Origin of the sequence: Streptomyces sp. NPDC093071, assembly GCF_044754545.1 — a bacterium.
Taxonomy (GTDB): domain Bacteria; phylum Actinomycetota; class Actinomycetes; order Streptomycetales; family Streptomycetaceae; genus Streptomyces.
On record NZ_JBIVPH010000001.1, the window covers coordinates 738712 to 796382 of the forward strand.

Sequence of the window (57671 nt, forward strand, 5' to 3'; positions counted from 1 at the left end):
GCCGCTGCGGTCGGCGCGGGACCTGCCGGAGCGGATGGCGGAGGTCCTGACGTGGGTGTGGGAGGAGACCGTGCTCCCGGAGTGGCCTCGGCGGCGGAGGATCCTCGAAGCCGACGTGACGGCGCGGACCGCGCGGTTGGGCCGGGCCGGCTGGGCGGCGGCCCTGGACGAGCTGTCGCCGGGCCGGATGCGCTGGCTCGGGGACGGCCGGCTCCAGGTCAACGCCCGCCCGTACCCGCCACGTTCGGTCGACGGCGGCCGGCTGCTCTTCGTGCCGGTGACCCCGGCGACGGGCTGGGTGTCCTGGGAGGGCACGGAACGGTTCGCGGTGGTCTACCCCTGCGCGGGCGTCCTGGCGGACGCCTCGGGCCCGGTCGTGCCGCGGGCGCTGGGCGCGCTGCTCGGACCGGGGCGGGCGGGGGTGCTCGTGCGCCTGGGGACGCCGAAGTCCACCAGCCAGCTGGTGGCCCTGACCGGACAGGGCCTCGGCTCGGTGGGCCGGCACCTGAAGGTACTGCGGGAGGCGGGGCTCGTCCGGCGGGGACGGGCGGGCCGGTCGGTGCTCTACGCGTGGACGGAGGCGGGCGCGGTGCTCGTACGGGCGCAGGGGGCGGAAGGGGCGCGGGAGGCGGGAGGGGGACGTGAGGTACGGGGGGTGTGAGGCGCGGGGGGGCGTGAGGCGCGGAGGCGCGGGAGGCGCGGAGGCGCGGGAGGCGCGGAGGCGCGGGAGGCGCGAGAGGGCGTGAAGCGCCGGGGGACGTGAAGCGCCGGGGGACGTGAAGCGCCGGGGGCGTGGGGCACGCGAGGCGGCCCCCGTCCCGGTGCTCCTCGGGGCGGGGGCCGTGTCGCGGCGCCGGGATCAGACCTGGAGGGCCTTGATCGCGGTCGGGGCGTGGCCGGGCTCGGTGGCCAGGTCCTCGAACTCGGTGACGTCGCTCATGTCGACCGTCTTGCTCATCGCGATGTTGGTGATGCGCTCCAGGATCGCCTCGACGACGACCGGGACCCGGTGCTCGACGGCCAGCTTCTTGGCCTGCTCCAGGGCCTCGCCCAGCTTCTCCGGGTCCTCGACGCGGATCGCCTTGACGCCCAGGCCCTCGGCGACCTTGACGTGGTCGACGCCGTAGACGCCGATCTCCGGGGTGTTGATGTTCTCGAACTCCAGGTTGACCTCGAAGTTGATGCCGAGGCCGCCCTGCGCCTGCCGGATGAGGCCCAGGTAGGCGTTGTTCACCAGGACGTGGACGTAGGGGACCTTGTGCTGGGCGGCGACCGCCAGCTCCTCGATCATGAACTGGAAGTCGTAGTCGCCGGAGAGCGCGACGACCGGGGTCTCCGGGTCGGCGGTGGCGGCGCCGATGGCGGCCGGGATGGTCCAGCCGAGCGGGCCGGCCTGGCCGCAGTTGATCCAGTGGCGCGGCTTGTAGACGTGCAGGAACTGCGCGGCGGCGATCTGGGAGAGGCCGATGGTGGTGACGTACCGGGTCTCCGGGCCGAAGGCCTTGTTCATCTCCTCGTAGACGCGCTGCGGCTTCATCGGGATGTTCTCGAAGTGCGTGCGGCGCTGGAGGGTGGCCTTGCGCTCCTGCGCGGAGGCGGCCCAGGCGGTGAAGTCGGGGAGGCGGCCGGCGGCCTTCCACTCCTTCGCGATCTCCAGGAAGAGCTCCAGGGCGGCCCTGGCGTCGGAGGCGATGCCGTAGTCCGGGGCGAAGATCTTGCCGAGCTGGGTGGGCTCGATGTCGACGTGGACGAACTTCCGGCCCTTGGTGTACGCGTCCAGGTTGTAGCCCGTGTGGCGGTTGGCCCAGCGGTTGCCGATGCCGAGGACGAAGTCGGACTCCAGGAAGGTGGCGTTGCCGTAGCGGTGCGCGGTCTGGACGCCGACCATGCCGGCGGCCAGCTCGTGGTCGTCCGGGATGGTGCCCCAGCCCATCAGGGTGGAGATGACCGGGACGCCGGTCAGTTCGGCGAACTCGACGAGCAGGTCGGAGGCGTCGGCGTTGATGATGCCGCCGCCGGCGACGATCAGCGGGCGCTCGGACTCCAGGAGGAAGGACAGCGCCTTCTCGGCCTGGGCGCGGGTGGCGCGCGGCTTGTAGACCGGCAGCGGCTCGTACGTCTCCGGGTCGAACTCGATCTCGGTCAGCTGGACGTCGATCGGCAGGTCGATGAGGACCGGGCCGGGACGGCCGGAGCGCATCAGGTGGAAGGCCTGCTGGAAGACGCCGGGGACCTGCGCGGCCTCCAGGACGGTGGTGGCGGCCTTGGTGACCGGCTTGGCGATGGTCGCGATGTCGACGGCCTGGAAGTCCTCCTTGTGGAGCTTCGAGACCGGGGCCTGGCCGGTGATGCAGAGGATCGGGATCGAGTCGGCGATCGCCGAGTACAGGCCGGTGATCATGTCGGTGCCGGCCGGGCCCGAGGTGCCGATGCAGACGCCGATGTTGCCGGCCTTGGCGCGGGTGTAGCCCTCGGCCATGTGGGACGCGCCCTCGACGTGGCGGGCGAGGGTGTGGCCGACGCCGCCCACGTTCTTGAGCTCGCGGTAGAAGGGGTTGATCGCCGCGCCGGGGACGCCGAACGCCTGGGTGACGCCTTCGCGCTTGAGGATCTCAACGGCCGCTGCGGCGGCGGTCATACGAGGCATGGGAGTGCTCCTGCTTCGGCCGGGCGGATCCAGGCGGGCTCCTCCTCGACCGGGGGATTCTCCACCTGTTTCCGTAATACGGAAAATCTGTTCTGCTATGTGGAAGCAATGTAGGTGGGGTGGCGAAGGGCCGTCAAGGGAGGTCCGCGCTGCGGGACGGTTCCGGGGTCCCGAAGTGGCCGAACAGCCTCCCCCGGGGCGGTGGATGGGTGGACGATGGGAGCGGACGACAGGGGGTTGGATCGTGGGCGATTCGGTACCGGTGCGCTGCCCGGAATGCCTGAGCACGCAGGCGTACGCGGCACCCGTCTTCCCCTGCGCGTGCGGGAGCCCGGTGGCCCCGACGGTGGCGGCGGGCGCGGTGGCGGAACCGCTCACGCGCCGGAGCTGGACGGACGAGTGGGTCACCGTCCGCTGCGGCGCCTGCGGCCGCGAGGACGACTGGCCCCACCCGGAACTCGGCTGCCAGTGCGGGGCGGTCCTGCGGGTGCCGGTGCGGATGAGCCCTGCGGGCGGCGGGGGTGACGGGGGCGGCTCGGGCGGCTCGACGGAGCCGGGTGCTCCGGGTGCCGGAAGCGCGGCGGGCGGTCCGGACGTTTCGGGCGCCTCCGGTGCGGGGCCGTACCCCGGCGCGGTCCCGCACCGGGCGGCGGGCCCGGACACCAAGAGCGGCGCCGGCACGTCCGGCCCGGACGCTTCCCGTACGGCTGGCTCCCGGGCCGGCGGCCCTCGCACCGATGACCGCCACGGCATCGACGGCGCCGACCCGCACGGACCCGACACCGACCCTGACACCGCCGACCCGCACGGGCGCGGTACCGCCCCCGGCTCCGTCGGCCCGCACGAGCCGAACACCGACACCGACCCCGGCCCCACCACCCCGCACAGGCCCGAAGGGCCACCGCCACAGGAGCCGTACCGGGAGTTCGCCGAGCGTTACCCCGCGCACATCCCGCTGCCGCCCACCGGTCCTCGGCCGGTTCGGGGGCGGGGGGTCTTCCGGCCCGTGACGATCCGGACCGGGCGGGACGCGGTGGCCGCGGCCGCCGGGTACCTGCGCTGGCTCGGCTTCCGGGACGTCGTCCAGCCCGAGGAGCGGCCCGCCTCCGGGGTGGACCTGCGGGCGGCGGGGCTCGTCGCCCAGGTGGACCCGAGCACCCGCCCCACCGGGCTGCGGGCGGTCGAGTGCCTCTGGCTCAACGGTCTGAGCACCTCGGCCGTGAGCGCGTTCTTCTCGCTCGCCGGCTACACCCCGGAGGCCCGTACGCGCGCCGCCGAGGTCGGCCTCCCGCTCTTCGTGCTCGACCTGACCGGCACCCCGCAGCCGGTGAACCGCGCCGCCGACGACCTGGCGGCGGGCGGCGCCTGACCCCGGCGCCCGGGCCCCGCGAAGCGCGCCCCCGGCCTCCCCCCACAACACCTCGGCATCCGAAATCGGCCATTCACGCGTGAGGAACACGCTCCGCCGGGCACAACTCCCTTGGGGGGTGGGCGTGATGCCGACGGGGATGTGGTGGTTCATCGGGGCGGCCTGGGCCGAACTGCTGCTCGCCGCCGCGCTGCTGCGAACCTGCAGCCGGGAGAGCGCGGCACCGGACGCGGACGCCGTGCCGACGCCACAGGCGCTCGCGCTGCTGCGGGGCGGACGGCGGGCGGCCGTCACCGTGGCGCTCGTGGCACTGCACCAGCGCGGGGCGGTCGCGGCGGGCCGCAAACATACGATTCGGGCCAACGGCGGACCGGGCCGGACCCGTGACCCGGTGCAGCTCGGGGTGCACGGGGCGCTCCGCCGGGCCCTCGCCCTGGGGGACCTCACACAGCGTCCCGAGGCGCGGCGGGCCGTGGACGCGCTGAGCGGCGAGCTGCGCGGGGCCGGGCTGCTGCGCCCGGTCGCGCAGCTGTGGGTGGTGCGGGCGCTGCTCGGCTGCGTGCTCCTGACCGTCCTCATCGGGCCGTTCGCGACCGGCGCGGCGCGGGCGGACCTCCCGGGGATGCTCGCGACCGGTCTTCCGCCGGTCCTCGGGGCGGCGGCGGTGCTGCTGCGGCTGCCGGTCACGACGGGCGCGGCGCGGCGGCTGCTCGCCGGGCTGCGGGAGCGGTACCCGCTGCCGGCCCACCGCCGGGAGGTGACGGACGGGCGGCTCGTCCAGCTGTACGTGGCGCTGTACGGCGATCCGGCCCTCGCCCTCTTCCTGCCCCGCTTCTCCCGGGACGGCGGGCTGCTCGACCGGCCCCGGGACGCGGACCGGAACCGGCCGTCGCCGGGCGGCGCCCCCGGCCGCTGAAGCCGCGCCGCACCGGCCCCGCGTCATACTGTCGTATGCGCATCAGAGCGGCCGTCGCGGCCGAACTCCCGCTGCTCCAGGACATCGAACGGGCGGCGGGCGAACCGTTCCGCTCCCTCGGCATGGCGGCGATCGCCGACGACGACCCGCCGTCCCTGGAGGCCCTGGAGGCGTACCGCCGGGCGGGCCGGGCCTGGGTGGCGGCGGACGCCGCCGACCGCCCGGTGGCGTATCTGCTCACCGATCCGGTCGACGGCGCCGCCCACATCGAGCAGGTGTCGGTGCACCCGGACGCCGCCCGCCGGGGCGTCGGCCGGGCCCTGATCGAGCACCTGGCGGCGCTCGCGGAGAAGGAGGGCCTGAGGGCGCTGACCCTGACCACGTTCGCCGAGGTGCCCTGGAACGCCCCGTACTACGCCCGGCTCGGCTTCCGCCCCCTCGACGACTCCGACCCGGCCCTCACGGACGGCCTGCGCGCGATCGCCCGCGCGGAGGCGTCCCACGGCCTGGCGGCCTGGCCTCGCGTCTGCATGTGCAGGGACCTCGCCAGGACCCCCTAGTTCCCGGCGTACCGCTCCCGCAGCTCCACCTTCCGGACCTTTCCGCTCACCGTCATGGGGAACTCCGCGAGGATCTCCACCCGGCGCGGGATCTTGTAGTGGGCGAGGCGGTCGCGGCAGAAGGCGGTGACCTCCTCCGGGGTGGGCGGGTCGGCCGGGTCGCGGGGGATCACGCAGGCGAGGATCTCCTCGCCGTAACGGTCGTCGGGGACGCCGACCACCTGGACGTCCGCGATCTTGGCGTGGCCGTGCAGGAACTCCTCGATCTCGCGCGGGTACACGTTCTCCCCGCCCCGGATGATCATGTCCTTGATACGGCCGACGATCCGCACGTAGCCGTCGTCGCGCATCACCGCCAGGTCGCCCGTGTGCATCCAGCGGCCCGGGTCGATCGCCTCGGCGGTCTTCCCTGGCTCGTCCCAGTAACCGAGCATCACGCCGTAGCCGCGGGTGCACAGCTCGCCCGCCGCGCCGCGCTCCACGGTCAGTCCGCTCGCCGGGTCGACGATCTTCACCTCGACGTGCGGCATGACCCGGCCGACCGTGCCGGTGCGGCGCTCCAGGTCGTCGTCGCAGCGGGTCTGGGTGGAGACGGGGGAGGTCTCGGTCATGCCGTAGCAGATCGACACCTCCGCCATGTTCATCTCGGCGACCACCCGCTTCATCACCTCCACCGGGCACGGCGAGCCCGCCATGATCCCGGTGCGGAGGGTGGAGAGGTCGTACGTCGCGAAGTCGGGGAGGTTCAGCTCCGCGATGAACATCGTCGGCACCCCGTACAGCGAGGTGCAGCGCTCCTCCTGGACCGCCCGGAGGGTGGCGGCGGGGTCGAAGGAGGGGGCGGGGATCACCATGCAGGCGCCGTGCGAGGTGGCCGCGAGGTTGCCCATGACCATGCCGAAGCAGTGGTAGAACGGGACGGGGATGCAGATCCTGTCCTGCTCCCCGTAGGCGATCATCTCCCCGACGAAGTAACCGTTGTTGAGGATGTTGTGGTGGGAGAGCGTGGCCCCCTTGGGGAAGCCCGTGGTGCCCGAGGTGTACTGGATGTTGACGGGCTCGTCGCAGGAGAGCGGCTCCGGGCGCAGCTCCCCGGGCTCCCGGGTGAGGAACGCGTCCCAGCTCGCGTCCCCGAAGTACACGGCCTCGCGCAACGCCGGGCATTCCCCGCGCACTTGGTCGACCATCGCCCGGTAGTCGCTCGTCTTGTGGGCTAGGGAGGCGAAGAGCAGGGAGACGCCCGACTGGTTCAGCACGTACGCCAACTCGTGCGGGCGGTAGGCCGGGTTGACGGTGACCATGACGGCGCCGATGCGGGCGGTGGCGTACTGGACGAGGACCCATTCGGCGCGGTTCACGGCCCAGATGCCGACCCGGTCGCCCTTGCGGACGCCGCTGCCGAGCAGCGAGCCGGCCAGCCGGTCCACGTCCGCGCCGAACTCCGCGTACGTCCAGCGGCGTCCGTGGGGGACGTCGACGAGCGCCTCGCGGTCGGGCCAGGCGGCGACGGCCCGGTCCAGGTTGGCGCCGATGGTGTCGCCGAGCAGCGGGGTGGTGGACGCCCCGTGGGCGTACGAGAGTTCCTTCGGCGCGCTCACGCGAGGTCCCCTTCCGTGTACTCGGTGCCGCCGCCCTCGGCGGTGAGGCGGCGCAGCTCGACCCGGCGGATCTTGCCGGAGACGGTCTTGGGCAGGTCGGCGAACTCGATGCGCCGGATCCGCTTGTATGGGGCGAGGACGGCGCGCGAGTGCGCGAAGAGGGCCTTCGCGGTCTCCGGGCCCGGCTCCCAGCCCGCCGCGAGGACCACGTACGCCTTGGGGACGGCGAGCCGCAGCGGGTCGGGGGCGGGGACGACGGCGGCCTCGGCGACGGCCTCGTGCTCCAGGAGCGCGCTCTCCAGCTCGAAGGGGCTGATCTTGTAGTCGGAGGCCTTGAAGACGTCGTCGCCGCGGCCGATGTACGTGATGTATCCGTCTTCGTCCCGCGCTCCGATGTCGCCGGTCCGGTAGTAGCCGCCGGCCATCGCCTCCGCCGTGCGCTCCGGGTCGCCGTGATAGCCGGTCATCAGGCCCACCGGGCGGGCGGACAGGTCGAGGCAGATCTCGCCCTCGTCGGCGTCCGGTCGGCCGCTCACCGGGTCGACCAGGGTGACCCGGTAGCCGGGGCTCGGGCGGCCCATGGAGCCCTCCTTGAGCCGCTGGCCGGGGCTGTTGGAGACCTGGACGGCGGTCTCGGTCTGGCCGAAGCCGTCGCGGATCGTGATGCCCCAGGCGCGCCGGACGGCCTCGATGACCTCGGGGTTGAGCGGTTCGCCGGCGGCGACGACCTCGCGCGGCGGGGTCTTGAGCTGCCCCAGGTCGGCCTGGATCAGCATCCGCCAGACGGTCGGCGGGGCGCAGAAACTGGTGACCCCGTGGCGCTCCATCTCGTCCATCAGGCGGGCCGGGTCGAAGCGCGTGTAGTGGTGAATGAAGACGGTCGCCTCGGCGTTCCACGGCGCGAAGAGGTTCGACCAGGCGTGCTTGGCCCAGCCGGGCGAGGAGATGTTGAGGTGGACGTCGCCGGGCTTCAGGCCGATCCAGTACATGGTGGCGAGGTGCCCGACCGGGTACGAGGTGTGGGTGTGCTCGACCAGTTTGGGGCGGGCGGTCGTGCCGGAGGTGAAGTACAGCATCAGGGTGTCGTCGGCGAGGGTGGCGCCGTCCGGCGCGAAGTCGGCGGACTCGCGGGCGGCGAGTCCGTAGTCCAGCCAGTCCGGCCCGCCTCCGCCGACCGCGATCCGGGTGTAGTCGCCGGGGACGTCGTCGAACTTGGCGGTGTCCTCCGCGCGCACGAGGACGTGGCGGGCGCGGCCCCGGTCGACGCGGTCGCGCAGGTCGGCGGGGCCGAGGAGCGGGGTGGCGGGGATGACGACGGCCCGCAGCTTCATGGCGGCGAGGACGGTCTCCCAGAGCTCGATCTGGTTGCCCAGCATGACGACGATCCGGTCGCCGGCGCGCACGCCCCGGGCCCGCAGCCAGTTCGCGACCCGGTTCGAGCGGGCGGACATCTCCGCGAAGGACGCCTTCGTCTCGGAGCCGTCCTCCTCGACGATGTGCAGGGCGGTGCGGTCGTTGCCCTCGGCGACGACGTCGAACCATTCGAGCGCCCAGTTGAACCGTTCGGGCCGGGGCCAGGCGAAGCCCGCGCGGGCCGCCTCGTAGTCCTCCCGGTGTTCGAGGAGGAAGTCCCGGGCGGCCCGGAACTCCTCGGTCGCACTGGTTGCCGTCATGTGTCCTCCTCATTGCGGGACCGGTCCCGGACATCGTGTAATCAGTGACCCGGGTCTCACTACCCCCGTTCGGGGGTGAACCCGCGGACGGCGAGGGCCGGCGCGGCGGGGCCGGCGGCCACGAAGGAGAGCGCGGTGCGCGAGCACGTCGAATCGTCGGTGGAGCTGCGCGGGGCGCTGCTGAGGCTGCGCCGCGCCACGGGGCTCCCGGTGGTCTTCGGGGGGCTGCTGCACGAGACCCGGGGGCTGCGGATCGGTGAGCTGAGCGGGGCGGTGACGCCGGCCCTGCGCGGGCTCGCGATCTCGGCGGGCTCCGGTCTGGGCGGCAAGTGCCTGGCGCTCGGGCGGCCGTGCGCGGTGACGGACTACCCCTCGGCCCGGCACATCACCCACGAGTACGACCGCCCGGTGTCGGCGGAGGGGCTGCGCTCGGTGATCGCGGTGCCGGTCGTCGTGCGCCGGAAGGTGCGGGGCGTGCTGTACGGGGCGCTGCGCGACGCGCTGCCGGTCGGCGAGCGGGTCTTCGACGCGGCGGTCGCGGCGGCCCGGGACGTGGAGCAGGCGCTCGCGGTACGGGACGAGGTCCGGGAGCTCCTGGCCCCGCCGCCGTCCGGCCCCTCCTGGGAGGAGGTGCGGCAGGCGTACGGCGAACTGCGCGAGCTGGCGCCGAAGGTCACCGACCCGGAGCTGCGGGAACGGCTCCTCGCGGTGTGCGGCCGCCTGGAGACGGCCTCGGGCCCCCCCGCGCCCCTCCCCTCGGTGACCCTGACACCGCGCGAGACGGACGTCCTGGCGGCGGTGGCCTCGGGCGCGACGAACGCCACGGCGGCGGTACGTCTCGGGCTGCGCCCGGAGACGGTGAAGGGCTACCTGCGCTCCGCGATGCGGAAGCTGGGGGCGCATACGCGACTGGAGGCGGTGGTGGCGGCGCGGAGGGCGGGGGTGTTGCCGTAGGGGGCGGGGCGGGAGTACCGCCGTAAGGCCCGCCCGGGACGGGGGTGCTGCCGCAAGGGCGCGGGGCCGGGGCGGGGACGGCCGCCGCGAGGAGGCGGGGCCGGGGCGTTGCCGTAAAGGTGAGGGCGGGCGGGGGCGCTGCTCTAAAGGGTCCGGTGCCGGGGCGCCGCCGCAAGGGCGCTGCGGTGAAGGGCGCGGGGCCGAGGCGGAGGCGCCGCCGTACGGACGCGGGAGCCGGGGTGGGGCCCGCGTGCCGGCGCGGGGCCGGCAGGCGGGGCTTCCCGGGTGGGTCAGGCCGTGGTCGCCGCGGTGGCGCTCAGGGCGACGACGACCTCCTCGTCCTCGAAGTCGCCGGTGGGCTCGAAGCCCAGCGACTTGTAGAGGGCGGCGGCGGGCGCGTTGTCCGGGTGGTACGAGAGGCGGACCTCCCGGCAGTCCGGCAGGGCCGCGAGGCGGCGCAGCAGGGCCCGCATCGCGGCGCGGCCGACGCCCCGGCCCTGCTCCCCGGCGTTGACGATCATGCCGCCGATCCAGTGGGTGCCGTCCTCGTCGTCGTACGCCCACATGACGTGGCCCACCACCTCGTCGCCGGCCCGGACGCCGAGGGAATTCCAGAGCCCGCCGCGCTGGGAGAGCAGCAGATAGCGCGCGCCGAGGGCGGCCACGAAGCGGCGCTGGTCGTCGGCGGGGGCCACGTCGGCGACGTCCCGCCAGTTCTCGTCGGTGATTTCCTCCAGCACCACGCGCCGGTCCCGGCGGTCGGTGATTTCCTGCGTCGGTTCCGTCATCGGTTCCGTTCTTTCGTTCGACGTCGTATTCATATCCATCCACGGCGGACGGCTTCGGCGCCCACCTGGAATCTGCTCTGCGCGTTGAGCCTCTTCATGAGATCGGCCATGGTGCGCCGGACGGTCCGGATCGAGACGCCCATCTTCCGGCTGATCCCCTCGTCCGTGAGGCCGTCCTCCAGCATGGCCAGCAGGGCCAGGTCGCGGTCGCTCGGCCCGTCGGACACGGGCACCGACGGGGTGTTGAGCGGGTCGGCACGGTTCCACACGCGCTCGAACAGCTCCCCCAGGGCGAGGACCATGCTCTGGTAGCGGACGACGAAGGCCCCCTGCCGGCTCTCGTCGACGTTGACGGGGACGACCGCCGCCGACCGGTCGCAGATGATCATCCGCATGGGCAGGGAGGGGACCGTCCTGATCTCGCCGCCGCGCGAGGCGAGCCAGCCGGCGTACTCCACCGTGGCGCAGTCGTTCCGGACGCTGTCGAGGTAGAGGGTCCGCATCCGGACCCCCCGGGACAGGTGCTGCTCGTCCAGCGGCCGGCAGGCTTCGAGGGCGGCGGCGCTCAGCGCGCCGCCCGGCATGAAGGAGCGCACCTCGGCCGTGGCCTGCCGGGAGAGTTCCGTCAGCCGGACCCGGACGGCCTCGACGCCCACCAGCCGCTCGATGCCGTCCCCGCCCCGCTGGGCCCCCAGGGCCGCGTACTCGGCGGCCAGGGAGGCCACGGCGGCCCGGTCGCGGGACAACGAGGCGCGCTGCTCGTCGAGTTCGGCCGTCCGCCGCTCCAGGAGCGGATAGATGCCGACCTCGGGATTGGCGGGGATGAAGTGGGCGCTGCCCTCGACGCTGTGCAGGAGCGACAGGTCGGTGAGCCTGTCGAGGGCGTCCCGCGTCTCCTCCGGGGACAGTCCGGCCTCGCGCGCTATCTCGTCGAGGCCGCTGTCCGGCTTCAGCAGCAGGGCCCGGTAGACGTCGTGCGCCCGCCTGCCCAGACCCACACTTTCCAGCATCAGTTCAACTCCCCCGACCGCCCGGTGGCTCTTCGGCTTCGTATGGACCGAATTCAGCCAATGAGCGGAGCATTTCGCCCTCATACGGGATGGAGGGCGAAAGCCTGTTCCCCTTGGTGATCACCGCGAGCATACCTGCACGTCAGCCGGTGGTAAAGCGTTTCCGCGCCGCCACCATTCCCGCACCGGGCGGCCCGAAAGGTCGGAGCCGACCCGTTCTCTCCCTTTGGCTCACCGAGGATCCGCAGGAGGGAATGGAGTCCGCTTTTGACATCTTTTACCCTCGGAAACGTCGTCACTTCACCATGATCTTCACCCACTCCGCATTGGCTTGAATATGCGGTGCGGACATCATCTCGGAGTGCCGGCCGGAGCCCCGCGCCACCCGCAGGGCGCCCGTGGTGAGGCCGCGCCAGGCGGCCTCCTCGCGGGGGCCGAGCTCCGAACCGTCCGCCGTCACCAGGAGCAGTTCCGCGGCGACCGTCCCGGTGTGGACGAGGGAGTCCCAGTACTCCGTGTACCGGACGCGCCGGGCGGCGGCCATCTCCTGGATCTCCGGGGCGGACAGCGCCTCGGCGAGCACCGGGTCGAGCCGTTCGAGGCCCTCCCGCATGTTCCTGCGGACCCGGTCGACCAACGGTTCCCCGGTCTCCTCCGGGCCCCCGCCGGACTCCCCGGTCAGCGGCGCGCTGTCGAAGAGGACGACGCGCTCCACCTCCCGTCCCCTGCGCTCCAGTTCGCGCGCCACCTCAAACGCGACGTTGCCGCCCGCCGAGTAGCCGCCGAGCCGCAGCGGGCCCGCCGGAGAGGTCCGCTCCACCAGGTCCGCGTAGAGCCCGGTCCGGTGCTCCTCCTCCACGAAGTCGAAGGCGTACACCGACTGTTCGGGCAGGAGCTCGGCGAGGGGCAGGTAGACCAGGCCCCAGCCGGCGATCGGCGGGAAGAGGAAGATCCGCTCCTCCCGCTCGGAACGGCCGAGCCTGGTCATCACCTGCTGCCCCGACGCGTCGGGGCCGGGGTCGGCCGCCCGGTCCACCAGGGCCGCGACCTCCCGCACGGTCGGCCCCTGGAACACGCCCGCCAGCGGGAGTCGTGCTCCGGTGCGGCTCCGGAGGAGGGCGAGCAGGGTGACGACCTTGAGCGAGTGGCCGCCCAGGGCGAAGAAGTCGGCGGCCGCGTCCAGCGGGCCGGTGCCCAGGACCTCCGCGAACAGCTCCGCGACCAGCTCCTCGGTGGCCCCGGCGAGCGGGACCTCCCGGACGTGTGCGGAGGCGGGCGTCGGCGCGGGGAGCGCCTTGCGGTCGATCTTGCCGTTCGGGGTGAGGGGGAACCGTTCGAGCGGCACCGTCACGGCGGGCACCATGTACGAGGGGAGCCGGGCGGTCAGCCGTTCGCGTACGGCCCCGGCCCAGGCCGGAAGGTCCTCCGGCCCGCCGGCCGGCACCACGTACGCCACCAGCCTCGGCCCGCTGCCGCCGTCGTCCCGGACGGTCGCGGCGGCCAGCGCCACCTCGGGGTCGGCGGCCAGCGCCTCCTCGATCTCGCCCAGTTCGATCCGGTGGCCGCGGATCTTGACCTGGTGGTCCTTGCGGCCGAGGAACTCCAGGGTGCCGTCGGGCAGCCAGCGCCCGATGTCCCCGGTGCGGTAGAGCCGGCCTCCGGCGGAGGGGCCGAAGGGGTCCTCGTGGAAGGCCGCCGCGGTCCGCTCGGCGTCGCCGACGTAGCCCCGGCCCACGCACGGGCCCGCCACGCAGATCTCGCCCTGGACGCCGCGCGGCGCGAGGGCGCCGCCGCCGGGGGTGTCCAGCGGGACCGTCGGGTCGACGACGTACAGGCGCGCGTTGCGGATCGGGCGGCCGATGGGGACGGAGCCCGCGCCGGGCGGTTCGGTGAGCAGGTGGTGGGTGATGTCGTCGGAGGCCTCCGTCGGGCCGTACGCGTTGACCATGACGACGTCCGGGAAGGCCGTCAGCCAGCGGCGCGCCAGCGAGTGGGGCAGTGCCTCGCCGGTCGGGACGAGGGCGCGCAGCGCGGGCAGTTCGGCGGGCTCCCGCTCCAGGAGGTCGAGCATCACCTCCAGCATCGACGGCACCACCTCCAGGACGGTGGCGCGGCGTCCGGCGACCTCGGCGAGGAGCGCGCCGGGGTCGGCGGCGGTCGCGTCGTCGCAGACCAGGGTGCGGCCGCCGAGGACCAGCGCGCCGAACATCTGCCACACGGAGATGTCGAAGCACTGGGAGGCGTTCTGGACCAGGACCGTGTCCCCGTCGAGGCCCAGGTCCTCGGCCTTGGCCAGCATGTGGTTCAACATGCCGCGCTGTTCGACCATGGCGCCCTTGGGGCGGCCGGTGGAGCCCGAGGTGAACAGCACGTAGGCGAGGTCGTCCTGGGTGACGGCGGTGTCGGTGGTGGCGGTGTCCTCCGGAGCCTCCCCGGCCGGGTGCGGGGCGTCGGTCAGCGGCAGCACCGTGCCGTCGAACCCGGCGCGCAGCTCCTCGGTGAGCAGGTGCGGTTCGGCCAGGAGCACCCGGCAGCCGGCGTCGGCGAGCACGCCCAGGCTGCGGGCCGCCGGGTGGCGGTGGTCCAGTGGGATGTAGGCGCCGCCGGCCTTCCAGGTCCCGAGGACCGCCTCGGCGAGCAGCGGCCCGCGCGCGGCGAGGATGCCGACGAGCTGTTCCCGCGCGAGCCCGGCGCCGGTGCGCAGGGTCGCCGCCACGGCGGCGGCGCGGGCGTCGAGTGCGCCGTACGTGCGCCGCACGGCGCCCGTCTCCAGCGCGATCCGGTCCGGATCGGCGGCGGCCACCGCCTCGATCCGCGACAGGACGGTCTGGCCGGCCGGGATCTCCGCGTGCCGCGCGCCGAGGCCGGCCGTCAGCTCGGCCCGCTCCCGCGCGGTGAGCACGTCGATCCGGGCGAGGGGCAGCTCCGGGGCCCGGCCGATCCGGTCGAGCACGGCGCCGAACCGGTCGCACAGCGCCTCGGCGGTCTCCCGGCGGAAGAGCCGGGTGGCGAAGTCGAGGCGGCACTCCAGGAGGCCGTCGCGGGGGTGGGCGAACAGCTCCAGGTCGAAGAGGCTGCGGCCGGTGTCGGTGTCGAGCTGCCGGACCGAGGTGGTGCCGTCCGGGCCGTCGAGGGCGGTGCCGTCGGCGGCGCCCGTCATGTTCTGGAAGGCGAACATCACGTCGAAGAGCGGGTTGCGGCTCGGGTCGCGCTCGACCTGGAGCCGGTCCACCAGCCGCTCGAACGGGTAGGCCTGGTGCCGCAGGGCCTCGGCGGTGGCGGTGCCGACCCGGTCGAGCAGCGTGCCGAAGTCCTCGGCGGGGTCGACGGAGCCGCGCATCGGCAGGGTGTTGAGGAACGGGCCCGCCATGGCCTCGGTGCCGGGGACGGTCCGGCCCGCAAAGGGGCTGCCCACCACCAGGTCGGTCTGCCCGGTGTGCCGCCACAGCGTGACGTACAGCGCCGCGAGCAGGGTCGCGTAGAGCGTGGTGCCCGCCTCCCGGGCGAGCCGCTCCAGGCGTCCCGTCACCCCGGCCGGGACGGTGAACCGCACCGCGTCGCCCTCGGTCGCCTGGACCGGCGGGCGGGGGAAGTCCGCGGGCAGCTCCAGGCGCGGCGGGAGCTGGGCGAAGCGGGACAGCCAGTACTGCTCGTGCTCCGCCAGTTCGGCGCGGTACTCCCCGGTGCGCTCGTGGGCGGCCCAGTCGCGGTACTGCCGCGCCGGCGGCAGCTCCCCGCCCGCGTACAGGGTGAGGAACTCCGAGACGAGCAGGGCGAGGCCGACGCCGTCCGCGGCGATGTGGTGGATGTCGAAGAGCAGCAGGTGGGCCGGGCCGCCGTCCGGCGCGGGCGCGCGCCGGACCACGGACATCCGCATCAGCGGGGCGCTGCCGAGGTCGAACGGCCGGACGAAGGCGGCGAGGACCCGGTCCGCCGGGCGGTCGTCGGACACCACGGCGACGTCGGCGCGCAGCTCGTCCGGCGGGCACACCACCTGGACGGGCTCGCCGTCCTCGACGCGCAGCGAGGTGCGCAGCAGCTCGTGGCGCTCCAGCAGTCCCCGGTAGGCCGCGCGGACCCGTGCGACGTCGAGGGCGCCGGAGACCTCCAGGGCGTGCGGGAGGTTGTAGTGGGTGCCCAGCGGGTCGAGTTCGTGCAGGACGAAGAAGCGGCGCTGGGCGGCGGAGGCCGGCTGGACGGCCCCCTCGGGGGCGTGGACGAGGGCGCGCGGGCCGCTCGTCGCCGTCCGGCCGAGGGCCCCGGCGAGCGCGGCGGGGGTCGGGTGGTCGAACAGCTGGTGGAGCTCGACGGAGACGCCGTCGTCCCGGCGCAGTCCGGCCAGCAGCGTGACGGCGCGCAGCGAGTGGCCGCCGAGGGCGAAGAAGCTGTCGTGGACGCCGACCCGGTCCACGCCGAGCACCCGGCCGAAGGCCTCGCAGAGCACCGCCTCCAGCGGGGAGCGCGGGGCCTCGTACGGGGTGTGGCCGGCCGCGGCCGTGCCGGAGGAGCGGGCGACGGCCGCGAGCAGGTCCCGGGCGACCGGGTACCGCAGCGGGAGCAGGTGGGCCCGGTGCGCCGTGGTCCCGGCGCCGGCCGGGGAAGTCCCGTCGTCCGGGGAGGCGTCGTCGAGGGCGGCCGGCCAGCGCGGCGCGGGGCGCCCGGCGCCGGCGGTCGTGGCGGGGGCCGGCGCGGGCAGGGCGGCCAGGTACGGCGGCCGGGCCCCGGCCCCTCCGTCCGGGGCGTCGGCGAGGTCCGCGATCCGCAGGCCCAGGGGGCGCGGGCCCCCCGCGTCCAGCCGGGCCGCCAGGTCGCTCCCCCGGTGCGGATGGACCAGGAGGAGCGGGGCGGAGCCGGGGCGGCGCAGGGTGCGGGTGTCCGCGTCCGCCGCGTCCGGGTCGTCGGCCGCGGGCACGAGCGGGGCCCCCGGACGGTAGCCCAGCAGGGCGAAGAACGCGGCGGCCCGGTCCGGGTCGGCGACGAGCAGGCTGATCCGGGCCCCGGTCCGCTCGGGCCCGGCCGCCACGTCCTCCGGCTCCCCGGTCTCCAGGAGTTCGACGAGGCCGACCCCGGCGACGGAGAAGAACCGCACGCGCCGGCCGCCGAAGAGCACGGCGGGGGCGGCGTCGCCGACGGCCTCGAAGGCGATGCCCGCCGCCCGCCAGGCCCGCTGGGCCCCGTCGAGGGAGGGCACGCGGTAGCAGAGGTGGTAGGGGCGCTCGCCGAAGCGCTCCAGGACGCCCCGGCTGGGGGACGTGTCGTCCACGGGCGCGACGAGTTCGACCGAGGGGCGGTCGGGGTGGGTCAGCATCCGCAGCAGCGAGCGCTGCTCCGGGTCGTGGACGGTCCCGCCCGCCGTGAAGCCGAGCGCGGAGAGGGCGGCGGCCGGTGCCTCCGGTTCGGCGACGGCGACCCCGACGTGGTCGAGGGGCGCGCACGCGACGGGGGCGGCGCCCGCCGGGGACGACGGGGCCGGGTCGGCGGGCCGCTCGTGGCGCAGGGCGACGAAGCGGGGCGTGCGCGGCAGTTCCGCCACGGGGAGTTCCCACAGGGTGCTCCCGGCGGCCCCCGCGTCCCCGGAGTCCGTACGGGTGAAGCCGTACCGGTCGAGGAAGGCGCGGGCGGGCTCGTTGCGCTCCGTGGCCGTGAAGCGGGCGCGCAGGACCGAGGCCCCGGTCTCCTCGCAGACGGTCCGGAGTCCGGCCAGGACCGCCTCCTCGACGGTCCGGCCGAGCACCCGGCAGCTCAGCAGGACGTTGTCCAGCTCCAGGACGGTGCCGTTCAGGGTGGACAGGACCACGCCGGTCAGGCCGTGGTCGCCGAAGCGGTCGCGGACGCGCACCACGTGGGCGGCCCTGCCGGGCTCCGCGAGCCGTGCGGCGAACCGGTCGGCCGTCAGGCGCAGTCCGCTCAGGTTGAACTGGTTGGTGCGGCGGGTGAGCTGGGCGGCCCGCTCCCGCTCGTCCTCCGCGACGGGGGTGAAGAAGGCCTCCAGCTCCATGCCCTCCAGGAAGGCCTCGACGGAGGGCGCGGCGCTCTCGTGCTCGCGGCGGGCCCGCTCGGTCCGGTAGCGGTCGGCCCGCCGCCGGTCGTCCTCGGTCACGACCGCGCTGTCGAAGGCCCAGACGTGCTCCAGGAAGAGGGCGTGCTCGGCGCGGTCCTCCGGGAGGCGCAGGGTGAGCACCTGCGGGAGGGCGGCCGTGACCTCGGCGCACTCGGCGGGGCTGTCGTCGAGGAAGACGAAGGAGTCCAGGCCGAGGCTCAGCTCTTCGGCGATGTCGCGCAGGTTCCGCGACTTGGGCGCCCAGTCGGCCCGTACGGCGGCGAAGTGGTCCCAGTCGAGCAGCATCCCGGGGTGGGTGTCGAACACGGCGCGGGCGTCGGCCTCGGCGTTCTTGCTGACCAGGACGAGCAGCACGCCCTCGGAGCGCTTGCGCAGCAGCAGGCGCTGGACGGCGGCCGCGGCCTCGTCGACCTCCACGCCGAGCGGGCCGTCCTCGCCGACGACCCCGCGCCAGAGGGTGTTGTCGGCGTCGACCGCGATGACCTTGTAGGAGGGCAGCAGCCCGGCGAGGAGGCGGCGCGCGATCTCGGTCGCGGCCACGGCGAAGAACTCCTCGGTGTACGGGACGCGGCCCAGCGCGTACGCGGCGGGGTCCTCCCACCGGGTCAGGCCGAAGCGCTCGGCGGCGGCCGGCAGGTCGACGGCGGTGAGGCCGGGGAGCGCGGCCAGGTCCGTACGCCACCGTGCGGCGAGCCGTGCGACGGCGGCGGCCACCGGGTCGCCGTCCCCGGAGCCCGGAACAGCCGGGGCCGTCGGGTCCGTCGGGTTCGTCGGGTCCATCGGGTTCGTCGGGGGCAGGGCGACGAGGCGGGGCGCGGAGGCGCGGCAGCCCCGGACGGCCTCCACCAGTTCGCCGTAGGTCCGTTCGAGCCGGGCGACCGTGGCGTCGGGTTCCTCCCCGGCGGGCGCGTCGGCGAGCCAGTCCTCGAAGCGCACGAGCAGCAGGGCGGGCCCGTCGGACGCGTTCCAGGCGCCGGCGGGGTCGAGGAGCTCCTGGAAGACCTGGCCGTATCCGGCGAAGTCCACGCGGGCGTCGAAGCCGAACCGGCCGCACCACCAGCGCAGCGGTTCGAGCAGCGGCTCCGCCGTGTAGGAGGCGACGACGGCGAGGTCGAGCGGGCGGCCGTGGATCCGCTCGCGGCGGGCGCGGAGGTCGTCGGCCTCCTCGGGGGCGAGCGGGGCGAGCTCCGGCAGGGGTGCGGCGGGGCGGTCGGCGGCGGCCGCGCACAGCGCGGTGAAGTGCGCGCCGAAGCGGGTGACGGTGGCCTCGTCGAAGAGAGCCCGGTTCGCCTCGGCCTTGACGCGCAGGCCGCCGTCGGGCGCGGGGAAGACGTCGAGCTTGAGGTCGAGCTTGGCGGTGCCGTGGCGGACCTCGACGGGGGCGAAGAGGAGGTCGCCGTGGCGGTCCGGGCCGTCGGCGCCCCGCTCGCCGTGGAAGATCAGCATGGTGTCGAAGAGCGGGTTGCGGCCGTCCCGGGCGGCGGCCCCGGCGAGTTCGACGATCTCGTCGAACGGCAGCTCCTGGTGGTCGTAGTCGGCCAGGACCGTGGTCCGGGTGCGGGCCAGGAGGGTCCGGAAGTCGTCCCCTGCGGCGGTCGCCACCCGGACGGGCAGGAAGTTGGCGAACATCCCGACCGTGCGGTCGAGGTCGGGGTGGTGGCGGCCGGCGACGAGCGAGCCGACGACGACCTCGTCCTGGTCCGCCCAGCGGCCGAGGACGGTGCCGAAGACCGCGAGGAGCGCCATGTTGAGGGTGGCGCCCTCGGCGCGGGCCCGGTCGGTGAGGGCGGCGGTCGCGTCCGGGGAGAGCGCGAAGGCGGTGGTGAAGCCCTCGGGGTCGCGCCGGTCGGACCGGGGCCGGTCCAGCGGCAGGGCGAGCCGCGGCAGGCCGTCGGTGCGGCGGGTCCAGTGCGCGCGCAGGGCGGGGGCGCGCTCGGTCTCGCGGGCGCGCTGCCAGTGGGTGAAGTCCCGGTAGCGGGTGCGGACCGGCGGGAGCGCGGCCCCGTCGAGGAGGGTCAGGAACTCCTCGACCAGGATCTGCAGGGACGTGCCGTCGGCGGCGATGTGGTGGATGTCGAGGAAGAGGACGCCGGTCTCCGGGCCGGTGGGCAGCCAGCGGGCGCGGACGAGCGGTCCGGACGCCAGGTCGAAGGGGCGCACCAGGGCCGTCAGGGCGTCGTCGAGCGCCGTGTCCGGGACGGGCGGGTGTCCGGCGAAGTCGATCTCCGCCGAGGGGTGGATCCGCTGGCGCACCTCGCCGGACGGGAGGTCGAGCCGGAAGGTCGTACGGAGGGACTCGTGGCGGTCCACGAGGCCCTGGAGCGCGGCGCGCAGCGCCGCCGGGTCGGCGGGGCCCTCGACGCGCAGCGCCACGGGCATGTTGTAGCCGGTGCCGGAGCCGGAGGAGTTCTGGATGAGGAAGATCCGGCGCTGGGCCGGGGAGGCGGGGTGCTCGTCGCCGGCGGGCGCGGGGGCGATCGGCGCGCCCGAGGAGCGGGCGGCGAGCGGGAGCCGGGCGGCCATCGCCGCGAGGGTGGGGTGGGTGAAGACGTCCGCGAGGGGCAGGACGCGGCCCAGGTCGCGTTCGACGCGGGAGGCGAGCACGGTGGCGGTCAGCGAGGTGCCGCCCCGGGCGAAGAAGTCGTCGTCCCGGCCCACCGGACCGCAGTCCAGGACCTCCCGCCACAGTGCGGCGAGGGCCTCCTCGTCGGGTCCGGACGGCGGGACGGACTCGGTGCGGACGGCGGCGGGTTCGGGCAGGGCGCGCCGGTCGACCTTGCCGTTCGGGGTGAGCGGCAGGACGTCGTGGCGGGCGAATCCGGCCGGGACCATGTAGGCGGGGAGCCGGGCGGCGAGGTGCGCGGCGAGCTCGCCCGCGCCGGTGTCCCCGCGCAGGACCACGTGGGCGCCGAGCCGGTGGTCGCCCCGGCCGTCGGGGTAGGCGACGACGGCGCACTGGGTGACGGCCGGGTGGGCGGCGAGGCAGGTCTCCACCTCGCCGAGCTCGACGCGGTTGCCGCGGACCTTGACCTGGCCGTCGATGCGCCCGACGAACTCCAGGGTGCCGTCGGGGCGCCAGCGGACGTAGTCGCCGGTGCGGTACATCCGGGCGCCGGGCGCGGTGGCGTACGGGTCGGGGACGAAGCGGTCGGCGGTCGCGGCCGGCGCGCCGAGGTAGCCGAGGCTGACGCCGGCCCCGCCGACGCACAGCTCGCCCACGGCGCCGTCGGGGAGCAGCCGCAGCCGCTCGTCGAGGACGTACGGGCGGTAGCCGGGCCAGGGGGTGCCGATGGGGACGTCCCCGGTGGCCGGAGCGCGGCCGGCGGTCCCGGCGACGGCGTGGGTGCTGGTGGTGACGGTGGCCTCGGTCGGCCCGTAGGTGTTGACCAGTTCGACGCGGGCGGTCGCGGGGTCGTCCTGCCAGCGGCGCACCGACTCGGGGTTGACCCGCTGCCCGGAGAGGGTGACCAGGCGGACGGCGGGGGCGGGGCCGCCTTCGCCGTCCCGCAGGTGCTCGTACCAGCGCTCCCAGTAGGCGGTGGGCAGGCCGAGGACGGTGACGCCCCGGTCGGCGGTGAAGCGGTCGAAGCGGGGGAAGCTGGTGATGGCGTCGGCGGGGCGGCACACCACGCGGGCCCCGGCGGCGAGGGCCGGGAAGATCTCCTCGACGGAGGCGTCGAAGCTGGGCGAGGAGAAGTGCAGCACGCGGTCGCGGGCGGTGATCCCGAAGACCTCGACGCAGCCGAGGTTGTGGTTGACGACGCCCCGGTGGGTGACGCCGATGCCCTTGGGGGTGCCGGTGGAGCCGGAGGTGTAGATCATGTACGCCAGGTCGGCGGGGGTGACGCCGGTCTCCGGGTCCTCCGGGGACAGGGCGTCGAGCGCGGCGGTCAGCTCCTCGGGGACGAGGGTCGCGGCGCCGGTCGCGGCGGCCCGGCCGGCCAGGTCCGGGTCGGCGAGGACGAGGACGGCGGCGGAGCCCCGGACCATGGCGAGGGCGCGCTCGGCCGGGTAGGCGGGGTCGACGGGGACGAAGGCGCCGCCCGCCGCGGAGACGGCGAGCATCGAGACGACCAGGCCGGCGCCGCGCTCCATGAGCAGGGCGACCCGGTCGCCGGTGGCCAGACCCCGGGCGCGGAGCAGCCGGGCGAGGCGGTGGACCCGGTCCCGCGTCTGCGCGTAGGTCAGTTCGGTGCCGTCGTGGTCGACGAGGGCGACGGCGTCGGGGGTGCGGGCCGCCGAGGCCTGGAAGAGGCCGTGCAGGGTGGTGGCGGGGCGGGGGCGGTCCGGTCCGGTGCGGCCGGTGAGCAGCAGGGCGCGTTCGGCCGCCGGGACGAGGGCGATGCCGTCGAGCGGGGCGGCCGGGTCCGCCGTCATCTCCTCGACGGTCCGGACGAGGTCCGCGGCGATCAGGGCGGCGCCGTCGGCGTTCCAGCGGGCGTCACGGTGTTCGAGGTAGCCCTCGAAGCCGCCGTCGCGCTCGTACAGGTAGAGGCTCAGGTCGAGCTTGGCCTCGCGCTTGGGCAGGGCGACCGGGGTGACGGTCAGCTCGTCCAGGTCGACGGGCTCGTACGGGTAGTTCTGCAGCGCGAACAGGGCCTGGAAGAGGGCCTGCCCGGGTCCGGCCTGCGGCCGGACGGCCTCGGTGATCTCGGCGAGCGAGACCTCCTGGTGGGCGAGGGCGCCGAGGGTCGCGGTGCGGCAGCGGCGCCAGAGGTCGGCGGCGGTCGCGGCGGCGGTGTCCACGGCGAGGGGGAGGGTGTTGGCGAAGTAGCCGATGACGTCCTCGGTCTCCGGCCGGAGCCGGCCGGCGACCGGCGTGCCGATGACGGGGCGGGTGGTGCCGGTCCGGCGGGCCACGACCAGGGCGAAGGCGGAGAGCAGGGCCATGTACGGGGTGACGCGGTGCTCCCGGCAGGCCTCCTGGAGGCGTCGGGCGAGCGCCGGGGGCAGGGCGACGGGGACGCTGCCGCCCGCGCTGTCCGCGTCGGTGGGGGCGGTGCGCGGCGCGGCGGGCGCGTCGGCCGCCGCGAGGTGCTCCCGCCAGTGGTCGAGCTGCGCGGCGAACTCCCCGGCGGCCTGGCGCTCGGCCCGCTCCCGTACGACCGCGCTCCAGGTGGTGCGCAGGGGGGCGGGTGCGGGGGCGGGGCGGCCCTCCAGGCGGAGGTAGGCGGCGGTGATCTCCCGTACGAGCAGGGACATGGACCAGCCGTCGCCGACGATGTGGTGCATCGAGATGACGAGGACGTGGCTGTGCTCGGCCTCGGCCAGCAGGTCGAGCCGGAGCAGCGGTCCTGCGGCCAGGTCGAAGGGGCGGGCGAGGACCCGCTCGACGAGGGGGTCGAGGCCGGTGGCCGCGGGGTGGACGGTCAGTTCGGGCGGCAGCGCGCGGTGGACGCGGGTGCGGGGGACGCCGTCCTCGGCGTGGAAGGTGGTGCGCAGCGCCTCGTGGCGGAGGGCCACCTCGGCGGCGGCGGCGCGCAGCGTCCCGGGGTCGAGCGGGCCGGTGAGGCGGACGGCGTCGCAGATGGTGTAGGCGGTGCTCTCCGGGTGGACCTGCTGGTGGGTCCAGAGGCGCAGCTGGGACGGGGTGGGCGGGACCGGCGCGCCGTCCGGGGCCGGGGCCGTCTCGGGGGCGGCCGGGGCGGCGGCGGTCGGGGCGGTGCGGCGGGCGGCGCCGCCCGCGAGGCGCCGGGCGAGGAGCTTGCGGCGGGCCTCGGCGGCGGCCGTCTCGGGAGCGGCCGGGGCGGCGACCGTCTCAAGGGCCGTCTCGGGGATCTGGATCTCGGTCATCGGGCGTCGTCCTCGCTGAGCAGTGCGGCGATCTCGTCATCGGTCAGGGCGTCGAGTTCGGCCTGGATCCGCTCCTCGACGAGGGCGGCCAGGGCCGCGACGGTGGTGGCGTCGAACAGGGCGGCGAGGTCCAGGTCGACGCCGAAGGCGCGGCGGATCCGGGCCAGGACCTGCGCGGCGGCGAGCGAGTGCCCGCCGACCGCGAAGAAGTCGTCCTCGACGCCGAACTCCCGGCCGGGCAGCACCTCGCGCCAGAGTGCGTGGACGGTCTCCTCGACCTCGTCGCGGGGGGCCACGAAGGGCGCGGCGGACGGGCGGTCCGCGTGGAGCGCCGCCTCGTCCACCTTGCCGTTGGCGGTCAGCGGCAGGGCGTCCCGGAGGGTGAAGCCGGCCGGGACCTGGTGTCCCGGCAGGGCCTCGCGGCACCAGTCGGCGAGCTCCCGCCCGGTGGGCGGGGTCCCGGGGGCCGGTACGACGTGGGCGTGGATCCCGTCGGGCGGGGCGGCCACGACGTGGGCGTGCGCGACGCCCGGGTGGGCGGCGAGCCGGGCCTCGGTCTCCCGGGGATCGACGCGGTGGCCGCGGACCTTCAGCTGCCGGTCGGCGCGGCCCGCGTACTCCACCGCCCCGTCCGGCCGGTACCGGCCGAGGTCCCCGGTGAGGTAGACGCGGTCGCCGCCGGGGCCCGGCACGAAGCGGGCGGCGGTCAGGGCGGGGTCGTGCGGGTAGCCGAGCGCCAGGTACGGGGTGCGGACCACGATCGGGCCGAGCTCGCCGACGCCGGCCCGGCGGCCGTCCGCGGTGAGCACCAGCAGCTGGACTCCGGGAACGCCCCGGCCCAGGGGGACGGTCCGTCCGTCGTGCGCCACGGGATCGGCGTCCTGGACGGCGATGCCCTGCGGGGTCTCGGTCGCGCCGTAGAAGGCGGTGCAGCGGACCCGCGGCGCCCGCAGGACGAGCTCCCGGCAGTCGCCGCCGGTGAGCGCCTCTCCGCCGAAGAACGCGCGGCGCAGGGCCGGGAGGCCCAGGGCGGGGTCCGCGGCGCCGAGCAGCCGTCCCAGGGAGGGGGTGAGGTGGACGGCGGAGACCTCCCCCTCCGCCAGCCGGCGGGCCAGCCGGTCGGGGTCCCGGACGTCCCCGGGCCCGGTCAGGAGCAGGGCGCCGCCGCACCACAGGGGGGTGAACAGGTCGCGCAGGAAGGGGTCGTGGGAGGGCCCGGAGAGGGCGGCGAAGCGGTCCTCGGGGCCGAGTCCGTGGTGGCGGACGTGCCAGTCGAGGAAGTGGGTGAGGGCGCGCTGCGTCCCGGCGACGGCGCGGGGCTCCCCGGTGGATCCGGAGGTGAAGGCGAGGTACGCGACGGCGTCGGGGTCCTCGGGAGGAGCGATGACGACGGCCGGGGTCGCCGGGGCCTCCGGGGCCGGCAGGGTCAGTACGGTGCAGCCGGGCAGCTCGGGGACGGCGGGGGTGCCGGTGGTGGCGTCGGTGTCCGCGTCGGTGCCGGTCCCGGGGACGAGCAGGACGCGGCAGCCCGCCGCCGTGGTCCGGTGGCGCAGCACCTCGGCGGGGTGCTCGGGGTCCAGGAGCAGGAAGGCGGCGCCGGCGCGCAGGACCGCCAGCACGGCCGCGGACAGGTCCGCGCGGCGGTGGGCGAGCACGGCGACGACGTCGCCGGGGCCCGCTCCGTGGCGGGTCAGGAGGGCGGCGCCCGCCTCCGCCCCGGCGGCCAGTTCCCGGTACGTCCGGCGGGTGGTGCCGTCGTCGGCGGCGAGGGCGTCGGGGGTCTCCCGGGCGCGCAGGGCGAGCCGTTCGAGGAGGCCCCCGGCCCACCGGGCCGGCAGCGGCAGGGCGGGGTCGGGAAGGGCGGCGTCGAGGGCGGTGGGGCGGAGGGCGAGGCGGTCGAGCGGGGTCTCCGGCGCGTCGGCCGCCGCGTCCAGGAGGGCCGCGAGCCGCTCCAGGAGGTCGGCGATCCGCGCGTCGTCGAAGAGCAGGCCGTTGTGCACGGCGGTCAGCTCGATGCCGTCGTCGCCCCGGTCCCTGACGTACAGGCTCAGGTCGAACTTGGCTCCGAAGCGCAGGAGTTCGGCGCCGTACGGCTCCACCGAGAGGTCCTCGGCCGGGTGCGCGGCCAGCGGGTCGTGGGGGTCGAGCATGTTGAACAGCACCTGGAACACCGGGGTGGTGGACCGGTCCCGGTCCGGGCAGACCTCGGCGACGATCCGCTCGAACGGCACGTCCTGGTGGGCGAAGGCGTCCACGGTGGCCGTGCGGACCCGGTCGACGAGGCCCGCGAAGCCGATCGCGGGGTCGACGTCGGTGCGGATCGGGAGGGTGTTGACGAAGCAGCCCACGGTCCGCCGGACGGCGGGGTGGGAGCGTCCGTCGACGGGGGTGCCGACGATGACGTCCCGCTCGCCGGTGAGCCGCTGGAGGGTGGCCTGGAATCCGGCGAGGAGCGTCATGAAGAGGGTGGCGCCGCGGCTCCGGGACAGCTCCCGCAGCCGTCGTGCCCGGTCGGCGGGGACGGTCGCGGTCACGAGGGAGCCCTCGAAGGTCTGCCGGGCGGCGCGCGGCCGGTCGGCGGGGAGGGCGAGCACGGGCAGCTCCCCCGCGAGCGTCTTCCGCCAGTGGTCGAGCAGTTCGTGGCCCCGGGGGCCGTCGAGCAGGGCGCTCCGGTGGCGGGTCCAGTCGGCGTACCGGGCCCGGCCGGCGTCGTCGGCGGGTTCGGCGCCGGAGTAGGCGCGGAGGGTCTCCTCCAGGAGGACGCCGACGGAGCCTCCGTCGGCGGCGAGGTGGTGGACCGTCACGAACAGCACCCACTCCTCCTCGTCGAGCCGGGCGAGGGCGGTGCGCAGCACCGGGCCCCCGGCCAGGTCGAAGACGTGGGTGGACTCGGCGGCGCCGAGGGCGGCGAGGCGCTCCTCGCGCCGGGCGGGCGGCAGGTCCCGCAGGTCGTGCAGGGGCAGGTCGACGGGCTTCGCGTCGAGGACGCGGGCGTACGGGACGCCGTCCTCGGAGCCGTACACCGTGCGGAGGGTGTCGTGCCGGGCCGCCGTGGCGGTGAACGCCCGGGCGAAGCGGCCGGGGTCGAGGGGGCCGCGGACGCGGTACGCGCCGGACATGTTGAGGACCGGGGTGCCGGGGGTGTGCTGCTCGAAGAACCACATGCGCTGCTGGGCGGAGGAGAGTTCCTCGCGTCCGCCGGGCGCGGTGGCCTCGACGGGGGCGTCGGCGTACGGCGCGGTGAGGGTCCGCACGGCCGCGGCGAAGTCCTCGGCGACGGGGGCGTCGAAGAGGGTCCGCAGCGGGATGTCGCGGGAGAGCTCGGTGCGCAGGGCCGCGACGGCGCGGACCGCGAGCAGGGAGTGGCCGCCCAGGTCGAAGAAGTCGTCGGTGGCGCCGACGCCGCCGGGCAGGCCGAGGACCTCGGCCCAGACGCGGGTGACGGCGCGCTCCACGTCGTCGCGGGGCTCGACCCGGGTGCGGGGTCCGGCGGCGGAGCCCCAGTCGGGGGCGGGCAGGGCCTTCCGGTCGACCTTGCCGTTGGGGTTGAGCGGCAGCGCGTCGAGGACCACGAGGTGGCCGGGCGTCATGTGCTCGCCGAGCAGGGCGGTGACGTGGTGGCGCAGGTCGCGGACGGGCGGCAGCGCGTCGCCGACGACGTAGCCGACGAGGCGGAGTTCGCCGTCGGGGCCGGGCAGGGCGGCGGCCGCGCAGTCGCGCACGGCCGGGTGGCGGGAGAGCGCCGCCTCGACCTCGCCGAGCTCCATGCGGTGGCCCCGGATCTTGACCTGGTGGTCGACGCGGCCGAGGAACTCCAGGGCGCCGTCGGCGCGCAGCCGCACCAGGTCTCCGGTGCGGTAGAGCCGGCCGCCGGGCCGGGTGCCGTACGGGTCGGGCACGAACCGCAGCGCGGTCTGGACCGGGTCGCCGAGGTAGCCGCGGCCGACGCCGACGCCGCCGACGTACAGCTCGCCGGGGACTCCGGCGGGGACGGGCCGGCCGTGGGCGTCCCGCACGTACAGGCGCATGTTGGGGACGGGCAGGCCGATCGGGGTGCGGGTCTCCAGGGGGCCGGGCGGGGTGGTGAGGGTGGCGTGGGTGACGTCGTCGGAGCACTCGGTGGGGCCGTAGGCGTTGACGACCGGGACGCCGGGGTGGCGGGCGAGCCAGGCGCGGACCAGGGCGGGGTCGAGGGCCTCGCCGGTCAGCATCAGGAGGCGCACGCCGGGGGCCTCGGGGAGCGCGGGGTCGGCGAGGGCCGCCCGGAGCATCGAGGGCACGGTCTCCAGGAGGGTGGCGCCGTGGTCGCGGGCGGCCGCCCAGAGGAGGGCGGGGTCGTGGGCCTGCTCGTCGGTCACGATGGCGACCCGGCCGCCCAGGAGCAGCGGGGCGAGGAACTGCCAGACGGAGATGTCGAAGCAGACGGAGGCGTTCTGGACCAGCGTGTCGTCGCCGGTCATGCCCAGGTCGTGGATCTTCGCGTAGAGGTGGTTGACCATGCCGGCCTGTTCCACCATGGCCCCCTTGGGGACCCCGGTGGAACCGGAGGTGAAGATCACGTACGCCAGGTCGTCGGGCGCGTCCGCGACCGGGGCGGGGGCCTCGGCGGGCGTGGCGAGCACGTCCTCCAGGGCGACGGTCCGGCCCGCCGGGGCGCCGGCCGCGACGATCCCGTCGAGCAGGGCGCGGGTGCCCCGGGTGTGCGCGGTGAGCACGGCGCCGCTGCCGGTGAGGATTCGGGCGAGCCGGGCCGTCGGGTACATCGGGTCGAGCGGGACGTAGGCGCCGCCCGCCATGAAGACGCCGATGACGGCCGTGAGGAAGAGGGTGGAGCGCTCGGCGAGCAGGGCGACCCGCTCGCCGGGGCACAGTCCGGCGGCGCGCAGGGCGGCGGCGCACCGGGCGGCGTCCGCGCGGAGCTCCGCGTAGGTGACGGCGCCGTCCGCGTCGACGGCGGCGACGGCGTCGGGGGCGCGCGCGACCTGGGCCTCGAACAGCTCGCGGAAGGTCCGGTCGAGGGGGAACGGGACGTCGGAGGCGCCGGGCCCGGCGAGCATCCGGCGCTCCTCGTCGGCGGCCATGACGGGCAGGTCGCCGACGGGGCTCGCCGGGCGGTCGAGGGCGCCGCGCAGCAGCGCCTCGTACCGCCGGGCGAACAGCTCGGCCGTGGCCGGGTCGAAGAGTCCGGCGTCGTACTCCAGGCGCAGGCGCAGCGCGCCGTCGCGGGGTTCGAGCAGCACGGTCACGTCGAAGCGGGCGGTGCCGGAGTGGACGGGGAGTTCGGTGACGTCCAGGCCGGGCAGGGCGAGCGCGGACCCCGGGGTGTTCTGGAGTCCGAACATCACCTGGAAGAGCGGGGTGCGGGTCTGGTCGCGTCCCGCGCCCGTCTCCTCCACCAGCCGCTCGAAGGGCACGTCCTGGTGGTCGTAGGCGTCGACGGCCCGTTCCCGCACGTGCCGCAGCAGGGCCGCGAAGGACAGGTCGCCGGTGACCCGGGCGCGCAGCGGCAGGACGTTGACGAAGCAGCCGGCCAGGTCCTCGGTGTCCCGGTGGGTGCGTCCGGCGACCGGCGAGCCGACGATCACGTCCGTCTGGCCGGTGTGGCGGTGCAGGAAGGCGTGGAAGGCGGCGAGCAGGGTGACGAACGGGGTGACGCCGTGCTCCTTGGAGAAGCGTTCCACGGTACGGGTGAGGTCGGCGTCCCAGTCCCGCAGCAGCTCGGCGCCCCGGCGGGGACCGGCCGAACGCGGCCGGTCGGAGGGGAGGTCGAGCACGGGCAGGGGTCCGGCCAGCCGCTCGCGCCAGTGGGCGAGCTGCCCGTCGAGGGCCCCGCCGTCGAGGGCGTCGCGCAGCCGGTGGGCGTGGTCGGCGTACCGGGCGCGCAGCGCGGGGAGGCGGGCGGGGGTGCCGTCGAGCCGGGACCGGTACAGCTCGGCGAGGTCGCGCAGCAGGACGCCCACGGACCAGCCGTCGGAGACGATGTGGTGCACCGTCACCAGGAGGACGTGCTCGCGCTCGGCGAGGGTGAGGAGCCGGGCCGTCCACAGCGGGGCCCGCGCCAGGTCGAAGCGGGTCCGGGCGGCGAGCCCGGCGAGCCGGTCGGTCTCCCGGTCGCGTTCCCCGGCGGTGAGGCCGCTCAGGTCGGTCTCGGTGAGCGGCAGTTCGACGGAGGGCAGGGTCGTGGGGCGGCAGGTGCCGTCGGCGTCCGCCGGGAACGCGGTGCGCAGGGCCTCGTGGCGGTCGGTCAGGTCGCGCAGCGCGCCGGTGAGGGCGGCGCGGTCGAGCGGGCCGGTCAGCCGGAGCGCGGCGGGCACGTTGTAGAGCGGGCTGCCGGGGTCGAGCTGGTCGAGGAACCAGAGCCGCTGCTGCGCGAAGGAGAGCACGTCGGGACGGGGGGCTCCGGCGGTGGGGGTGGTTCCGGTTCCGGTTCCGGTGTCGGTGTCGGCGGGGTCCTCCTGTGCCGGGACCGGGACGGGCGCCGGTGCCGGGGCCGGGGCGGGGGCCGGTGCCTTGGGGTCGCGGAGGCGGTCCACCGCCGCCGCGAAGCCCGCGAGGGTGGGGGACTCGAAGAGGGCCCGCAGCGGGACGTCCACGCCGAGCCGCTCCCGGACGCGGGAGACGACCCCGGTCGCGGTGAGCGAGTGCCCGTCGAGGTCGAAGAAGTCGTCGGCGCGGCCGGGCCGTTCGATGCCCAGGACCTCGGACCAGATGCCGGCCAGGACCCGCTCGGTGCCCTCGCGGGGCTCCTCGTGGGCGGGGCGGGCGTAGTCGGCGCCGCCGGGCGCGGGCAGCGCGGCCCGGTCCACCTTGCCGTTGTGGGTCAGCGGCAGCGCGGGCAGGACGACGACGGCCGACGGGACCATGTAGGCGGGCAGGGCGGCGGCGAGTCCGGACCGTACGGCCGCCGGGTCGACGGGTCCGGCGTCCGCGCCCGGGACGACGTACGCCACGAGCCGGGGGCCGGTCCCCTCGTCCGTACGGGCGAGGACGGCGGCCTCGACGATGCCGGGCCGGGCCAGCAGGGCCGTCTCGATCTCGCCGGGTTCGATGCGGAAGCCGCGGATCTTGACCTGGTGGTCGAGGCGGCCGAGGAACTCCAGGCCGCCGCCGGGCAGTCGGCGGACCAGGTCGCCCGAGCGGTACATGCGCGCGCCGGGGCCGCCGTACGGGTCGGGCAGGAAGCGCTCGGCGGTCTGGCCGGGCGCGCCGAGGTAGCCCCAGCCCACCTGGCCGCCCGCGATGAACAGTTCGCCGGGCACACCGTCGGGCACGGGCCGCAGCGCCTCGTCCAGGACGTGGAGACGGGTGCCGGGGACGGGGGTGCCGATGGGGACGGTGACGGCGGCGGAGTCGGCGGCGGTCGCGGTGTGCACGCAGCATCCGACGACCGTCTCGGTGGGCCCGTACTCGTTGACGATCCGGACGCCGGGGGCCGTGCGGGCGATCCGCTCGACGAGCGCGGGGGCCAGTGCCTCGCCGCCGACCACGAGCGTCCCGGCGGCCCGGGCGAGGCGCCCGGGGGCGAGGGTCCGCTCCAGGAGTTCCAGGTGCGCCGGGGTGATCTTGAGGAGGCTGAAGCCGTCCTGACGGGAGAGCAGGCCGGTCAGCCGCTCCACGCCCTCCCCTCCGTCGACCAGCACGGCGGTCCGGCCGGCGGCGAGCGGGGTGAGCAGGCTGGTGAGGGTGAGGTCGAAGCCGAGGGGCGAGTGGACCGGGGCGCCGGAGCCGTCGGCGACGGCGTACTCCCGCGTCGCCCAGCGGACGTAGCGGGCGAGGGCGTCGTGCGGGATCATCACGCCCTTGGGCGTGCCGGTGGAGCCCGAGGTGTAGAGCACGTACGCCAGTCCGCGGGGGTCGGCCGGCGGCAGCGCGGGCCCGTCCTCGCCGGGGAGTTCCGCGGCGAGGAGGTCCTCGACCGCGAGGGCGCCGGGCTCGGCCGTGCCGGCGGCGAGGCGCTCACGCGTGGTGAGGACCGTGCCGGCGCCGCAGGCGGCGAGGATCCGCTCGGCCCGCAGCGGGGGCAGGGCGGGCTCGACGGGCACGTAGGCGGCGCCGGCCCGCCAGATCCCGAGCATCGCGGCGACGGTCGCGGCCGACGGCCCGCAGCGGAGGGCGACGAGCTGTCCGGGGCGCACGCCCCGGGCCCGCAGCGCGCGGGCCGCGCGGTCGGCGGCGGCGTCCAGTTCGGCGTAGGTGAGGGTCCGCTCGGGATCGGTGACCGCGGGGTGGTCGGGGTGGGTGCGGGCCCGGTCGGCGACGAGCGCGGGGACGTCGGGGGCGGGGCCGCCGTCGGCGGGGCCGGTGAGCAGCGAGGCGTCGTCGGGCCCGAGCAGGTCGGCGACCGGGGTCGCGGGGGCCGCGACGGCCTCCTCCAGGACCTGGAGCCACTGGCGGAGGAAGCGGGCGCCGCTCGGGGCGGCGAGGACGTCCGCGTTGGTCTCCAGGACGGCGTGGAGTCCGGCGGCGCGCTCCTCGACGAGGAGGCTGACGTCGTACTTGGCGGTGCCGCCGTCGACGTCGAGGAGTTCGGTGTCGAGGCCGGGCAGGGCCACGGGCTCCGACGAGGCGTTCTGCAGGGCGAACATGGCCTGGAAGAGCGGGGAGCGGCGCCGGTCGCGGTCCGGCCGGAGCTCTTCGACGAGGGTGTCGAACGGCAGGTCCTGGTGGGCGAAGGCGTCGAGGGCGGTGCGCTTCACACGGCCGATCAGCTCGTCGAAGGACGGGGTGCCGTCCAGCGCGACGGCCAGCGGCAGGACGTTGACGAAGTAGCCGATCAGGCCCTCGGTGTCGACGGCGCCCCGGTTGGCGACCGGGGTGCCGAGGACGACGTCGTCCTGGCCGGAGTGCCGGTGGAGGACGGTGGCGTACGCGGCGGCCAGCACCATGAAGAGCGAGACGCCGTGGCGCCGGGCGAGCTCCCGCAGGGATCCGGCGAGTCCGGCGGGAACGGTGGCGGAGGAGCGGTGGCCGGCGCCGGTGGGCTCGGCGGGGCGCGGGTGGTCCCAGGCCAGTTCGAGCGGTTCGGCGCGGGCGGCCGGGGTGCTCCGCCAGTGGTCGAGGAGCCGCTCGCGCTCGCCCTCGTCGAGGCGGCCCCGGTGCCAGACCGCGTAGTCCGCGTACTGCAGGGGGAGCTCCGCGAGCCGGGCGGCGGTCCCGGTGGAGCGGGCCCGGAAGAACTCCCCCAGCTCCCGGAGGATCACCCCCACCGACCATCCGTCGGCCACGATGTGGTGGAGCGTCAGGAGCAGGACGTGGTGGTCGTCGGCGAGCTTCAGGAGCCGGGCCCGCAGCAGGGGCCCGGTCGTGAGGTCGAAGCCGCGCGCCGCCTCCTCGCGGGCGAGCAGGAGCGCGCGCGGCTCCCGGGCGGGGGCGTCGAGTCCCGTCAGGTCCTCCACGCCGAGGGCGACCGCGAGCCGCTCGTGGACGAACTGCGCCGGCGCGTGGTCCACCTCCCCGAACGTGGTGCGCAGCGCCTCGTGCCGGTCCACCAGGTCCTGGAGGGCCCCGGCCAGCGCGTCCGGGGACAGCGGGCCCCGCAGCCGAAGCGCCGCCGGCACGTTGTACGCGGCGGTGCCGGGGCTCAGCCGGTCGGCCAGCCAGAGGCCCTCCTGGGCGTACGAGCAGGGGAAGGCGTAGACGGTGTCGGCGGCGGCGTCGGGCGCGGCCTGCGGGAAGGCAGTCATGTGCGTGCTTTCGCTCGGAGGGTGGGCGGGGCGGTCGTTCGGGGCCGGGACCGTCAGACGAGGGGGGCGAAGAAGTACGTGTCGCGGCGGGTGAAGAGGCCCTCGGGCGAGAGGGCGAAGAAGTCTGCGTACCGGAGCGCGACCGTGCCGCCGTCCCGCAGTTCGCCCCGGAAGCCGCCCTGGACGGCGACGGCGCCGCCCGCGGCGGTGACCGAGGTGACGGTGTGCCGGCCCCGGGCGACGACCCGCTCCTCGCGGTAGAAGCGGCCCAGCTCCGCCCGCCCGGTCAGCGGCTCGTAGCCGGGGCGGTGGTAGACGGCGTCCGGGGCGAACAGGGCGAGCAGGCCCTCGACGTCCCCCTCGTCCACGAGCCGGTAGTAGGAGCGGACCTTCTCGACGTCCGCGGAGAGGTGCTGGGCGACGGTCATCTGCGGTGGAGTCCCTTCGGGAGCGGGTCCGGCGGCGGCACGGGCGGATGCGGGGACGGGGCCCGGGTCCGGGACGGCGCGGACCGGGGCGGACACGGACGGGGACACGGGAGCGGGTACGAGTACGGGTACGGGCGGGGGCGCGGCGGGCAGGGTGCCGCCGGTGGTCAGGGCGCGGGGCCGCTCCGGGCGGGCGACCGTGATCACGAAGCCGTCGGCGACGCGGAAGCGGCCGTGGACCGGGAACGGGCCCCGGTCCAGCCGGAATCCGCCGCCGGGCAGGTCGAGGGCCAGCTCCACGTCGTGGAAGTCCCAGAAGCGGCCGGTGAGCGGGGAGAGCACCTTGTAGACGCTCTCCTTCGCGCTGAACACGACCTTCGCGAAGAGCGGCGCCGTGGGCCCGGGCGGGAGCTGGTGGCGCTCCCCCGGGGTGCACACCAGCGTCAGCACCTCGTCCGGCAGCGGTTCCGCCGGCTCGATGTCGATGCCGAGCCCGGCGACGTCGGCCGCCGGGGCGACGGCGGCCGCGCACACGCCCCCGGCGTGCGTGATGCTGCCGACCACGCCCGGCGGCCAGACCGGCGCGCCCCCCGGCCCCCGGCGGATCACCGGGGGCGCGAACCCGAGGCCGCCGAGCGCGATCCGGGCGCTGTGCCGGCCCACGGCGAACTCCCGCCGGCGGTCGGCCACGGCCGTCCGTACGACGTCCTCCTCCTCGGGGTGGAGCGGCGGCAGCGGGCCGAAGTCGCCGCCCAGGGCCGCCACGGCGGCGCCCCGGGGGGCGAGGGAGGCGACGTGCAGTCCGACGGCCTCGGCCGCGGCGGCGGTGCCGAGGGCCGTGGCGTTCGGCGCGGTGGCGTTCGGCGCGGTGGCGTTCGGCGCGGTGGCGTTCGGCGCGGTGGTGTTCGGCGCGGTGGTGTTCACGCCGCCCTCCGGGCCGCCGGGAGCGCCCGGAGGCCGTCGGCGAGGAGGGCCAGGACGTCGGGCAGCCGGTCGTTCAGGTAGAAGTGGCCGCCGGGCAGGAGGTGGTGGCGGAACGGTCCGGTGGTCAGCTCCGCCCACGCCTCCAGGTGCGCGGGCGCCACGCCGGGGTCGGCGTCGCCGCCGAACGCGGTGACCGGTGCGGAGAGCGGCGGCCGGGGGGTGTGGCGGTGGGTCTCGCAGAGCTCGTAGTCGGCCCGGAGCACCGGGAGCAGGAGGTCGAGCAGCTCCGGGTGGGCGAGGACCTCCGGGTGGGTGCCCTCCATCCGCCCCAGGTGGGCGATCAGCTCCTCCCGGGGCAGCCGGTGCACGTCCTCGGAGGGGCGCGGCAGCGAGGGGGCCCGGTAGCCGGAGACGAAGAGGTGGTCCGGGGCCCGTCCCCGGTCGGCCAGGGCGTGGGCGAGCTCGTGGGCGAGCAGCGCGCCCATGCTGTGCCCGAAGACGGCGAGGCGCGGGTGGCGGGCCGCCCGCTCCAGGACGTGGTCGGCGAGGGCGTCGACGACCTGGGCCGTCCGGGTGTGCCGGGGTTCGCCGAACCGGCTCTCGCGGCCCGGGAGCTGGACGGGCACGACCTCGGCGACGTCCGCGAGGAGGGCGGGCCAGCGGCGGTAGGCGGAGGCGCCGGCCCCGGCGTGGGGCAGGCAGAAGAGGACGGTCCCGGTGTCGGCGGCGGACTCCGGCGGCAGTGGGAACCAGGGCGACGGCGCGGACGCGGCGGGGTACGGGTTCACCGGGTCACCGCGCTTCCGGGCACGTACGCGCGGCGGGCGAGGCGCGCGGGCCCCTGGACGGCCGGCGCCGGGGCGGCGGCCCGCCGGGCGAGGTGCGCGGCGACGGCCCGGACCGTCGGGTCGTTGAAGAGGTCGGCGATGGGCAGGTCGACGCCGTACCGCTCGCGGACCCGGACCAGGAGCTGCATGGCGAGGAGGGAGTGGCCGCCGAGGAGGAAGAAGTCGTCGGTGGCCCCGACCTCGCCGCCGAGGAGTTCGGCGAAGAGGGCGGCTATCTCCCGCTCCAGCGGGGTGCGCGGCGGCTCGGACACGGCCGGCGCGGCGGGGTTCGGGCGCGGCGCGGGGAGCGCGGCCCGGTCGACCTTGCCGTTGCCGGTGAGCGGCAGCCGGTCCATCGGGACGAACGCGGCGGGCACCAGGTAGTCCGGCAGCAGTTCCCGGAGGTGGGCGGCGGCCTCGTCCGGGGAGGGGGCGGCGTCGCCCGCATAGTAGCACACGAGCCGCTTGTCGGCGGCCTCCCCGTGGACGACGGTGAGGGACTCGCCCACCCGGGGGTGGCGGAGCAGGGCGGCGTCGACGTCGCCCGGTTCGATGCGGAAGCCCCGGATCTTGACCTGGAAGTCGGCGCGGCCGAGGAAGTCGACCGAGCCGTCGGGCAGTCGGCGGCCGAGGTCGCCGGTGTCGTACATCCGGGACCCGGGGGTGCTCGCGAACGGGTCCGGGAGGAAGCGCTCCGCGGTCAGTTCCGGGCGGCCGAGGTAGCCGCGGCCGAGACCGTCGCCGCCGATGTGGATCGTGCCGGGGACGCCTACGGGGCACGGGGCCAGACGGGCGTCGAGCACGTGGACCGTGGTGTTCTCGATGGGCAGGCCGATCGGGACCCGCCGCCCGTCCGCCGGGCCGGTTCCGACGGTGTGGGCGGTCGCGAAGGTGGTGGACTCGGTGGGGCCGTAGCCGTTGACGAGCCGGGGCCCGCCGTCGAGGGCGAGGACGCGGGCGGCGGCCCCGGCGTCGAGGACGTCGCCGCCGACGACCAGTTGGCGCAGCGGGGCGAAGATCCCGGGGTCGTACGCGGCGAGCTGGTTGAACAGGGAGGTGGTGACGACGGCGGTGTCGACGCGTCCGTCCCGCAGTTCCCGGGCGAGCCGGTCGGGGGTGAGCACGCTGTCGCGGTCGAGGCCGACGAGGGTGCCGCCGTTGAGGAGGGCGCCCCAGATCTCGAACGTGGCCGCGTCGAAGGCGGCGTTGGAGAGCTGGGCGATCCGGTCGCCCTCGGCGAAGGTGGCGTAGCGGGTGCCGAGGACGAGGCGGGCGACGTTGCGGTGGGTGATGCCGATGCCCTTGGGGACGCCCGTGGAGCCGGAGGTGTACATCACGTACGCCAGGTCGTCCGGGCCCGCGGGGTCGGCGGGGCGGTCCTCCGGCGGGGTTCCGCCGGCGGGGGCGGCCGCCGGGTCGAGCAGGGCGGCGACGCCGAGGACGGGCACGCCCTCGGCGGGGTCGCCCGCGAAGGGGTCCTCCCCCGAGGCCGTCAGGACGGCCGAGACGGCGGCCTCGGCGAGGACCTGGCGGCGGCGTGGCAGGGGGTGGGCGGGGTCGAGCGGCACGTAGGCCGCGCCCGTCCTGACGACGGCGAGGGCGGCGAGGACGACGCCGGGGTGACGGTCCAGGTGCAGGGCGACCCGGTGGCCGGTTCCGACGCCCAGGGCGCGCAGCCGGTCGGCGAGCAGCTCCGCCGCCCGGTCGAGCTGACGGTAGGTCAGACGGGTCTCGCCGTGCTGGAGGGCGGGGGCGTCCGGGGTCCGTCCGGCCTGCCGGGCGAAGAGGGCGCCGAGGGACAGCTCGCGGGGGTACGGGGAGCCGGTGGCGTTCCACCGCTCCAGCTGCCCGAGCTCGTCCTCCGACAGCAGGGCCGCTTCGCCGATCGGGGTGCCGGGGTCCGCCGCGAAGGCCTCGGTCAGGGCGCGGAAGTGGCCGGCGAGCCGCTCGACGGTCTCCCGGTCGAAGAGGGCGCGGGCGTAGTCGATCATCCCCTCGACGCCGTCCGCGGTCTCGGTGAGGACCATGTTCAGGTCGACGAGGGTCGTGCGGTGGGTCAGCGGCAGCGACTCCGCGTCGAGGCCGCCGAGGCGGACGGCGGCGCCGCCGCGGCCGGTCTGGAGCGCGCCGAGGCCGGAGTCCTTGCCCTGGTGGGGGGTGGTGAGGGTGAAGAGGACCTGGTAGCCGGGGGCGCGCGAGGCGTCCCGGGTCAGCCGCAGCCGCTCGACCAGCGCGGGGAAGGGCATGTCCTGGTGGCGCAGGGCGTCGCCGACGGCCTCCCTGGCCGCGCGGACCTGGCCGAGGAAGTCGCGGCCGGGGGCGACCCGCGAGCGGATCAGGACCGGGTTGACGAAGTAGCCGACGGTGCCGTGGGTGGCCGGGTCGGTCCGTCCTGCGGTCGGCACTCCGACGAGGAAGTCCTCGCGGCCGGTGTAGCGGTGCACGAGCGACTGGAAGACGCCGAGCAGCACGGTGAAGAGGGTGGTGCCCTCGCGGGCGGCGAGCGCGCGCAGGGCCGTGACGGCCGGTCCGTCCAGGGCGAAGGGGACGGAGCCGCCCTCGTACGACTGGCGGGCCGGGCGGGGCCGGTCGGCGGGGAGTTCGAGGACGGGGTCGCAGCCCTCCAGGACGTCCCGCCAGTGCTCCCACATTTCCTCGCCCCGGCGTTCGGCGGTCGCGGCGTGGCGGCGCATCAGGGCGGCGTGCTCGCGGCGGGGCGCGGGCAGGGCGCCGGCGCCGGGCGCGCACAGCGTGCCCAGTTCCTCGGCGAGCAGGGCGAGGGACCACATGTCGGCGACGATGTGGTGGACGACCAGGCAGAGCACGTCCCCGTCGGGGTGGGTGAGGAGCAGGGCCCGCAGGAGCCGTCCCCCGGTGAGGTCGAAGGCGGTGGAGTCGATCTCATGGGCGGCCCGCTCGCGCAGGGCGTCGGCGTCCAGGTCCGCCGCGTCGACCACCGTGAGGTCGGCGGTGGTGTCCGCCGTGACCCGCTGGAACGGCAGGCCGTCCGCCGAGCCGAAGGCGGTCCGCAGCGCGGGGTGGCGCTCCACCAGGGTGTCCAGGGCCCGGCGCAGCGTCTGCTCCGCGAGGGGCGTGCGCAGCCGGAGGGCGACGGCGATGTGGGGGGCGGCGCCGGGGTCCTGGCGCTCCAGGTACCACAGGGCGCGCTGGCCGCTGGTGAGGGGAAGCGGGGCGTCGGGGCCCCCGGCCTCCTCCGGGGCGTCCGCGCCCTCCGGGGCGCGCGGGGTCTCAGGGGCGCCGGCCCCTTCCCGCTCCAGGAGCCGTACGACGTCGTCCGCGCTCGATCCGTCGAGCAGCGCCTCCAGGGGGAGTTCGACGCCGAGCTCCTCGGTCACGGCCGCCTTGAACCGCAGGGCGGCGAGGGAGTCCATGCCCTGGCCGACGAGGGCCGCGGCCGGGTCGACGGGCCGGCCGAGCCGGTCGGACGCCAGGCGCAGGACCACGGCGCGCGCGTCCTCGTGCCGCTCGGGCTCGGTCCCGGCGACCGGGTCCCGGCGGCCGTCCTCCCAGTGGTGCACGGTCTTGAGGCCGTCGGAGGCGAGCAGTTCGCGGCAGTGCGACCGCTGGACCTTGCCGCTGGAGGTGCGGGGCACGCCGCCCGGCCGGACCAGGACGACCGCGCCGGGGGTGAGCCCGTGCTCGCGTCCGAGCGCCGCGAGGACGGCGGCGACCACGTCGGCGTACTCCTCGCCCGCCTTGGGCCGGGCGACCTCCAGGACGAGGACGGCCTCCTCGCCGTGCGCCCCGGCACGGGCGAACGCGGCGCCGCCCCGGCGGACCAGGGGGTGGGACTCGGCCGCCGTGTGCTCCAGGTCGGAGGGATAGTGGTTGCGGCCCCGGACGACGATCAGGTCCTTGCTGCGGCCGACGACGTGGAGGTCGCCGCCGTACAGGAAGCCCAGGTCGCCCGTGCGCAGGCCGGGGGCGCCGGGGGCGGCGGCCCGGAAGGTGGCGGCGGTGGCGTCGGGCCGGTTCCAGTAGCCGGCGGCGACGCCCTCGCCGCCGACGACGATCTCCCCGACCTCGCCCTGGGCGCAGGGGGCCCCGCTGCCCGGGTCGACGACCGCCACGGACACGCCGTCGGACGGCGGGCCGCAGCTCACGACCTCGGTGCCGCCGTCGCGCGGGGCGGGCACCCGGCCGGGCGCCAGGCTGTCGGCGTCGAAGGCGACCGGGCGGGCGTCGCCGAAGGAGCGGCCGGAGACCAGCAGGGTCGCCTCGGCGAGCCCGTAGCAGGGGAAGAAGGCCTCCTTGCGGAAGCCGGTGGGCGCCATCTTCGCGGCGAACCGGTCGAGCGTCTCGGCCCGCAGGGGCTCCGCGCCGTTGAAGGCGACCTCCCAGCGGGACAGGTCGAGCCCCTCCAGGTCCTCGTCCGAGAGCCGGTCGACGCACAGGTCGTACGCGAAGTTGGGGCCGCCGCTGACCCGGGCGCCCTCCCGCGAGATCAGCTCCAGCCACATCCGGGGGCTGGTCACGAAGGAGAACGGGGACATCAGGGTGGCGCCGAAGCCGGCGTACAGCGGCTGGAGGATGCCGCCGATCAGGCCCATGTCGTGGTACGGGGGGAGCCAGCTCACGGCGTGGCTGTGCGGACCGCTGCCGAAGGTCCGCTGGATCTCCCGGGAGTTCGCGAGCAGGTTGCCGTGGGTGACCATCACGCCCTTGGGCGATCCGGTGGAGCCGGAGGTGTACTGGAGGAAGGCGAGGGTGTCGCCGTCGATCTCCGGGCGGCGCCAGGCGTCGGGGTCGGGCATCGGGTCGGTCGGCGAGATCAGCTGTGCGGCGGCGTCGCCGGTCAGGTAGGGCGCGATGGAGGCGCCGTCCTCGTCGGCCAGTACGGCGGCCGCTCCGGCGTCGGCGAGCACCGCCGCGTGGCGGGCGGAGTGCCGGACGCGCGGCGGCGGGTAGAGCGGGACGGCGGTGGCGCCGGCGTAGAGGCAGCCGAGGAACGCGGCGATGTAGTCGAGGCCGGGGCTGAGCAGGACGAGCACCCGCTCGCCGGTGAGGCCGCGCTCCTGGAGGTGGGCGGCGATCGAGCGGGCCCTGGCGTCGAGTCCGGCGCGGGAGAGCCGGTCGCGGTCGCCGCCGTGGCGGTGCACGAAGGAGAAGGCGGTGCGGTCAGGGTCGGCGGCCGCCCGCTCGCGGACGAGGTCGGTGAACGTGCCCGCCGGGGCAGGGGGGTGAAGGGCCACGGGAAGTCTCCTAGGGATCGGCGGTGCGCGGGGCTCAGGCGGTGCGCCAGCGCAGCCAGCGGGCGGCGGCCGCCAGGCCGGCCGCCGCCATCGCGGTCAGGACGAGAAGGTCGACGAGGAGGTCGGTGCCGAGGTCGCCGGCCAGGCTGAGGCGCAGGCCGTCGGCGGCGTACGTCGGCGGCAGCAGCACGCCGATCAGGCGCAGCGGCGCCGGGAGGGACTCCGGCGGCATCAGGACGGGGGACGCCAGCAGGAGGACGAAGACGAGCAGGTTGGTGACGACGACGGTCAGTTCGACGTCGTCGATGAGCGAGCCGATGGTCAGGCCGAGCGCGGCCAGGGCGAGCGCCGCCAGCGGCAGGACGAGGAGCAGGACCGGCGACAGGACGACGTCCGCGCCGAAGAGGTACTTGGCCGCGAGGACGGGCGTGAGGAGGCCGGGGGCGACCAGGACGAGCCGGGCGCAGACGAGGGCGGCCACGAAGGACGCCTTGCCGATGGGCAGGGAGGCGTAGTACAGCATCTGGCCCTGGCTCTTGAGGTGTCCGATCCGCTGGGCCAGGGTGGCGATGCCCTCGGTGGCCAGGGCGAAGACGGCGGCGCCGCTGGTGATGAAGAGCATGTTCTCCGGCCCCGCGGGGGCCGTGCCGATGCGCGAGAGTCCGAAGACCATGGCGAGCGGCATGAGGAAGCCGAACATCAGCGTCCACGGCCAGGTGGTCCGGACCTCCAGCATCTGTTCCAGCCAGAGGTACGCGAACTCCACGCCGGTCCGTCGCGCCCGCTCCCGCAGGGTCCGCCGGGCGGGCCGGACGGCGGGCGGCGCCCCGTCGGGGGCGGGCGGCGCGGCCTCCAGGACGGCGACGGGGACGGGGGCGGGGGCGGTTCCGGCGGCGGGGGCCGGGGCCTCCGGTGCCGGACTCGACGCCGGGCTCGGGGCCGGTTCCGGTTCCGGTGCCGGGCTCAGGGCCGGTTCCGGTGCCGGGCTCAGGGCCGGTTCCTTGCCGTCCAGGGCCAGGTAGACGTCCTCCAGCGACGGCCGGGCGAGCCGGAAGTCCTCGACGCGGGCCATGCCGACCGAGCTCACCAGCCGCTCGATGAGGACGGGCACCCGCTCGGCCTCGGTCCGGATGACGTATCCGCCCCCGTCGCCGGTGGCGGAGACCTCGCCGACGGCGGCCAGCTCCCGCGTCTCCGCCTCGGTGAGCGGCGCGGAGTCCCGTACGAGCAGTTCGAGCCTGGTCCGGTCGCCGACGAGCCGCTTCAGCTCGCCCGGCGTGCCGTTCGCCACGACCCGGCCGGCGTTCATCACGGCCACCCGGTGCACGGCGGACTCCGCCTCCAGGACGTTGTGGGTGACGAGCAGCACCGTGGTGCCGTCCTCGGTGTTGCGCCGGGCGACGGCGTCCCAGATCACCCGCCGGTTGCGCGGGTCGAGTTCGTTGGTCGGCTCGTCGAGGACGAGGACCTTCGGCCGGCCCATGAGCGCCATGCCGATGTTCACGAGCCGCATCGAGCCGCCGCTGAGCCGGTCGACGTACCGGTCCGCCCGGTCGCCGAGGCCGAACTCCTCGATGACCTCCCGGGTCTGGAGCCGGGCGTCGCGGTCGCTCTGGCCGCGCAGCCGGCCGGTGAAGTACAGGGCGCGGCGCACCTCCACGCGGCGCATCGGGAGCCCGGCCTGCGGCAGGAACCCGGTGATGCGCTTGACCGCGTCGGGGTCGCGGGCCGGGTCGAGGCCCTCGACCCGCAGGGTGCCCGAGGTGGGCAGGGTCAGGCCGAGCAGCTGGGAGACGAGCGTGGTCTTCCCGGCGCCGTTCGGGCCGAGGAGGCCGAGGACCTGGCCGCGCGGCACGGTCAGGGTGACGCCGTCGTTCGCGCGCACGCTCTTTCCGTCACGTCCGGTGTACTCCCGGGTCACGTCGTGGATGTGGATGGCGGCATCGCGAGCTTCCCCGGACACGGCTCCTCCTCACAGGGTCGTGACGCCGCGGGCCACCACGGCGTCGGTGGGTGCGAATCCGAACGGGGCGGCCGCCACGCCGCCGGGGCGCGGCCCGGTGAGGGCCAGCACCTCCCGGGGCAGTCCGTCGGTCAGGTCGAGCGCGTCGACGCGCAGCTTCCGGCCGGCGACGGTGTCGCAGCTGAACTCCGCCGAGTCCGTGCCCCACCACTGGACGACGAGGTACGGGCCGTCCTCCTCCGGCAGGTCCTCCGGGACCAGCCGCTCGCCGCCCACGCGGCACTCGGTCACGGCGGCCTTCTCCAGCCGGACCTGGAGCATCCAGGCGTCGCGGGCGGTGCTGACCCGCACGTCGACGGTGCGGCGGCCCTCGGCGGTCCGCTGGCCGGTCGCCACGATCCGGGGGGCGGGCACGGGGAGGGCGGGCGCGTCGGCGGTCATCGCCTCCGGCTCGAAGGGGAAGTAGTGGTCGACGGGCGCCCTGCGGGGCCGGTCGCCGAGGACGCCGGAGGTCCAGGCGTCCGGCTCGGGGTCGGGCGACACCCACAGGGTCCGCCGCTCGGCGGTGTCGTGCACGTACACCAGGGCGTCGGGGCGGGGCCGTTCGCGGGCGTAGTCGTACGGCAGCGCCGTCGCCACGAGCAGCGCGCAGGCGGTTCCCGCCGCGACGGGGAGCGTGATCCGGGCGCGCGGGACGCCGCCGGGCAGGGCGAGCAGCGGGAGCGCGCCGAGGGTCACGACCGCGAAGGCGACGGCGGCGAGCGGCAGTCCGAGGGCGGTGAGCAGCATGTCCGCCAGCGGGGCGTAGAGCACGGCGGCGACGGCGAGCGGCGCGGTGAGGCACAGGGCGGCGATGCCGGGGCGGGCGGGCCGGCCGGGCGGCGCGGCGGTCAGGAGGGCGGGCAGCAGGGCGAGCAGCGGCCACTGGAAGAGGTAGCCGACGCCCGGGGCGAGGACCGTGACGGCGACGAGCAGGACCGCCCAGACGGCCGCCGTGCCGGCGAGCCGTTCGGCCGGGCGCAGCCGGCCCCGGGCGAGCCGCGCCGCCGTCGCCGCCAGGACGAGGACCGCGAGGGCCATGGCGGCGACGTATCCGCCGCGGGCGTACGGCTCCTGGAGCGGCAGGGCGCCGGTCTCCGGGCTCAGGACGAGCGCCGCCCGCCACAGGGCGGTGACGGTCAGGACGGCCGCCGCCGTCAGGAGCAGGGCGGCTCCGGCGGCCGCCGCCGCGCGCAGGGGGCGCAGGGCGCCGCGCCGGGCGCCGAGGACGAGCAGGACGGCCAGGGCGAGCACGGTCCCGGCGGCCCCGGCGGCGGCCCAGCCGGTCGGGTAGGTGACGAGGAGCCGGCCGAAGAGGTCGAAGTAGACGGCGGTGCCGTCGGCGCGCAGGGTCCCGGGGTCGTTCGCGAGCTGCCGGATCAGCGCGAGCATGGTGTCGCCGTGGTGCTGGAGGCTGCCGCGGTCGAGCCGCTCCACGCTGTCGGAGGCGGCGTGGTAGTCGTGGAAGCCCTCGATGAAGGCGAAGTTGAGGCCGGTGGCGCCCGCGTCCCGGAAGGCGGTGAAGTCGCTGCCGTTGGGCATGTGCCGGTAGACCTCGTACGAGAGGGAGTTGGCGAAGGTCGCCGTTCCCGTACCGGCCAGGGCGCGGACGAGCCGGGCGTTGCCGTCGCCCGCCTCGAACATCAGGGAGGGTCCCGAGCTGCCGCGCGCCTCCCAGTTGAGGACGGCGGCCACCTCGTCGACGCCGTGGCGCCGGACGTGGGAGCGGGCGCCGAGGGCGCCGAGCTCCTCGCCGTCGGTGAGGAGGAACACCACGTCGCGGGCGGGCCGTTCGCCGGTGCCGAGGGCGCGCAGGGATTCGAGCACGGCGGCGACGGCGGCGCCGTCGTCGGCGGCGCCGGGCGCGCCGGGCGCGGAGTCGTAGTGCGCCACGACGAGCAGCGCGCCGTCCTTCGCCGGGGCGCGGCCCGGCAGGGTGGCCACGATGTTGTGCACGGTGGCGACGGGGTACGGGCTGCCCCAGGCCCGGGTGGTGACCCGGTCGGTCTCCACGGCGACCTCGGCGCCCAGGGCCTCGAGCCGGGAGACCAGGTGGCGGCGGACCTCCGCCTGGCGGGGGCTGCCGAGCGGGTGGGGCGCGGCGGCGATCACCCGCAGGTCGGCCTCGGCGCGGCCGGCGGAGAAGCGGGCCGGGTCCGCGTCGCGGGGCAGGGGGTCCGGCGGCGCCGCGGCGAGGACGGCCAGCACCGCCAGCAGGGCGGGGACGAGCAGCGGGACCCACCGGAGGAGCGGGCCCCGTCGGAGGGGCGACCGCCGGCCGGGGGGCGCCGCGACGGCCGGCGCGGCGGGTCCGCTCGGCGCGGTGTCCGGTGTCGTTGTCGGGGCGCCCACGGGGCGGTCTCCTTCGCTGTGCTGTTCCCGGCCGCCGGTCGGCGGCCGGGCTGTGTGGGGGGTGGGGTTACGGGCGGTGGCGGCGGGTCACGGGGTGGCCGGGGCGGCTTCCCCGTGGCGCTCGCGGACGCTGCGCGGGCGCATGTCGGTCCACACCTCGCCGATGTGCGCGAGGCAGCTCTCCCTGGTGCCGGTGTGCCCGGCCTCGTGCCAGCCGGCGGGCAGCGGGCGGTCCGCGGCCCAGAGGGAGTACTGCTCCTCGTCGTTGCGGACGACGTGGTAGAGCTCTTCGGTCTGCGTTTCGGTCATGGGGGCCGTCACCTCGCTGCGTTCTGGAAGAAGTCGGACACGGTGGTTCCGGCGCCGTCGGCGACGGCGCCCTCGTACGCCCAGCGGCCGATCGCGAGGTCGAGCACGCCGAGGCCGAAGGGGGAGAAGACGGCGGGCCGGCCGGGGTCGCGCGCGACGCGGCCGCGGAGCAGGTCGGCGAGGGTGCCGTCGATGAAGTCGCGGTGGCCGACCCGCTGTTCGGTCAGGTGGAGGGAGGTGCGCTCGCGCACCGCGTGGTCGATGTCGTCCGTGAAGTTCTGCGACGCCAGGACGAGTTCGGGGGCGAGGTCGCGCAGCGAGAGGTGCAGCACGACGGGGTTGTGGGCGAGGAGCGCGGGGTCGTGCAGGTGGGGCTCGCCCGCGACGGTGGTGAGGACGACCAGGTCGCAGTCCCGGAAGGCCTCCTCCACGGTGTCGACGGCCCGGACGTCGGTGCCCTCGGGGGCGTGCTCGGCGAGCCCGGCGGCGAAGCGCTCGGCGTTCTCCCGCCGGAGGTCGAAGACGCGGTAGCCGTCGGCCTTCCAGTCCAGGTCGGTGAGGAAGCGGGTGACGTGGCCGGCGATGAGGCCGCTGCCGACGATGCCGATCGTGCCGGCCGTGCGGGAGCCGATGAGCGTCTCGGCGCCGAGGACGGCGGAGGCGGCGGTGCGGGTGGCGGAGATGATCGAGGACTCGACGCAGGCGTACGGGTAGCCGGTCTCGATGTCGTTGAGCAGCAGGATCGCGGAGGCGCGGGCGAGGCCGTGCCGGGTGTTCTCGGGGAAGCTGGCGATCCACTTGATGCCGGCGGTCTCCGTCTCGCCGCCGAGGTAGGCGGGCAGGGAGATGATCCGGGAGGAGGGGCGGTCCGGGAAGCGCAGGAAGGCGCTGTGCGGGTTGGCGCTCTCGCCCGCGTCGTGGGCGAGGTAGGCGCGGCGCACGGCGTCCACGCACTCCTCCCGCCGGCCTTCGATCCGGCGCAGGACGTCGGGCGCGCCGAGCACGGTCAGGGTGGGCAGCGGGGCGTCCGCCGCGGGGGGCGCGGGGTGGGTCACGGGAGCTTCCTTTCAGCCGCTGAGGGCGGCGAGGTCGTCGGCGGTCGCGGCGGCGGCGCCGGTGGGTACGGTCGGGTCGGTCGGGGACGCGGGGACGGGGCTCACGCCCAGGTGCTCGGCCGTCCAGACGGGGTCGTAGATCGTGTCGGCGTACGCCTGGCCCCGGTCGGCGCAGAGGAAGGCGACGGTGGGGCGCCGGGCGGGCGGGCGCGCCTCGAAGTAGCGCTCGATGGCGGCGTACACGCTGCCGGTGGAGCCGCCGCAGTAGAGGCCGTGGCGGCGCAGCAGCCGGTGGCAGCCGTCGGCCGCCTCCGCCTCGGGCACGATGACGACGTCGTCGATGAGGGCCTCGCCGACGAGCGGCGGGACCATGCTGGAGCCGAGCCCGGGGATGCGGCGCACGCGGGGCGGGCGGCCGAAGATGGCCGAGCCCTCGGCGTCCACGGCGATCACGCGGACCCCGGGGTACGTCTCCTTGACGCGGCGGGAGAGACCGGCGACGGTCCCGCCGGTGCTGACGCCGACGAAGAGGTGGTCGAGGCGCGGGAGTTCTTCGCAGAGTTCGCCGCCGGTGAGGGTGCGGTGCGCGTCGACGGCGTCGCCGTTGGCGTACTGGTTGGGCCAGTAGGCGCCGGGGATCCGGGCGACGAGCTCGCGGACCCGGTCGAGCCGGGTGGCGAGGTAGCCGCCGCTGGCGTCCCGCTGGGTGACCTTCTCCACGCGGGCGCAGACCATCCGCAGGTACGTCTCGGTGGAGGCGTTCACGTTCGGGTCGAGCACCGGCACGAAGTCGATGCCGAGGGAACGGCAGAAGGAGGCGAGCGAGATGGCGAAGTTCCCCGACGAGGACTCCACGACGGTGCTGCCGACGGTGATGTCGCCGCGCTCGATCGCCCGCTTGAGGATCCAGAAGGCCGAGCGGTCCTTGCTGCTTCCGTTCGGGTTGCTGAACTCCAGCTTGGCGAAGAGGTCGAGGCTCTCGTGGGCGAGCTGAACCAGCGGGGTCCGCGGCATCGCGGAGCGCAGTGCCGTGATCCGTGCGGCGAGCACATCGGCACCGCCCGTGCCGGACGGCCGAGTGTGGTTCACGTCAGTCCATTCCTGTCGGTGGGGAGCCGTCCCGGTCGTACGGGACGGTGGCGGTCCCCGGGGCTCGGGCCCGGGGACCCGGACCCGGGACCGTGGGGCCGGTGGCCGTCGGCCGGTGGTCAGGTGGCCGGACCGCGAAACCGGGAAGCGGTACGGGGATCAGGAGCGGCGCTCAGGGCCCCGAAGGCGCGCTTCCGGGTCGGGAAGGGGCCTTACGGGGAGCCCGAGGGCTCGTGAAAGCTCACGAGGGCTCGCGGGAGGCCGGGGACGGCCGGGTGGGAGGCCGCGAACGGCCGGGCGTGGGACGGTCGGACCGGAGGCCCGAGCCCTGATCCGGGCTCCGGAGCAGGAGCCGGAGGCCGGGCGCGGGTGCCGGCGCCGGTGCCGGTGTCGGCGGGAGTTCGGGGACCTCGGGGGAGCCGGGACCCGAAGAGGGTCAAGGCCGAAGAAGGCCGGGGCCCGGAGAGGTCCGGGGTCGGAGGAAGCCGGGACCCGGAGAGATCCGGGGTCGGAGGAAGCCGGGACCCGGAGAGATCCAGGGTCCAGAGAGATCCAGGGTCCAGAGAGATCCGGGGTCCGGAGAAAGTTCGGGGTCCGGATGAAGCCCGGGGTCCGGTTGGAACCGGGACCCGGAGAGATCCGGGGTCCGGAGGGAGCCCAGGACCCGGATGGAGTCCGGGAGCCAGGTAGAGCCAGGACCCTGGTGGAGCCAGGACCCTGGTGGAGCCAAGGCCCAGGTAGAGCCAGGACCCGGGTGGAACCAGGGCCCGGTCAGTCCCAGGCCCAGTTGTCCTGGCTGTCGACCGTGCCGGCCTTCTGGACCGCCGCGAGGTTCTCGGCCGGCACGGAAGCCCCCGCCGCGGCCGTGCTCACGGAATTCGCCGGACCGGCCGGAGCCGCGATCGCGGTGGCCGAAAAAGAAAGTCCGGAAACCGTCAGAGAAACCGCGACGACGGCCACGCGGACGGAGTTCTTGATACGTGCGGACATGTCATTCCCCCAGGAAGTCTTCGTCGAATTCTTCGTCGTGCCGCTTCGGGCCCGCCGGAAGTGTTCCGGGTGCGCTCCGTTCGGCGATGTCTCGATCCTGACCCCTCCCCGGCGCCGTGTCAGCACGTCCCGCATGGCCGCTGGAGGACATGTCCTCCCCCTGCCAGGCGGCCCGGCCGCGTCACCATCCGGCCGCCGTCCCCTCCTCGTCGCCGGCGGCGGCCACGCCGAGGAGGAGGTCCCCGGCGCACTCCACGAGCCGCCAGGACCGCAGGACTTCGCTCTCCAGCCAGCACGTCCAGGCGGCCCTGGCGACCTCCTCCGCCGCCAGGAGGTGCGGCGCGGTCACGAAGGTCATCGCGACCACGAACCACGGCAAACGCCGCAGGGTGACGTGTTCGACGCCCCGGCCCGGGCGTGCGGAGAGCAGGGCGGCCAGCCCGCCGAGACCGTCCTCCCCGGGCGGCCCGGGAGGAGCCGGGGGAGGCTGGAGGATCACTTTGATGGCATACACGGAACGCACCCTAGGGGGAATTCAGGAAAGGGCTCCGGAGCGTCCGCGTGGCCGTTTGGAGCCATGGCAGACAACGGCCACCCCGTCGACGCCGATCATGACCGAAAAGCGTCGACAATCGAGGAACTCACCACCCCGAAAGCCGTCTGAGGAATCATTCCCCCAAGCGAGGTATGGCACGTGCCGGACATGTCAGCGACCGTCGGTCGAAGCGCCCCCCACGGACCGGACGAGCAGCCCTACGCGTACCGCAGACAAGAGCTGCGGGAGCCCGACTGGACCCGTTTCCCCGGCTGGCGGGACGTCACCGCGGCCGAGTGGCGCGACCCCCAGTGGCAGCGCGTCCACTGCGTGCGCAACGTGCGCCAGCTCCGCGCGGTCGTCGGCGACGCCCTGTCCGACGCGTTCTACGAGGACCTGGCGGGTGACCAGGCCGAGTGGGCCACGATGTCGCTGCTGCTGCCCCCGCAGATGCTCAACACCATCGCGCCGGACGCCGTCCCCCGGGGACCCGGCAGCCTGACGGAGGCCTTCGTCCTCGACCCCGTCCGCCGTTACATGCTGCCGCTGCGGAGCGACCGCACCGATCCGGCACTGGACGGCTGGAGCAGCCACCCCTTCGCCTCCCGCGACTCCCTGCACGAGCAGGACATGTGGATCACCGAGGGCCTGGTGCACCGCTATCCGACGAAGGTCCTCGCGGAGCTGCTGCCGACCTGCCCCCAGTACTGCGGGCACTGCACGCGGATGGACCTGGTGGGCAATTCCGTGCCCCAGGTCACCAAGCTCAAGTTCACGGCCAAACCGGCCGACCGCCTCGACGCGATGCTCGCCTACCTGTCGTCGTCGCCCCAGGTCCGGGACGTCGTCGTGTCGGGCGGCGACGTGGCCAACGTCCCGTGGCCGCGCCTGGAGGCCTTCGTCTCCCGGCTGCTGGAGCTGGAGAACATACGGGACGTCCGGCTGGCCTCGAAGGCGCTGATCGGCCTCCCCCAGCACTGGCTGGCGGCGGACGTGCTCGCCGGCCTGGAGCGCCTCGCGACGACCGCCCGGGCCCGCGGCGTCAGCCTCGCGCTGCACACCCACGCGAACGCCGCGCAGTCCGTCACCCCGCTCGTCGCGGAGGCGGCCCGCGCCGTGCTCGGCACGGGGCTCCGGGACGTGCGGAACCAGGGGGTGCTGCTCCGCGGCGTCAACGACTCCCCCGAGGCGCTGCTCGACCTCTGCTTCGCGCTGGCCGACGACGCCTGCGTCACCCCGTACTACTTCTACATGTGCGACATGATCCCCAACGCCGAGCACTGGCGGATCGCGCTGCACGAGGCCCAGCGCCTGCAGACGAGCATGTTGGGCTGGCTCCCCGGCTTCGCCACGCCGCGCATCGTCTGCGACGTGCCGCTGGTCGGCAAGCGCTGGGTGCACCAGACCACGGAGTACGACCGGGTCCTGGGCGTCAGCCACTGGGACAAGAACTACCGCACCCGTCTCGACACCTCGACCGGCGAACTCGGCGACGGCTCCTACGTGTACTACGACCCGATCCACACCCTGCCGGAGGAGGGCCGCGCGTGGTGGCGGGAGAGGGCGGGCACCCCGGGCGCCTCCCCGGCCGCCCCGCTGCCCGCGTCCCACGAGCTGGCGGCCTTCGCCTGACGGCCCCTCCCCCGGACCGCCGCGAGCCGCCCACCGCCCGCCGCCCGTCGCCTCTTCGGGCAGTCCTAGAACAGGGCCTGGGCCGCGTACAGCGCGCCGAGGCCCGTCGCCAGGGTGCCGAGGAGGAGGCGGAGGGCGGTTTCGGGGAGGCGGGGCTGGAGGCGGGCGCCGAGATAGCCGCCGATCAGGCCGCCCAGGCCGCAGGCGAGGCCCAGGGCCCAGTCCGGGGCGGCGGCCTCGGTGGTGGTGAGGGAGAGCAGGGCGAAGGTGACGGCTCCGACGACCGAGGTCGTGAAGGTGGCGGCGAGGGCCGCCGGGGCCACCCGGGCGACCGGGACGCCCCGGCCCGCCAGGATCGGGCCGAGCAGGGAGCCGCCGCCGATGCCGTAGATCCCGCCCACCACCCCGACCGCCAGGGCGAGTCCGGTGACGGTGCGGGGCGAGGGCTCGGCGGCGGGACGCTTCCGGGCGGGGCGCAGGGTGCGGACGCACAGCCATACCCCCAGGGGCAGCAGCAGCGCGGCGATCAGGACGCGGAAGACGGTGGGGCCGGGGAGGGCGAAGACCCGGACGACCGCGCCGATCACCACCCCGGGGAGGGTGCCCGCCACCAGGCGCCGGGTGAGCGGCCCGCGCAGGGCGCCGGTCCTGCTGTGGCGCCACAGGGCGCCGGGGCCCGCGACCACGTTGTACAGCAGGTTCGTCGGCGTGACGGAGGGGTTCGGCACGGCGAAGAAGCTCAGCTGCACCGGGAGCAGGAACACCGCCCCCGACACCCCGGCCGGCGCGGTCACCACGGAGATCAGCAGCCCCGCGGCCACCCCGCCCAGCAGCATCGCCCAGTCCACCGTGGTCTCCCCCGCCGCCGTTTCGAGATCGTCCGGACAGTATCCGGTCCCGGTGCGGCGGGCCCTTCGCTACCCCTCCACCGCGTACGGCACGAACGTGCTGGCGTGTTCGTCGACGGCGAGGGTGCGGCCGAGCGGGGGGACCGCCCGCTGCGGGCAGTCGAGGCGTTCGCAGACGCGGCAGCCCATGCCGATCGGGGTGGCGGCGGCCCGGTTGTCGAGGTCGAGGCCGTCGGAGTAGACGAGCCGGGAGGCGTGGCGCAGTTCGCAGCCGAGGCCGATGGCGAAGGTCTTGCCCGGCTCGCCCCAGCCGCCCCGGTGGCGGGTCACCGTGCGGGCGGTCCACAGATAGCGCTGCCCGTCGGGCATGGCCGCGACCTGGACGTGGATGCGGCCCGGGGCGGCGAAGGCCTCGTAGACGTTCCAGAGGGGGCAGGTGCCGCCGGCGCGGGAGAAGTGGAAGCCGGTGGCGGACTGCCGCTTGGACATGTTCCCGGCCCGGTCGACCCGGACGAAGGAGAACGGCACCCCGCGCAGGCGCGGGCGCTGCAGGGTGCTGAGGCGGTGACAGACCGTCTCGTAGCCGAGCCCGAAGCGGTCGGTGAGGCGCTCGACGTCGTAGCGGGTCTCCTCCGCCGCCGTGTGGAAGGCGCGGTACGGCAGGACGAGGGCGGCGGCGAAGTAGTTGGCGACGCCGATGCGGGCCAGGGACCAGGTGCGGGAGCCCTCCTCGTAGTCCTCCGAGGCGTACGCGGAGAGCAGCGCGTCCTGTTCGAGCAGGGCGAGCTGGGTGGCCATGCGGAAGGCCTGCTGGCCGGGGCGCAGCCGGGGCGAGAGGTGCAGGATGCGGGCGGCGGGGTCGTAGCGGTGGAGCTGCCGGTCGGCGTCGGCGGCGATCCGGACGCCGTGGCGCTCGTCGAGCCGGGCGGCGAGGGTCCTGCGGACCTCGCCGGGGCGGAGGCCGATCTCCTCCGCGAGCCCCTCGGCCGCGAGGTCGGCGTCGTGGAGGTAGTTTCGGCGCCGGTAGAAGAACTCGCGGATCTCCTCGTGCGGGGTCCGGGCGCGTGCCGCGTCCGGGGCGAGGGCCTCGCCCCGGTCGCCGCTCAGCGCGGCGAGGCGCTCGGTGAGGGCCTGGCGGCCGCGGCCGAGGTCGAGGAGGACGGCGGCCACGTGCGGCAGCCGGGAGGCGAGTTCCGCGAGGTCGGCGGCGGAGAGCGCCGAGCGGTCGAGCTCGTCGGCGAGGGTCTCGCGCAGGTCGGCCAGGAGCCGGCCGGTGTCCCGCTCGGAGAAGAAGTCGGGGTCGACGCCGAAGGACTCGGTGACCCGGAGCAGAACGGGGACCGTGAGCGGCCGGGTGTCGTGCTCCATCTGGTTCAGATAGCTGGGCGAGATCCTGAGCACCCTGGCCAGGTCGGCCTGGCTGAGCCGGCGCTCCTCGCGCAGCCGCCGCAGCCGCGCCCCCGCATAGATCTTGCTCACGGCTCTTTCCCCTTCGGACGTGTCCGGGGGCCCAGCCTAGGTCACCCCACCCCCCTTCGGGGCTTCGCAAGCTTGGCAAACCAGCGCCGGAAGATTCGCAGAAGTTGGCATCCGGCCACGGTTGATGGCACGGAGTGCCACTGCGAAAGTCGAACCACGGCCCGCCGGTGACCCGGCAGGAGACGGAGTTCGGGGGCACGGCTCATGCCCTGACGTCGTAGGACCCGGTCGTCTGCGTCCGGGGTCCGGCGGGCCGTTCGTCACCTCGTACGGAGCTTCGCGGGCCTTCGCAGAGCTTCGCAAAGTTCGACACTCCCCGGGAGAGACCATCATGGCGCAGGCAGGAAACCAGGCGGCCGAAGAGCTGGCGCGGCAGTGGGCCACGGACCCCCGCTGGAAGGGCATCGAGCGCACCTACACCGCCGAGGACGTGGTCCGGCTCTCCGGCAGCGTCCGCGAGGAGCACACCCTCGCCCGGCGCGGCGCGGAGCGCCTGTGGCGCCAGCTGCACGAGCTCGACTACGTCCACGCGCTCGGCGCCCTCACCGGCGGCCAGGCCGTGCAGCAGGTCCGGGCCGGGCTCCAGGCCATCTACCTGTCCGGCTGGCAGGTCGCCGCCGACGCCAACCAGGCCGGCCACACCTACCCCGACCAGAGCCTCTACCCGGTCAACTCGGTGCCGCAGGTGGTCCGCCGGATCAACAACGCGCTGCTGCGCGCCGACCAGATCGCCACCGCCGAGGGCGGCACCGACACGACCGACTGGCTCGCGCCGATCGTCGCCGACGCCGAGGCCGGCTTCGGCGGCCCGCTGAACGCCTTCGAGCTGACCAAGGCGATGATCGCGGCCGGCGCGGCGGGCATCCACTACGAGGACCAGCTCGCCTCCGAGAAGAAGTGCGGCCACCTCGGCGGCAAGGTGCTCGTGCCCACCTCGCAGCACGTCCGCACCCTCAACTCGGCCCGGCTCGCCGCCGACATCGCCGGCACCCCGACCCTGATCATCGCCCGCACCGACGCCCTCGCCGCGAACCTGCTGACCAGCGACGTCGACGAGCGGGACGCCGAGTTCGTCACCGGCGAGCGCACCGCCGAGGGCTTCTACCGGGTGCGCAACGGCATGGCGCCGGTCATCGCCCGCGGCCTGGCCTACGCCCCGTACGCCGACCTCATCTGGGTCGAGACCGGCACCCCGGACCTGGCGCAGGCCCGTGAGTTCGCCGAGGCGATCCACGCGCAGTACCCCGACCAGATGCTGGCGTACAACTGCTCGCCGTCCTTCAACTGGAAGGCGGCCCTGGACGACGACCAGATCGCCAAGTTCCAGCGTGAACTGGGCGCCATGGGCTACAAGTTCCAGTTCATCACCCTGGCCGGCTTCCACTCGCTCAACCACGGCATGTTCGACCTGGCCCGCGGCTACGCCGAGCACGGCATGACCGCGTACGTGGACCTCCAGGAGCGCGAGTTCGCCGCGCAGGAGCACGGCTTCACCGCCGTCAAGCACCAGCGCGAGGTCGGCACCGGCTACTTCGACCTGGTCTCCACCGCCGTCAACCCCTCCTCCTCCACGACCGCGCTCGCCGGGTCCACGGAGGAGGAGCAGTTCCACTAGGCCCTCCGAGGCCCCTAGAACCGCGGGGGCGGGTGTCCACGTCACCCGTCCCCGCACCCCTTCCTCCGCACCCGTGCTCCCCCTCTCCTCCCCTCGCGCCACCCGCTCCCCCTCAGGAGACACCGATGACCACCAGCGCCGTCCCGACCCGCCAGGTCCGCGTGCTCGCGGCCCCCGGCGACCGCCACGACGAGATCCTCACCGCCGACGCCCTGGACTTCGTCGGCCGGCTCGCCGCCGCCTTCTCCGAGCGCCGGCGGTGGCTCCTGAAGGAACGGCGCCGACAGGCCATCCGGCTCGCCACCGGCTCGCCGCTCGACTTCCCGCTCACCACCTCCGCCGTGCGCGCCGACCCCACCTGGCGGGTCGCCCCGCCCGCTCCCGGACTCGCCGACCGCCGGGTGGAGATCACCGGCCCGCCGGAGCGGCGGGCGGCGGTCGACGCGCTCAACTCCGGTGCCAGTGTGTGGATGGCCGACTTCGAGGACGCCACCGCCCCCACCTGGGAGAACGTGATCGAGGGCCAGCTCGTCCTGCTCGACGCGGTCGAGCGGCGGCTCGACTTCACCGCCGCCGGGGGCCGGCTGCCCACGATCGTGGTCCGGCCGCGCGGCTGGCACCTCGACGAGGAGCACCTGGAGTTCGACGGCGGCCCGGTGCCGGCCGCGCTGGTCGACTTCGGCCTGTACTTCTTCCACTGCGCGCGGCGGCAGATCGACGCCGGGTACGGCCCGTACTTCTACCTCCCCAAGCTGGAGAACCGGTACGAGGCGCGGCTCTGGAACGACGTGTTCCTGCTCGCCCAGGAGCTCCTGGACATCCCCCGGGGCACCGTCCGCGCCACCGTCCTCATCGAGACGATCACGGCCGCGTTCGAGATGGAGGAGATCCTCCACGAGCTGCGGGAGCACGGCTCCGGGCTCAACGCGGGCCGCTGGGACTACCTGTTCAGCCTGATCAAGACCTTCGGCCACCGCTCCGACTTCCTGCTGCCCGACCGGGCGAAGGTGACGATGACGGCGCCGTTCATGCGGGCGTACACCGAACTGCTCGTGCGCACCTGCCACCGGCGCGGCGCCCACGCCATCGGCGCGATGGCCGCCCAGGTCCCCGCCGAGGACCCGGCCGCGCGCGAGGCCGTGCTCGCCACGGTCCGCCTGGACAAGGAGCGGGAGGCCGAGGACGGCTTCGACGGGTCGTGGGTGGCCCACCCCGGTCTGGTGGAGGTCTGCCGCGAGGCCTTCGACGGGGTGCTCGGGGAGCGCCCGCACCAGCTCGACCGGAGCCGCGAGGACGTGCGGGTGACCGCCGGGGACCTGCTCGCGGTGCGGCGGATCGGCGGCCCGCCGACCGAGGAGGGGGTCCGCACCAACATCGCCGTGGTGCTCCGCTACTACGACACCTGGATCCGGGGCCGGGGCTCCGTCGCCCTGGACGGCCTGGTGGAGGACGCCGCGACCGCCGAGATCGCCCGCGTCCAGATCTGGCAGTGGCTCCGGCGCCGGGTCCTGGAGCGCGACACCGTCCTGGAGCTGCTCGATCGGGAACTGGACGCGCTCGGCGCCGAGTTCCCGTGGGCGGCGCTCGACGAGGTGCGGGAGCTCTTCGAGAGCACCGCGCTCGCCGCCGAACTGCCGCTCTTCTTCACCCCGGAGGCGTACTCGCGCCACCTCGTCCGGACCGTCACGGCCACCGAGGTGCCGGCGTGAGCGGCATCCGGCGCGTGGGCGTCGTGGGCGGCGGCCAGATGGGCGCGGGCATCGCCGAGGTGTGCGCGCGGGCCGGGCTCTCCACCGTGATCTGCGAGGCGGACGGCAGGGCAGCGCGGGCCGCGCGCGAGCGCGTCGCCGTCTCCCTCGAACGGGCCGTCCAGCGCGGCAAGCTGGACCGCCCCTCCGCCGAGGCGGCGCTCGCCCGGATCACGGCCACCGCCGAACTGTCCGACCTCGCGGACCGGCAGCTCGTCGTCGAGGCGGTCGTCGAGGACCCCGCCGTCAAGACCGGGGTGTTCGCCGCGCTCGACAAGATCGTCACCGATCCGGCGGCGGTCCTCGCCACCAACACCTCGTCCCTGCCGGTCATGCGGCTCGCCATGGCCACCGAGCACGCCGACCGGGTCGTGGGGCTGCACTTCTTCAACCCCGTGCCCGTGCTGCCGCTCGTGGAGATCGTCACGACCCTCCACACCTCGGCGGAGACGGCGGCCGCGGTGACGTCCTTCGCGACCGGGACCCTGGGCAAGACCGCCATCGGCTCCCGCGACCGGGCCGGGTTCGTCGTCAACGCCCTGCTCGTCCCGTACCTGTTGTCCGCGATCCGGATGACGGAGTCGGGCTTCGCGTCCACCACGGACGTCGACCGGGGCATGGAGCTGGGCTGCGCCCACCCGATGGGGCCGCTGCGGCTCGCGGACCTGATCGGGCTCGACACGGTCGCCTCCATCGCGGACTCGCTGTACGAGGAGTTCAAGGAGCCCCTGTACGCCCCTCCCCCGCTGCTCCTGCGGATGGTGGAGGCGGGGCTGCTCGGCCGGAAGACCGGCCGGGGGTTCCACACGTACGACCGGGCGGAGACGCCCGGACGGCCGGCCTGAGGGGGCCGGCACCCGCCGCCGGGGAGGGATCCGGTGGAGGGTCCCGAGAGAGGACCCGGCGGCGGTACGGCGAGGGGCCGGGGACGGGTGGTGCCGTCCCCGGCCCCGCTGCCGTGCCGCCGGGCCCGTACGCACACCCGTGCCCGTATGCCCGCCGTGCCCGTATGCCCGTACGCCCACCCAGGCCCGTACGCCCATACGCCCACCCCGCCCGTTCACCCGTCCGTCTCACCTTCTCGTCCGAATGGCGAGATACCCGTCCCCGGTCCCGGAACGGACCCCGTAGGCTGGCCCGGCAGCTGGTTCGCCCCGTCCGCCAGGCGGGATGCGTCGTAAGAGGGAACCCGGTGGGAATCCGGGACTGCCCCGCAGCGGTGAGCGGGAACGACCGCCGTCATACGCACTGGGCCCGGGACGGGTCTGGGAAGCGACGGCCAGTAGGAACACCTCCTCGTGAGGACGTGCCCGCGAGTCCGAAGACCTGCCCGTTGCCCGCACGCGGACGATTCCGCGCGCGGACATCCCGGTGACCTCGAGGGCGGGTCGGCGCACATACCAGGCGGACGACCGCGCCCCGCCGCGCGTGCCCGTACCGCCCGGTCCGTCGCCCCTTCGCGCCCCCGTCCCGTCGCCGGGACCTCAGGGATTCATCTCGCGAAGGAGATCTCCGTGACCACGAAGTCCGCAGCCGCGGCAGCACGGGCCACCGTGTACGGCTACCCCCGTCA

At 75.5% G+C, this 57671-nt stretch carries 28 protein-coding genes, 1 pseudogene and 1 riboswitch (2 of these 30 only partly in view); of the genes and pseudogenes, 10 read left to right on the forward strand and 19 right to left on the reverse strand.

Features of this window, described 5'->3' with window-relative positions; translation table 11 throughout:
- Window positions 1-661 carry the 3' portion of an ArsR family transcriptional regulator gene (locus ACIQD7_RS03145; RefSeq protein WP_402438908.1) on the forward strand. It extends 359 nt beyond the left edge of the window, so the window shows 661 of its 1020 coding nt (coding positions 360-1020); its start codon lies beyond the left edge, outside the window; it ends in the stop codon at window positions 659-661.
- A 198-nt stretch (window positions 662-859) separates the two neighbouring features.
- Here the strand turns inward: ACIQD7_RS03145 and gcl are convergent, their stop codons facing one another.
- Complete coding sequence (gcl, locus tag ACIQD7_RS03150; RefSeq protein ID WP_402438910.1) at window positions 860-2647, reverse strand: glyoxylate carboligase; 1788 nt, start codon at window positions 2645-2647, stop codon at window positions 860-862.
- An 892-nt stretch (window positions 2648-3539) separates the two neighbouring features.
- On the opposite strand from gcl, the pseudogene ACIQD7_RS03155 reads away from it, so the two are divergent.
- From ACIQD7_RS03155 to ACIQD7_RS03165, 3 genes and pseudogenes are all read left to right on the forward strand, one after another.
- Window positions 3540-4016: pseudogene (locus tag ACIQD7_RS03155) on the forward strand (hypothetical protein); the annotation flags it as partial.
- Window positions 4017-4143: 127 nt separating this feature from the next.
- Window positions 4144-4932 (forward strand): TIGR04222 domain-containing membrane protein, encoded by a 789-nt coding sequence (locus ACIQD7_RS03160; RefSeq protein ID WP_402438912.1) that lies wholly within the window; start codon window positions 4144-4146, stop codon window positions 4930-4932.
- A 35-nt stretch (window positions 4933-4967) separates the two neighbouring features.
- Window positions 4968-5492, forward strand: coding sequence for a GNAT family N-acetyltransferase (locus ACIQD7_RS03165; RefSeq protein ID WP_402438914.1), 525 nt, complete (start codon window positions 4968-4970; stop codon window positions 5490-5492).
- Here ACIQD7_RS03165 and ACIQD7_RS03170 read toward each other — a convergent pair.
- Window positions 5489-7090, reverse strand: a complete 1602-nt coding sequence (locus ACIQD7_RS03170) for an AMP-binding protein (RefSeq protein ID WP_402438916.1) — start codon at window positions 7088-7090, stop codon at window positions 5489-5491. The two genes, ACIQD7_RS03165 and ACIQD7_RS03170, sit on opposite strands and share 4 nt — an antisense overlap.
- On the reverse strand, window positions 7087-8763 hold the full coding sequence (locus ACIQD7_RS03175; RefSeq protein WP_402438918.1) for an AMP-binding protein: 1677 nt from the start codon (window positions 8761-8763) through the stop codon (window positions 7087-7089). Before ACIQD7_RS03175 ends, ACIQD7_RS03170 begins: the two co-directional genes overlap by 4 nt.
- 135 nt (window positions 8764-8898) lie before the next feature.
- On the opposite strand from ACIQD7_RS03175, the gene ACIQD7_RS03180 reads away from it, so the two are divergent.
- Window positions 8899-9717: a response regulator transcription factor gene (locus ACIQD7_RS03180; protein ID WP_402438920.1), complete on the forward strand. Its 819-nt coding sequence runs from the start codon at window positions 8899-8901 to the stop codon at window positions 9715-9717.
- 290 nt (window positions 9718-10007) lie between these two features.
- Here ACIQD7_RS03180 and ACIQD7_RS03185 read toward each other — a convergent pair whose 3' ends face one another.
- The 14 genes from ACIQD7_RS03185 to ACIQD7_RS03250 all read right to left on the reverse strand — a co-directional run bounded on the left by ACIQD7_RS03185 (window position 10008) and on the right by ACIQD7_RS03250 (window position 48755).
- On the reverse strand, window positions 10008-10505 hold the full coding sequence (locus ACIQD7_RS03185; protein WP_383407601.1) for a GNAT family N-acetyltransferase: 498 nt from the start codon (window positions 10503-10505) through the stop codon (window positions 10008-10010).
- A gap of 29 nt (window positions 10506-10534) precedes the next feature.
- Window positions 10535-11515, reverse strand: coding sequence for a LuxR C-terminal-related transcriptional regulator (locus tag ACIQD7_RS03190; protein ID WP_402438922.1), 981 nt, complete (start codon window positions 11513-11515; stop codon window positions 10535-10537).
- A 295-nt stretch (window positions 11516-11810) separates the two neighbouring features.
- On the reverse strand, window positions 11811-23369 hold the full coding sequence (locus tag ACIQD7_RS03195) for an amino acid adenylation domain-containing protein (RefSeq protein ID WP_402438924.1): 11559 nt from the start codon (window positions 23367-23369) through the stop codon (window positions 11811-11813).
- Window positions 23366-33052 (reverse strand): amino acid adenylation domain-containing protein, encoded by a 9687-nt coding sequence (locus tag ACIQD7_RS03200; RefSeq protein ID WP_402438926.1) that lies wholly within the window; start codon window positions 33050-33052, stop codon window positions 23366-23368. The genes ACIQD7_RS03195 and ACIQD7_RS03200 overlap by 4 nt, the downstream gene beginning before the upstream one ends.
- A 53-nt stretch (window positions 33053-33105) precedes the next feature.
- Window positions 33106-34404 carry a nuclear transport factor 2 family protein gene (locus tag ACIQD7_RS03205; RefSeq protein WP_402438928.1) on the reverse strand — a complete coding sequence of 433 codons (1299 nt, stop codon included), beginning with the start codon at window positions 34402-34404 and terminating at the stop codon, window positions 33106-33108.
- Window positions 34401-35192 (reverse strand): thioesterase II family protein, encoded by a 792-nt coding sequence (locus ACIQD7_RS03210; protein WP_402438929.1) that lies wholly within the window; start codon window positions 35190-35192, stop codon window positions 34401-34403. Before ACIQD7_RS03210 ends, ACIQD7_RS03205 begins: the two co-directional genes overlap by 4 nt.
- Window positions 35189-40444 carry an amino acid adenylation domain-containing protein gene (locus ACIQD7_RS03215; protein ID WP_402438930.1) on the reverse strand — a complete coding sequence of 1752 codons (5256 nt, stop codon included), beginning with the start codon at window positions 40442-40444 and terminating at the stop codon, window positions 35189-35191. Before ACIQD7_RS03215 ends, ACIQD7_RS03210 begins: the two co-directional genes overlap by 4 nt.
- A gap of 34 nt (window positions 40445-40478) precedes the next feature.
- The gene (locus ACIQD7_RS03220; RefSeq protein WP_402438932.1) at window positions 40479-42407 is read right to left on the reverse strand and encodes an ATP-binding cassette domain-containing protein; all 1929 of its coding nucleotides are present in this window, start codon (window positions 42405-42407) and stop codon (window positions 40479-40481) included.
- Window positions 42408-42416: 9 nt separating this feature from the next.
- Window positions 42417-44798 (reverse strand): M20/M25/M40 family metallo-hydrolase, encoded by a 2382-nt coding sequence (locus tag ACIQD7_RS03225; protein ID WP_402438934.1) that lies wholly within the window; start codon window positions 44796-44798, stop codon window positions 42417-42419.
- Window positions 44799-44885: 87 nt separating this feature from the next.
- Entirely contained in the window at window positions 44886-45107 is a 222-nt protein-coding gene (locus ACIQD7_RS03230) for an MbtH family protein (RefSeq protein ID WP_402438936.1), read from the reverse strand.
- 8 nt (window positions 45108-45115) lie between these two features.
- Entirely contained in the window at window positions 45116-46162 is a 1047-nt protein-coding gene (gene sbnB, locus ACIQD7_RS03235) for a 2,3-diaminopropionate biosynthesis protein SbnB (protein ID WP_402438938.1), read from the reverse strand.
- Between the two features lie 12 nt (window positions 46163-46174).
- The gene (gene sbnA, locus ACIQD7_RS03240; protein ID WP_402438940.1) at window positions 46175-47251 is read right to left on the reverse strand and encodes a 2,3-diaminopropionate biosynthesis protein SbnA; all 1077 of its coding nucleotides are present in this window, start codon (window positions 47249-47251) and stop codon (window positions 46175-46177) included.
- Between the two features lie 771 nt (window positions 47252-48022).
- Window positions 48023-48241 carry a hypothetical protein gene (locus ACIQD7_RS03245; protein WP_402438942.1) on the reverse strand — a complete coding sequence of 73 codons (219 nt, stop codon included), beginning with the start codon at window positions 48239-48241 and terminating at the stop codon, window positions 48023-48025.
- Between the two features lie 181 nt (window positions 48242-48422).
- Window positions 48423-48755 carry a hypothetical protein gene (locus ACIQD7_RS03250; protein WP_402438944.1) on the reverse strand — a complete coding sequence of 111 codons (333 nt, stop codon included), beginning with the start codon at window positions 48753-48755 and terminating at the stop codon, window positions 48423-48425.
- A gap of 189 nt (window positions 48756-48944) precedes the next feature.
- Here ACIQD7_RS03250 and ACIQD7_RS03255 point away from each other — a divergent pair, with 189 nt between their 5' ends.
- The gene (locus ACIQD7_RS03255) at window positions 48945-50408 is read left to right on the forward strand and encodes a KamA family radical SAM protein (RefSeq protein WP_402438946.1); all 1464 of its coding nucleotides are present in this window, start codon (window positions 48945-48947) and stop codon (window positions 50406-50408) included.
- Between the two features lie 65 nt (window positions 50409-50473).
- On the opposite strand, the gene ACIQD7_RS03260 is transcribed toward ACIQD7_RS03255, so the two are convergent.
- On the reverse strand, window positions 50474-51244 hold the full coding sequence (locus ACIQD7_RS03260) for a TSUP family transporter (RefSeq protein ID WP_402439697.1): 771 nt from the start codon (window positions 51242-51244) through the stop codon (window positions 50474-50476).
- 81 nt (window positions 51245-51325) lie between these two features.
- Entirely contained in the window at window positions 51326-52735 is a 1410-nt protein-coding gene (locus tag ACIQD7_RS03265) for a short-chain fatty acyl-CoA regulator family protein (RefSeq protein ID WP_402438948.1), read from the reverse strand.
- Window positions 52736-53066: 331 nt separating this feature from the next.
- On the opposite strand from ACIQD7_RS03265, the gene aceA reads away from it, so the two are divergent.
- The 4 genes from aceA to metE all read left to right on the forward strand — a co-directional run.
- Complete coding sequence (aceA, locus tag ACIQD7_RS03270) at window positions 53067-54350, forward strand: isocitrate lyase (protein WP_121829413.1); 1284 nt, start codon at window positions 53067-53069, stop codon at window positions 54348-54350.
- Between the two features lie 125 nt (window positions 54351-54475).
- On the forward strand, window positions 54476-56059 hold the full coding sequence (gene aceB, locus ACIQD7_RS03275) for a malate synthase A (RefSeq protein WP_402438950.1): 1584 nt from the start codon (window positions 54476-54478) through the stop codon (window positions 56057-56059).
- Window positions 56056-56943, forward strand: coding sequence for a 3-hydroxybutyryl-CoA dehydrogenase (locus tag ACIQD7_RS03280; protein WP_402438952.1), 888 nt, complete (start codon window positions 56056-56058; stop codon window positions 56941-56943). The genes aceB and ACIQD7_RS03280 overlap by 4 nt, the downstream gene beginning before the upstream one ends.
- Window positions 56944-57276: 333 nt before the next feature.
- Window positions 57277-57426: riboswitch (cobalamin riboswitch) on the forward strand.
- Between the two features lie 186 nt (window positions 57427-57612).
- Window positions 57613-57671: the 5' end (the start) of a 5-methyltetrahydropteroyltriglutamate--homocysteine S-methyltransferase gene (metE, locus tag ACIQD7_RS03285; RefSeq protein ID WP_402438954.1), read on the forward strand. The gene runs 2260 nt beyond the window's last position; the window shows 59 of its 2319 coding nt (coding positions 1-59); the start codon lies at window positions 57613-57615; its stop codon lies off the right edge, out of view.

What these genes read in the sequence shown, in the direction of transcription:
- ACIQD7_RS03230 (WP_402438936.1), bottom strand. Translation starts at nt 45,107, where the DNA reads ATGACCGAAACGCAGACCGAAGAGCTCTACCACGTCGTCCGCAACGAC.
- ACIQD7_RS03175 (WP_402438918.1), bottom strand. Translation starts at nt 8,763, where the DNA reads ATGACGGCAACCAGTGCGACCGAGGAGTTCCGGGCCGCCCGGGACTTC.
- ACIQD7_RS03160 (WP_402438912.1), top strand. Translation starts at nt 4,144, where the DNA reads ATGCCGACGGGGATGTGGTGGTTCATCGGGGCGGCCTGGGCCGAACTG.
- ACIQD7_RS03195 (WP_402438924.1), bottom strand. Translation starts at nt 23,369, where the DNA reads ATGACCGAGATCCAGATCCCCGAGACGGCCCTTGAGACGGTCGCCGCC.
- ACIQD7_RS03260 (WP_402439697.1), bottom strand. Translation starts at nt 51,244, where the DNA reads ATGCTGCTGGGCGGGGTGGCCGCGGGGCTGCTGATCTCCGTGGTGACC.
- ACIQD7_RS03190 (WP_402438922.1), bottom strand. Translation starts at nt 11,515, where the DNA reads ATGCTGGAAAGTGTGGGTCTGGGCAGGCGGGCGCACGACGTCTACCGG.
- ACIQD7_RS03165 (WP_402438914.1), top strand. Translation starts at nt 4,968, where the DNA reads ATGCGCATCAGAGCGGCCGTCGCGGCCGAACTCCCGCTGCTCCAGGAC.
- ACIQD7_RS03245 (WP_402438942.1), bottom strand. Translation starts at nt 48,241, where the DNA reads ATGTCCGCACGTATCAAGAACTCCGTCCGCGTGGCCGTCGTCGCGGTT.
- gcl (WP_402438910.1), bottom strand. Translation starts at nt 2,647, where the DNA reads ATGCCTCGTATGACCGCCGCCGCAGCGGCCGTTGAGATCCTCAAGCGC.
- aceB (WP_402438950.1), top strand. Translation starts at nt 54,476, where the DNA reads ATGACCACCAGCGCCGTCCCGACCCGCCAGGTCCGCGTGCTCGCGGCC.
- ACIQD7_RS03200 (WP_402438926.1), bottom strand. Translation starts at nt 33,052, where the DNA reads ATGACTGCCTTCCCGCAGGCCGCGCCCGACGCCGCCGCCGACACCGTC.
- ACIQD7_RS03255 (WP_402438946.1), top strand. Translation starts at nt 48,945, where the DNA reads ATGTCAGCGACCGTCGGTCGAAGCGCCCCCCACGGACCGGACGAGCAG.
- aceA (WP_121829413.1), top strand. Translation starts at nt 53,067, where the DNA reads ATGGCGCAGGCAGGAAACCAGGCGGCCGAAGAGCTGGCGCGGCAGTGG.
- ACIQD7_RS03185 (WP_383407601.1), bottom strand. Translation starts at nt 10,505, where the DNA reads ATGACGGAACCGACGCAGGAAATCACCGACCGCCGGGACCGGCGCGTG.